Consider the following 57,671-nt stretch of genomic DNA (forward strand, 5'->3'; position numbering starts at 1 on the left):
TCTCCACGTCGTCGACGGTGCGAATGTCCTGCACGCCTTCCTCGTTCATCGGCGGCAGGCCCAGTTCGTCCTCGAGCGCCACCGCCAGCTCGAGCAGCGCGAGCGAGTGGAAGCCCAACTCGTCCACGAGGTCGAGCGGCCCGATCGGATCGGGCACCGGCTCGGGAGCCAGCCCGCGGACGATCCGGTGGACGGTGTCGCGGATCTCGTCCGCGCTTGGTTCGGTCATCGTCCCTGGATACCATCGTGTCGGTGGAATGCGCTACAGCACAGCGGGATTCATTCGACTTCGTCATCGTCGGCGGCGGTACCGCCGGATGTGTGCTGGCGAACCGGCTCAGCGCCGATCCCGCCGCGTCGGTGCTGTTGCTGGAGGCGGGCGGGACCGCCGACGCGCCCGCGGTGCGGATGCCCGCCGCGTTCACCGCCCTGTTCGGTACGGCGCTGGACTGGCGGTACCGGACCGCGCCGCAGCCCGAGCTGGCCGGGCGCTCGGTGGCGTGGCCGCGGATGCGGGCCCTGGGCGGCTGCTCGGCCATGAACGCCATGATCTACATTCGCGGCGCGGCGGCCGACTACGACCGGTGGCGATCCGAATTCGGCGCCGACGGCTGGGACTACGCCGCGGTCCTCCCGTATTTCGTTCGCGCCGAGCGCAATTCGACGCATTCCGGCCCGCTGCACGGCACCGACGGACCGCAGTTCGTCGAGGACCGGCGCTACACCCACGAGCTGAGTCACGCCTGGGTGCGCGCCGCGGTCGACGCCGGGCTCCCAGCCAACGCCGACTTCAACGGCGCGCACCGGACCGGGGCCGGGCTGTACCAGGTGACCTGCCGCGACGGCAGGCGCTGGTCCGCCGCCGACGGCTACCTGACACCCGCCCTGGCCAGGCCCAATCTGTGCGTGCGCACGGGCGCTCTGGTCACCCGGATCGTCCTGACCCGCGGCCGGGCGCGGGGCGTCACCTATCGGTCCGACGCGGGGGAGGAGCGCACGGCCCACGCCGATTCGGAGGTGATCCTCGCGGCGGGCGCGATCGGGTCGGCGCAGGTGCTGCTGTTGTCCGGCGTCGGGCCGCCCGCGCACCTGCGGTCGCTCGGCATCGAGGTGGCCGCCGCGCTGCCCGGCGTGGGCGACAACCTCCAGGATCATCCGGTCACCCCGCTGGTGTGGCACACCCGCGACACCACCGATCTGCGACTGGACCTCGCCACCGCCCGCAACGCTCTGACCTGGCATTCCTCCGGAACCGGCCCATTGTCGTCGAATGTGGCCGAGGCGGGCGGCTTCCTGCGCGGCGACGGTTCCGGCGGCCCGCCCGACATCCAGGTGCATCTGACTCCGACCGCCTTCTACGACATCGAGGGACCGCGCCACGACCGCCCCACGGTGACCGCGGGCGTGACCCTCGTGGACGTGCGCAGCACCGGCCGCCTCCGGTTGCGCAGCGCCGACCCGCGGGCGCACCCGATCCTGCGACCGGGATATCTCACCGACGGCGACGATCTCGCCGCCGTGCTCGCGGGTTGCCGCCGCGTCCTCGGCATCTGCGCGCGCCCCGCCTTCGCCCGCTATCTGCACCGGCCGCACCTGCTGGACACGACGACCCCGACGAACACCCAACTGCGCGAACACATCCGGACCCACACCCGGACGCTGTTCCACCCGGTGGGCACCTGCGCCATGGGCCGTCACCCGCTGGCCGTGGTGGACCCCTCGCTGCGAGTCCACGGAATCGAGGGCCTCAGAATCGCCGACGCGTCGGTGATGCCCCGGATCGTTCGCGGCAACACCAATGCCCCGGTTCAGATGATCGCGGAGCGCGCCTCCGATCTTGTTCTGGCGGAAGCGATTCGGTCCTCCCGGTGACCGCCGACCGTCCAGGGGGCTACACCCGGATATAACTGATCATGTTCTGTCCCTGCCGATTTCGATACCCCGCGATCGACGGATTGCAGCTTCCGCCCCCGAAACACCCCCATCCGACGTGGGTTGCTGGCTCCCGGCGCACCCGCGAACACCATTGTGTGCCAGTTGTTTCCGCTCTTGATTCCTTCAATGCCAGCGGATTTCGTGGTAGGTTCGCCAGCAGCGTCGGAAGACGCCATCGCCGATCGGGGATGACGGGGGAGTGTCGTGCACGTAGGCTACGAGTCGGCCTTTCAGAATCGGTTCGACTGTCCGGATCACGAATTCGTCCGGCGTGAACTGGAGTTCTGCCTGCGGGCCGAGGAACTCGGCTTCGATTCGGTCTGGCTCACCGAACACCACTTCAGCGACTACGGCCTGATCCCCGACCCGCTCCAGGCGCTCACCTACATCGGAAGTCGTACCAGCACAATACAACTCGGCACCGCGGTGCTCGTGCTGCCCTGGCACGACCCGGTCCGTCTCGCCGAACAGGTGCTCCTCGCCGATCTGCTGTCCGGCGGCCGGTTGGTCGTCGGACTCGGCCGGGGGCTGGGCCGAGACGAATACGAGGGCCTGCGCGTGCCGATGGACCGGTCCCGCGCGCTGTTCGACGAATACGCCCGCATCCTGCTCGACGGCCTGACCACCGGAATCGTGGAAGGTGGTGCGACGCTGGCGCAACCGCGCCGCGAACTGCGCCCGCGCCCCGCGCGCTCGTTCGACGGCCGCCTGTTCAGCGCCACGGTCTCGCCGCAGTCGGGGCCGCTCATGGCCCGGCTCGGCGTGGGCGCGATGTACATCATCGTCAAACCGCCCGAACTCCTCCAGCTCGACCACGAGCGCTACCGCGACGCCTGGCGCGAAATCCACGGCGCGGCAACCGAACCCCCGCAATCGCTGCTGTCGGCGACCGTCGTCGTCGATCCCGACCCGGACCGGGCGCTGGAACTCGCCACCCGGTACGACCGCGCCGCGCATCGGGTCGCCGTGGATCACTACGGCATGGACAAACCCGAGTTCGGCACGGTACGCGGGTACGAGTACTACCGGATCATGCGCGCGGGCGCGGCGCCGCAGGTGGACCGGCCGCCCGCCACCGTGGTGTACGGCACGCCCGATCAGGTGCTCGAGAAGCTGGCCGACTACCGGAAACGCCTGGACCTCCAGGGCGTCCTCGCCATCTTCCACGGCATCCCCGACGAGGACGGCGCGCGCAGCCTGCGGTGCTTCGCCGAACACTGTCTGCCCGAGCTGAAGCGCTGGCCGGCGCGGCGGACGTTCTGAGCCGGGGAGGGGCGCAGCGTGATCGACACCGGCAATCTCGGACATCGGACCACGGCCAGCGACCAGGTGGCGCAATGGTTGTGCGACCGCGAGATCGCGCAGATCTACACGCTGCCCGGCGGCATGATCGCCACCCTCCTCGACGCCGTGCACCGCAAGGGCCGCACCCGCATCGTCACCCTGCACCACGAACAGGCCGTCGCCTTCGCCGCCGACGGCGTCGGCCGCTATCTCGGCGCGCCCGGCGTGGCGCTGGTGACCGCCGGTCCCGGCGCGACCAACACCCTCACCGCCGTCGGCAGCGCCTACCTCGACTCGGTCCCGGCGTTGTTCCTGACCGGGCAGGTGCAGAGCTATCTGCTGCGCGGGCGACGCGCGGTGCGGCAGTACGGCTTCCAGGAATGCGACATCGTCGCCATGGCCGCCCCGGTCACCAAGGCCGCGTGGCGTCCCCGCACCGCCGACGAGATTCCCGAAATGCTCGACGCCGCCTACGAACTCGCCACCACCGGGCGGCCCGGCCCGGTCCTGCTCGAACTGCCCGCGGACCTCCAGGCCCAGCCCGTCTCGCGCCGGGCCCGGTTCGACCGCTCGCCCGCCGCCGCGCCGGTCCCGTTCCGCGACGCCGAGGCCGTCACCGAACTGTTCGACGCCTTCACCGCCGCCCGCCGCCCCCTGGTCTTGCTCGGCGGCGGTGTGCACGCCGCCCGCGCCGCCGCGGAGTGCCGAACGCTGCTGCGCGCGCTGGGCGCGCCCGTCGCCGCGTCGGTGACCGCGCTGGACGTGCTGCCCGGCGATGATCCGTTGCGGCTGGGCATGATCGGGATGTACGGCAACCGCTGGGTGAATCTCGCCGTGGACGCGGCCGACCTCGTCCTGGTGCTCGGCAGCAAACTCGACTTCGGCACCCTCGGCGCGGACGTGAGCGGATTCACCAAGCGCCGCACCGTCTTCCAGGTCGACTGCGATCCCGGCGAGATGGACCGGCTGCGCGATCCGCACCGGATCGTCGCCGATCTGCGCGAATTCCTCGATGTCGCGGGCAAATTGGCGGCCGAACGCGACTTCCCGGACCGCTGCGACTGGCTCGACCGCCTCGCCGAATCGCGGCGGCGCTGGCCCGACGACGCCGAACTCTCCGGCTGTCGGGGCATCAACCCGAATATCGCGATCCGGGAGCTGTCGGCGGTCTCGGCGCCCGCGGCGGCGCTGGTCGTGGACGCGGGCCAACACCTGTGGTGGGCCTGCCAATCCGCACGGCCCGCCGACGGACAGCGCTTCCTCCCGGCACTCGGCATGGGACCGTGCGGCTGGGCCTTCCCCGCCGCCATCGGCATCGCGGTCGCCGCCGCGCGGCCGGTGGTGCTCATCGCCGGGGACGGCGCGTTCCAGTTCAATATCCAGGAATTGCAGACCGTCGTGCGCTACCGGCTGCCGATCAAGATCGTGATCCTGGACAACGGCTGCCACGGCTCGGTGCGGCAATTGCAGGAGCAGGCGTTCGACGGCCGCTACCCGTCGACCGTGATCGGTTACGACGCACCGGATTTCGCGCGCGTCGCCACGGCCTACGGCATCGCCGCCCGCACCGCCGACGCGCCGGACGAACTGGCCGACGCGCTGCGCTGGCTGTGGCGCGACCCCGACGCGGCCGCGCTGCTGCGGATCCGGATCGCGCCGGAACTCAACGTCTACCCCAACGTGCCCTTCGGCGCCCCCCTGACTGTCATGGAAAGTCGACGGGCGGAGGAGGATTCATGACCTCGGTCGTCGACGTCGTCACCGCCGCGGACATCGCCTTCTACCGCGCGCACGGGTGGTGGGTGTCGCCGCCCATCGTGCCTGACGACCTGCTGGATCAGGCCGCGATCGGCGCGGAACGCCACTACGCCGGGGAACGCGACCACCCGCTGCTCATCTCGGGCGGATACCTCGATTGGCGTCCCGAACACGGTGAGGTCATCCGGCTCAACGACTACGTCTCGTTGCAGAACGACGACCTCGCCCCCCTGGTCGAGTTCCCGCTCCTGGCCGCGATCGCCGCCCGCCTCGCGGACACCGAATCCGTGCGGCTGTTCCACGATCAACTGATCTGCAAACCGGCGGGCCTGGACACCGACGACGCCACGGTCGGCTGGCACACCGATATCGCCTACTGGCAGACCTGCTCGTCGCGGAACATGCTCACCGCCTGGATCCCCTTCCAGGACTGCGATCCCGCGATCGGCGCGCTGTCGTTCATCGACCGCAGTCACCTGCGCACCGACACCGAATGGATGCGCACGTTCAACGAACGCGACGCCGACGCGCTCGAACGCGCCTTCGCCGGGAACGAGCCGATCGAGCGTGTCCGCCCCCGGCTGCGGCGCGGCCAGGTGAGTTTCCACCACTGCCGCACCATCCACGGTTCGGCGCCCAATCGCAGCGGCCGAGACCGGCTCGCGCTGGCCCTGCACCTCCAGGACCACGACAACAGATACGTCCCGCACACCGACGACTCCGGCAAACCCACCGTGCACATCAACGATCTGCTGTGCCGCCGGGACGCCCACGGCGATCCCGACTACGCCGACCCGGACGTCTGTCCCGTGCTGTGGCCGAAGTGAGAGAGCGAACGCCGTGACCGAACAAGCCTGGTGGACCTCCCGTTTCGCGGTGCGCTACCCGGAGTCCGGGCCGCCGCTGTTCAAGCGCCGATCCGGGGTGTACCGGCGCAAGAGCAAGCGGGTGCGGGTTCCGGCCGAGCCGCTCGCGAACCGCCCGGACCGGGACGAACTGCTGCTCGCGGCCGTCGCGGCGGTCCTGTTCCGCTATCACGGCGGCGACGCGCCGCAGGGCGTCGTGCTGGGCGTGCGATCGGCCGGGCCGGATGTGCCGCTGTTGATCGCGGCGGCGCCCGGCGACTCGTTCGACACCCTGCGCGACACCGTGCGGAAAGCGTTGGCCGAGAGCGCAACCCACCCGCTCGATTCCTCGGCGGCCCTGCTGGAGAGCCTGGGCATGGCCGAGGTGACCAACCGCAATCCGCTCTATCCCGTGCTCATCCGCGCCGCCGACGCGGTCTCCACCGCCGACGTGCGCAACGACGTGACGATCACCCTCGACGCGGGCGACACGCTCGACCTCGAATACAACGCCAATGTGCTCGACGAGGACACCGTGCTCCGCTTCGGCGGACACGTCGTCGAATTCCTGAAACACGCGCTGGCGCAACCGGATCGGACGATCGGCGAGCTCGAGTATCTACCGCCCGCCGAACGCGACGTGATCCTCACCGAATGGTCCGGCGGCGAGGTCGGCGCCCCCGACCCGCGCTGCGCCCACGAACTGGTGGAACAGGCCGTCGACTCGCACCCCGACGCGCCCGCGCTCGTCTTCGGCGAGTTGACCCTGACCTACCGCGAGGTCGAGGAGCGCGCGAACCGGCTCGCCAACCATCTGCGCGCCCTCGGCGTGGAAGTCGGTGCGCGCGTGGGCCTGTGCGTACCCGCGAACCACGAGATGGTCCTCGCCACCCTCGCCATCCTGAAGGCGGGCGCGGCCGCGGTGCCCATCGTCCCCACCTTCCCCGCCGCCAGAAACCGTGTGGTCGTGGCGGATTCGCGGATGACGGCGGCGGTGACGGTCGCGGAGCTGTCCGGCCTGTTCGGCGACCGCGACATCGCCACCGTGTGCCTGGACGCCGACGCCGCCACCATCGCCCGCGCCGCCGCGACCCGATCGGCCGCCGGGGCCCGGCCGTCCGATCTGATCTACCTGAACTTCACCTCCGGCTCCACCGGCCGCCCCAAGGGCGTCGCGATCGAACACCGCACCCTGGTGAATCTGGTGCGCTGGCAGCGCGAGCGCGGCATCGACCCGGCGGGCCGAACGACCTTGCAGCGCACCTCGATCGGCTTCGACGTGAGCTTCCAGGAGATCTTCGCGACGTGGGCGCACGGCGGCTGCCTGCTGGTGGCCTCCGACGAGATGCGCGACGATGTCTCGCTGCTGCCCGAGGTGATCGACCGGCACCGGATCACCCGGCTGTTCCTGCCCGCGGTGGCGCTGGATCAGATGGCCATCGCCGCCAATCTCGCGCAGCGGTCGCTGGATTCGCTCGACGAGGTGATCGTCGCGGGGGAGCAGTTGCAGATCTCCATGCCCATCCGCCGCCTGTTCCATCGGCTCGACTGCCGCCTGGACAACCAGTACGGCCCCACCGAAACCCACGTCGTGACCGCGCACGCGCTGACCGGACCCAGCACCAAATGGCCCGAACTGCCGCCGATCGGGCGGCCGATCACCAATGTCCGTGTGTACGTGCTGGATTCGGCGCGGCAACCGGTGGCCGCGGGCGTCCCCGGGGAGATCCACGTCGGCGGGCTCGCCCCCGCGCGCGGTTACCTCGACCCGGAGCGCACGGCGGAGGCGTTCGTACCCGACCCGTTCCGCGACGGCGACCACATCATGTACCGCACCGGCGATCTCGCCCGCTACCTGCCCGACGGCACCATCGAATTCCTCGGGCGGCGCGACGACCAGGTCAAGATCCGCGGCTATCGCATCGAACTCGCCGATATCGAGGCGCACCTGCTGCGCGTCCCCGGCGTCCGGCACGCCGCGGTGGCGGTGCACGACTACGAGGGGCTCGGCAGGCAGCTGTCGGCGTACCTCGTCGGCGACGACGACCACCCCGACCCGGCCCGCGTGCGGGAACAATTGCTGGAAGTGCTTCCCGGACACATGGTTCCGGCCACCTCGGGCATCGTGTTCACCACGGTCCTGCCCACCACCCCCACCGGGAAGGTGGACCGCGGCGCGCTGCCCCGACCGCCCCGCGAATCCACCAGCGGCGGCCCGCTGCGCGGCGACACCCAGCAGAACGTGGCCAAGGTGTGGGCGCAGGCGCTCGGCATGGACAGCGTCGGACCCGACGACAACTTCATCGACCTGGGCGGCCACTCCCGCATCGGCATCCAGGTGGTGGCCCAGCTCAACGAGATGTTCTCCGTCGCGGTGCCGCTGCGGGTGCTGTTGCGCGGCACCACCGTCGCCGCGCTCGCCGCCGAGATCGACCGCCTGCGCGGCGCGGCCACCGGACCCGGGGCGGGCGCGGAGACCCCGGCGGCCGCGACGGCGTCGGACGTGCTGCTGCCCGACGGCCGCACCGTCGTCGCGCTGCAACCCGCCGAGACGCGCTACCTGTATCTCGACGTGACCGAGCGGCGCACCTACGACCGCGGCGGCATCCGCTATCCGAGCACCGGGCGGGTCTTCGACGTCGGCGCGCACATCGGGCTGTTCACCCTGCACGCGCTGGCCCAGTCGCCGCGGCTCGAGGTGTTCGCGTTCGAGCCGTGCCCGCCGCTGTTCGACGCGCTGCGCGCCAACACCCGCGGCGTGCCGAACGTCCGCCTGTTCCCGTTCGGGCTCGGGCGCGTCGCGGGCACGGCCGACCTGACCTTCTACCCGAACCTCACCGGCATGTCGTCGTTCCATCCCGACGCCGGGCAGGAACGCGAACTGCTCGCGGGCATCATCCGCAATCTCGGTGCGCTGCACGCCGATCCGGCCAACGCGCTGCTCGCCGCGTCCCGCGAATATCTCGACGAACGCACCCGCGGCGCGACCTACGCGTGCGAGGTCCGCACCCTGAGCGAGGTGATCGCCGAGACCGGCACCGACCGGATCGCCCTGCTGAAGATCGACGTGCAGAAGGCCGAACTCGACGTGCTGCTGGGGCTGCGCCCCGCGGACTGGGACCGGATCGAGCAGGTCGTGGTGGAGGTGCACGACCTGAACGGCATGCTGGCCGAGATCGCGAAACTCCTGGTGCACAAGGGGTTCCGGGTGACCGTCGACCAGGACGCCCTGCACGCCGGAACGGCGGTGCACTTCGTCTACGCGGTCCGGCAATGACCACGACGCGCGCCCGCACCGGACCGCTCACCGACACCCAGCGGCAGCTGTGGGCGCTGAGCCACCGGGTGAGCCCGGCCGCGCTGAACCTGAGTTACGCGCTGCTCGTGGCGGGTCCGCTGGCCGTGGACGCGCTGCGGGCCGCCGTGTCCGACGTGGTCGGCGAGTTCGAGACCCTGCGCACCCGGTACCCGCGGCGCAACGACGTGCCCATCGCGGAGGTGCACGATCCCGAACCCGTCGACCTGTCCCGGGCGCCGGTCCACGATCTGCCCGCGGCCGCCGACGCGGCGTGGCGGCACCGGGCCGCGTGTTTCGACCTCGCCGCCGACCCGGCCCTGCGCGTGCGGCTGCTCGAGCTGGGCGGCGACCGCCGCGTCCTGCTGCTGACGCTGCCGCACATCGCCGCCGACGGCTGGTCGCTGCACCTGCTCGCCGAACGGCTCTCGCTCGCCTACGCGGCCCGACTGCGCGATCATTCCCCGCCGCCCACGGTCCGCACCGCCGAATGCCTCGAGGTCGCCGCCGCACAGCACGACTGGCTCGCGAGCGCCGCCGCGACCGCCGAACTCGACTGGTGGACAGATCATCTCGCGTCCGCCACACCCCCGGCCGGGCCGCCCGCACCCCTGGAGTCGACCACGCACCGGCGCGCGATCGTCCTGCCCGCGCCGCTCACCGGGGAGCTGCGGGCGCTGGCGCGCGGCGCGAACGTCTCGCTGTACGCGCTGCTGCTCACCGCGTTCGGCGCGGTGCTGCGGCTGCGCGCGCCGGACCGGCCCCGGCCCGTGATCGGCACCCTCGCGGCGAACCGGCCGACCCTGGCCGCCGCCGGGGTGCTCGGCGCCCACTACAACGGCCTGCTGCTGAACCCGGATCTCACCGGCGAGCCGTCGCTGGCCGAATGCCTGTTCCGCACCGCGAACACCACCGTGCGGGCGCTCGACCACCAACGCCTGCCCTACCGGTTCGTCGTCGATGAGCTGCGCCGCCGATTCGGTTGGCGCACCGGCGTTCCCGACGCGATCTTCGTCCTGGACCGCTACCCGATGGAGGCGCTGCGGCTGGCGGGCTGCGCGGTGACCGGGCTGTGTCAGGACCCGTTCCGGCCGGTGCCGGTGGTGGCCGCCGCGGATCCGACCGTCTTCGTCCGGGAGGCGGGGGAGCGGATCACCGTGACCGCGTTCGGCGATCCCGCCGCGCTGCCCGGACTGCTCGCGACCTACCTCGACACCCTCGTCGTCCTGTGCGAGTCGATCGAGACCGAGATCGGCGAATTGTGCTGGCGCGCCGAGGATCCGGCGTACGTCCCCGCGACCGCGCTGGGTCCGGTCACCGAGGCGAGCCCGGCGGACGCGCTCAGCCCGCTGGGATATCCGGAAGGGGTCCGATGACGGAGACGTTGACCGAGGCCGAACGGGCGCTGCTGCCCGGCGAGCGCGATATCGCCCACTACCGGGAGCACGGCTGGTGGGTGTCGCCGAAACTGTTGTCCGACAGCGATATCGAGGACGCCTGGTTCGGCGCCGAACGTTACTACGGCGGCGAACGCGACGCGGTGCTCCCGTTCGAGGCGGGCACCGACTGGACCGCGCGCCGCGGAGACGTGCTGCGGCAGAACGACTATGTGTCGCTCCAGATCGACCAGTTCCGGGCGCTGGTGCGTCATCCGCTCATCGCCGCCACGGCCGCCCGGCTGGCGGGCACCGCGCGGGTGCGGCTGTTCCACGACCAGCTGATCTACAAACCACCGCGGGTGAGCCCGCGGGTCTCCACCGTCGGCTGGCACACCGACATCGCCTATTGGAAGACGTGCTCGTCGCGGAATCTGATCTCGGCCTGGATCCCGTTGCAGACCGTCACCGCCGATATGGGACCGATGACCGTCGTGGACGGCAGCCACCGCTGGACCGGGAACGACACGCTCGAGTTCTTCCACGAATCCGATCTGGACGCGATCGCCGCGCGGATCGACACCGCGGGCGAGCAGGTGGTGCCGGTGCCGCTGCTGCTCGGGGTGGGGCAGGTCAGCTTCCACCACTGCCGCACCATCCACGGCAGCCTGCCCAACCGGTCCGACCGGGCCCGCGCGGCCCTGGCGGTGCACATGCAGGACGCCGACAACCGCTACGTGCCGACCGTCGACGAGCACGGCAACCGGCAGTCCCATATCAACGACTTCCTCTGCGCGCGAGACGAATTCGGCGATCCGGACTACGCCGACCCCGAGGTGTGCCCGGTCCTGTGGCAGGAGCCGGTATGACCGCGGTGGGCGACGAGATCCGCGCGACCCTGGCCGAGTTCTGGACCGAGTTGCTGGAGGTGGACGCCGTCGCGGGCGCCGACCGCTTCCTGGAATCGGGCGGCAACTCGCTGCGGGCGACGATGCTGGCCAACCGGATCGAATTCGCCTGGGGTTTCCGGCCTTCCATGGAACAGCTGCTCGGCTGCACCTTCGACGAACTGGTCGACCTGTGCGTCGACCACCCGCCCGGCTGAGCCGATCCTCCGCTGTGGCATCCTGGCCGGATGTTCACGCCGGAACACCGAGGAGCGCTCCGCGACAGTCTGATCCGGGCCGCCCACGCCGATCCGCGGGTGGTGGGCGCGGCGGTGACCGGATCCGGTGCGGTGGGCCGCGAGGACGATTGGTCCGATATCGATCTCGCGCTGAGCGTGGCCGCCGACGCCGACCATGACGCGGTGCTCGCCGACTGGACCGCGCGGATGTACGCCGACCATGGCGCGGTCGCCCATCTCGACGTGTTTCGGGGCGCCACCCGGTTCCGGGTGTTCCTGCTGGACAGCACGTTGCAGGTCGACCTCGCGTTCTGGCGGGCCGAGGAGTTCGGTGCGACCGCCCCGACGTTCCGGCTGCTGTTCGGCGACGCCAACGAGCCGAAGGCCAAACGGGTTCCGCCCGCCGCGGAACTGGTCGGCATGGGCTGGCTGTACGCGCTGCACGCCCGGTCCAGTCTGGCGCGCGGGCGGCTGTGGCAGGCCGAGTACATGATCAGCGGCATCCGGGATCAGGTGCTCGCGCTGGCCTGCCTGCGGCACGGGCTGGCCACCGATCAGGCCCGCGGCATCGATGAACTCCCGGAGACCGTCACCGCCCCGGTGACCGGCGCGCTGGTGCGCGAACTCGCGCCCGGGGAACTGCACCGCGCGTTCGGCGTCGCCGTGGCGGCCCTGCTCGCCGAGGCGCGGCACGAGGATCCGGCGCTGGCCGATCGGCTCACCGGACCGCTGCGCGAACTGCTCGCCACTAGCGCGGGATCGCGGCCGACAGCGTCCTGATCACCTCGGCCGCCACCAGGGCGTGCCCCGCCATCGAGTAGTGGATGCCGTCGGCGCTGATCAGATCGGTGCGTTCGCGGATCGGATGGCCCTTCAGATCGAGCACGATCGCGCCGTGCCGCCGGGCGACCCGGCGGATGATGTCGTTGAGGGCCTCGAGTCGCGGGCGGAACGCCGCCATGGCCGGGTCGCGGACGTCGTCGTCGAGGGTGGAGGTGAGCACCCGCGCCCCGGAACCCGTTGCGGCGCGCAGGATTTCGTCCAGATTGCGTTCGGTCGCCGGGTAGTCGGGCCGCCGCACGAGCAGATCGTTGCCGCCGCATCCGGCCAGCACCAGATCCGGGCGGAAGGCGAGCACCGCGGCCAACTGCTCGTCGATCACCTCGCGGGTGGTGGCGCCGGTGCGGCCGGTGTTGAGGTAATCGACCGGGCCGACCGCGGTCCGCAGCGCGCTGAGCAGTCGTTCGGTCCAGGGGAGTGTGCGGTAGCCCGGCGTCGGCTCGCCGACGCCTTCCGCGGTGCTGTCGCCGATGATCGCCACGCGCCGCCACGGCGCACCGCGCAGCAGCGCCGCCGCGGTGTCGTCGTCGAGACACAACGGATCGGTCTGCTCGCTGTACGAGGCCCCCACGGAATCGACGCTACGTCGTGTGGGCCGGGCGCGCAATGGATTCCGCGGTCCGGACCGCGAGCGCGCACGCGGTCAGGGTGGGGTTCGCCGCGGTCGCCCCGCGGATCAGGCCGGTGCCCGCCAGATACAGATTCCGGGTGCCCCACACCCGCCCGCGGTCGTCGACGACGCTGTCGCGGTCGTCGGCGCCCATCCGCGTCGTGCCCATGATGTGCTGGGAGGTCCCCGGACTCGTCAGCCGGGGCGGGCCGACCGGCAGCGTCGGCCCCAGCGGCGCGGCCGCGGCCCGCAGATCGGCCAGCGCGGCGGCGGTGATCGCCCGATCGGATGCGTCGAGGGCGTACTCCAGGGTCGGTTGTGGCGAACCGAGCGAATCGCTTGCCCCGCCGTGGAATACGACACGATTGTCGTAGCGCGGCGCGAGCGCGCAGTACCAGTACAGCGACACCAGCAGGCGGTCGTCGACGCCGCCCTCCAGGACGGCGCTGTCGTGGCCGTCGGACAGCAGCACCCCGTGGAACGGGCGGTCCGCGGTGCGTGGCGTCTCCACGAACACCCCCGGCCCGTCCTCCCGCAGGTCCGGATCGAGCAGGACCTGGGTGTGGGCGAGCGGGTGATCGCACAGGTAGCGGCCGAGATTCGCGTTGTCGCGCACCACATTCGACGCGTGCAGCAGCGCCGGGGTGCGCAACGGGCCCGCCGCGACGACGAACACGTCCGCCGATATCGTGCCCACTTCGCCGCTCGGCAAATCGATGGCCTGCACCCCGGTGATCCGCTCACCCGACCGGATCAGACGGCGAATCACGCACCGGCGCAGCGGTATCGGCGCGTCGCCCACGACCTCGGCGGGGCCCGTCCACCGGATCCCGTCGTCCGTCGCCCGCCCCGCGACCGGGATGTGCCGCGCGATGAGCCCCTGTTCGCCAAGGGTTTTCAGCACATACGCGTGCCGTCGCGAGGCGGCGGAAAGGTCTGCGCCCACCGCGAGCAGATCCTCGGCCCGTTCGAACAGCCGGGTCCACTCGGCCACCGCCAGGCCGGGCCACCATTCCAGATCCGGATTCGGGCGCGGCGCAAGGCAATTCCACAGCGTACTCATCCCGCCGAGCGTGGCCGTCGCGCGCGCCGCGGGCAGAGCGCGGTCGGGGCGTTGCGCCCGGTTGACACCGCGGCCGTCCGGCATCCCCGGCACGGTAGCGCCGCCGACCACCCGTTGCGCCGGGGGTACGGACACCGGGCGCAGCAACGCCGCGACCAGGTCGGCGTAGAGCGCGCGGTCGGTCCGGCACACGGCGAGATTGCGCAGGTGTGTGGCGGGTCGCGCCGAAAACTGTGTTCCCCCATCGACAATCAGCACCTCGACGCCCGCGTCGCGCAATGTCCTGGCGACCACCGCGCCCGTCAATCCGTGCCCGATCACCACGACATCGGCTGTCGAACGAACTGCCATTCGCCTATAGTGACTCATGAGCGCGCGTCGCCGCGGCGATGCCGATCCGGTTCGCTTCAGGGGGGCGAGATCGCTGTGTACGCACCATTGTCCTTTGGCCAGCAACGACTTTGGTTCCTGCACCAACTGCACGGCGACAGCTGCGAATACCACATTCCGGAGGCGCGGCGACTGCGCGGCGCCCTGGACGAGTCGGCCCTCGCGCGCGCGGTGCGGCTGCTGTTCGAACGCCACGAAAGTCTGCGCACCCGAATCGACCTCGTCGACGGCGCTCCCGTGCAGCGCGCCGGACCGGTCCCCGAGATCGCGCTCCCCGTCGAGGACCTGACCGGCCTGCCCGGCCCCGATACCGACAAGCGGGTGCGCGCCGCGCTGGCCGAGGAATGGGAACGCCCCTTCGACCTCGCGGCCGGACCGCTGCTGCGGGCCCGGCTGCTGCGCCTCGCCCCGCACGATCACGTGCTGATCCTCACCACCCACCACATCGCCTCCGACGGCTGGTCCCAGGCGATCCTGTGGCGCGAGCTGGCCACCGCCTACGGCGCTTTCGCGACCGGATCCGACCCCGCCCTGCCGCCGATCCCGACGACCTACGGCGAGTACGCCCGCGCCCAGCGCGCGGAACCCCCTGCGGGCGTGGACTATTGGGCCGACCGGCTCGCCGGACTCGGCGACCCCACCGGCCTGCCCGGCGACCGCCCTCGGCGGCCCGTGCAGGCGCCCACGGCCGCCGTGCTGCGCACCGACATCGGCCCGGCGACGCTGACCGGGCTGCGCCGATTCGGCGCGGAGGTCGGCGCGACCGGCTACATGACCCTGCTCGCGGCCCTGTCGGTGCTGCTGTCCCGCTACAGCGGCGACCGCGACATCACGATCGGCTCCCCGATCGCCGGACGCACCCGCGCCGAATGGGAACCGGTGGTCGGCTTCTTCGTCAACACCCTCGTCCTGCGCGTGGACGTCGATCCCGGCCTCGCGCCCGCGCAGTTCGTGCGCGAGGTCCGCCGCACGACGCTGGCGGCGTACCGGCATCAGCACACCCCGTTCGACCGCGTCGTGGAGGCCGTCGCGCCGCATCGCCGCTCCGACCGCACCCCGCTGTTCCAGGTCCTGCTCGCCCATCAGACCGCCGACGACCGCCCCCTCACCCTGGGCGAGGTGCGGGCGGAACCGATGGAGATCGCCGACAACCGCGCCCGCTTCGATCTGGAACTGCACGCCCGCGAATACCCGGACCACCTGCGGCTGTACTGGATCCACGACGCGAACCTGTTCGACCACAGACGGATTCGGCAGCTGTCGCGGCATCTGGGCCGGGTGCTCGACCGATTCGCCGGAACCCTCCCGGAGACGATCGGTGGCCTCACCCTCCTGGACGACGCGGAACGGGCGGACCTGCTCGACCGCGACACGCTCATCGTCGACGCCGCGGGACAACCGGCCCCCGTGGGCGTCTACGGCACCGTGCGCTCCTCCGCCGAATCGGTGACCGCCGGTCGGCGCGCCCGTTGGACCTTCGACGGCGACCTCGAGTACGAACCCGCCGCGCCCAGCGCGACGACCGTGCCGGTGCCGGTGGACGATCCGGTCGCCGCCCAGGTGCGCACCCTGTTCGCGGAGGTGCTCGGGCTGCCCGAGGTCGGCCTCGAGGACAACTTCTTCGCGCTCGGCGGCCACTCCCTCATGGCCATCCGGCTCATCGCCCGCATCCACGAAACCCTCGGCGTGGAGATCGAATTGGGCGATATCTTCGACGCGCCGACCGTCGCCGAGCTCACGCCCCGGATCCACTCGTGACGGCGTCGCCGTGGTCGGTCTTCCTGCGCACCGCCGAACGCCACGCCCACCGTCCAGCCCTGTGCGACCGCACCCGCTCCTACACCTACGCCCAGCTGGCGTCCCACTGCGTCCGCCTCGCCGCGACCGTGCGGGCGCGCGGCGCCGGAACCGGGGACAGCGTGCTGGTGTGCGCCGACCGCACCGTCGACGCCGTCGTCGCCACCCTGGCGGTGGTGGCGGCCGGGGGCACACCGGTCCCGGTGGAACCCGGCGCCCCCGCCCGCCGCGTCGAGCACATCGTGCGGGTCTCGAACGCCGCGCACGCGGTGGTCGACGACACCGGCGCGCCCACCGCGACAGGGCTTGCTCGCGTGCATGTTTCGGAGACCGCGGCCGCGGGGGAGAGCGGGGCCGAGGTCACGCCGTCGCCGCTCGCCTACGTGCTGTTCACCTCCGGCTCGACCGGCGTGCCCAAGGGCGTCGACGTCACCGCCGCCGGTCTGCTCGCGCTGCTCGCCGGTGCGGCGCAGTGGGATTCGGCCGGCCCCGGCGAGGTCTGGGCGGGGGTGCACGCGTTCACCTTCGACATCTCCATGTGGGAGATGTGGCGGCCGTTGACCGTCGGCGCGCGACTGGTCGTCCTCCCCGCCCGCGCCCAGGCCGACGCCCGCCACGCCCACGCCCTGCTCACCGACCACGGTGTCGAGGTGCTGTGCCAGACCCCGACCGCGGTGCGGATGCTGGCGAATCACTGTGCGGCGCACGGGCTTCCGCCGCGCCTGCGCCGCCTGCTCATCGCCGGGGAGCGCCTCGACTTCGCCACGCTGACCCCCTTCGCACACGCCGCCGACGCCGGGCGGCTCGAGCTGTGGAACCTGTACGGCCCCACCGAGGCGACCGTCTACGCCAGCGGCCACCGCATCTCCGCGAACGACATTCGCGCCGAACGTCGTTCGCTCATCGGCCACGCCCTCCCGCACGTCCGGCTGCATCTGCCCGCCCCCGACGCCGACGGGATCGGCGAACTGTGCATCGGCGGGCCGGGCCTCGCCGCCGGATATCGCGGCGACCCCGACCGCACCCGCGCGTGTTTCGTCGACGATCCCGTCCTCGGGCGGGTGTACCGCACCGGCGACCTCGTGCGCGAAACCGGGCCCGGCGCTTACGAATTCATCAGCCGCGCCGACGGCTACGTGAAGATCCGCGGCTATCGCGTCGAACCCGGCGACATCGTGCACGCCTTGTGCGCGCACCCCGCCGTCGCGCGGGCGGCCGTCGTCGGCACCGACGCGCAGGGCTGGGGCGACACCATCGTCGGCGTCGTGGTCGCGGCGGCCGAGGTCACCGATCTGGAGCTGCGCCGCCACCTGGCCGAACTGCTGCCGCCGTATCTGCGGCCCGCGCGCCTGCTGTTCGCCGACACCCTGCCGACGCTGCCGAGCGGGAAACTCGACGCCGCGACGCTGCGTACGTTCGTGGACCGGCGTCTGGGCGCCGACGCGGATCCCCCCGAACGGACGAGGAGCCGGACATGACCGACGACGCGGTGCTCGCCGCCCTGGAGAACGGCGACGACGATCCGGTGTCCCCGGTGGACCTGTACCACCGCTGGGAGGCCCAGCACTGGCGGATCCGGGACCTCGACCTCGCGGCCGATCTGGCGGGCTGGCCGGGGATCAACCGTTACGTCCGCGCCGGGGTGATCGCCGCGCTCGCCCGCTTCTCCGACGGTGAGCTGGCCGTGACGCGCACCCTCGCGCCGATCGTCTACGCCGCCCCCACGGGCGACTATCAGCTGTACCTGGCGACGCAGGTCGCCGACGAGGCGCGGCACGCGCTGTTCTTCCGGACCTACCTGACCGCGCTCGTGGACGCCGGGCTCACCACCCGAGCGGCCGTCGAAAGCCACCGCGCCGGTTCGCTGTTCGACGACGCCCTCGCCCGGACCACCGACGCGGTCCGGCTCCGGCCCGACGACGTGCACCGCTGGTACGAGGCGGTCGTGGTCTACCACCTGCTCGTCGAGGGCACGGTCGCGATGACCGGACTGCACGGGCTGCTGCGCATGGCGCGGGACTCGGCCGCGACCGCGGCGCTGCACCGCGGCCTGCTGGGGGTGGCCCGCGACGAATCGCGGCACGTGAACTTCGGTGTGCTGGCGCTGCGCGGCGGGGTGCGAAACGGGTTCGGCGACACCGTCGTCGGCGCGCTGCTGCGGCATCTGCCCACCGCCGCGGAGACGATGGTCGACCCGCGCACCGCCGACGCCGCGCCCCGGCTGTCGGTGCTCGCCGTCAAACGGGCCGAAACCCTGCGCGCGCGTTGGGAATTCGCGGAGAACTCGCTGGCGCGCCGCCTGACCTCGATCGGCCTGTCCGCCGCCACGGTCCGCACCCTGCTGGACACCTGGCGGTCCGGGTGCGCGGCCGCGCTCGACCGCTATCGGGACCTGCACGGCACCCCGCATCCGGTGGCGCGGTACTGACCAACCGCGCCACCGGCGCGAACTCAGTCGCCTTCCGGCGTATCCGTGTAGCGCTGCAGATACAGCGGCTCGCCGAGCTTCTCCAGCAGGTCGAGTTCGGTCTCCAGATAGTCGACGTGGCTCTCCTCGTCCTCGAGGATCGACTCGAAGATCCGGGCGGAGGTCACATCGCCGCGCGAGCGCATCAGGTCGATGCCGCGGCGGAGCCGCTCGACGGCCTCCATCTCGATCTGCAGATCGGCCTTCAGCTGCTCGGGAACCGTCTGCCCGATGCGCAGCGGGTTCAGCTTCTGGTAGTTCGGCAGACCCTCGAGGAAGAGGATGCGGTCGGTCAGCACCTCCGCATGCTTCATCTCGTCGATGGACTCGTAGCGGGTGTGCTTGGCGAGTTTGGTGAAGCCCCAGTTCTCCTGCATCTTGGCGTGCAGGAAGTACTGGTTGATCGCGGTGAGTTCGGCGGTGAGCTGCTCGTTGAGCAGGCCGATGATGTCCTTGTCGCCTTCCATGGGCCAGATCGTGTCACATCGTGGAAAACGGCCGCCCGCGAAGGTCGACCTATCTACGCGAAGGATTACCTATCCAGGTCAGGCGGCCGTCTCGGTGCGCAGGGACAGGCGGGCCTGTCCGATCACCTCGGCCAACCGGCGGGTGCAGTTGCCGCAGCCGCTCTGCCAACCGCAGCGCGCCTTGACCTGTTTCATCGAGCAGGCACCGGCGGCCACGCAGCTGTGCACGTCGGTCTCGGAGACGGCGTTGCAGATACACACGTACACGGTCGGCCTCGCTAGGACGGGGTCACTCTGGCAAGCTAGCCTCACCTAAACCAGGTAAGGCTCTCCTTATTGAAGCATCTCGGCGGCGCGAGGTCCAGCCCCTGCTAAGGTGACGGGGTGCTCATCGAGGTCGACAGACGCTAGCCGCCTGATCGAAGGCGGCGTCCCGGGTCGGGCGTTCATCCCTGTGTGATGAATCGCCGCGTCGCCGCGCGTCCTTCGCATCGGGATTCCGCGTCATCGTCTTCCCTCACGGGCACAAGGAGTTTCATCATCATGGCGTCCACGCATGCGCCGATCACCCTGCGCGACCTCACCTTCGAATGGCCCGACGGCACCGTCGCGCTGTCCGGCCTGAACGGCGTGTTCACCACCGGCACAACGGGTTTGGTGGGCCGCAACGGGGCCGGGAAATCCACCCTGCTGAAGCTGATCGCGGGCCTGCTCACCCCCACCTCGGGTCGCGTCGAGGTGGCGGGCGAGGTCGGCTACCTGCCGCAGACCCTGACCCTCGGCCGGGACGCGACCCTCGCCGACCTGCTCGGCATCGCCGGGACACTGTCCGCCCTGCGCGCGATCGAGGCGGGCGACACCGACGAACGGCACTTCGAGACGGTCGGCGACGACTGGGACATCGAGGCCCGCGCCGACGAGGCGCTGCACGAGATCGGTTTCGCCGCAACCGATCTCGACCGCGGCGTCGGCGAGATCTCCGGCGGCCAGGCGGTGCTGGCGGCGATCATCGGGCTGCGGGTGCGCCGCACCCCGATCACCCTGCTCGACGAGCCGACCAACAATCTGGACCGGGCCACCCGCGCCCAGCTGACCGCGTTCGTCGACGACTGGCCGGGCACCCTGATCGTGGTCAGCCACGATCTGGAACTGCTCGAACACACCGACGCCACCGCCGAACTGCACGCGGCGGAACTGGAGGTGTTCGGCGGCCCCTACAGCGCCTGGAAGCGGCACTTCGACGAGCGGCAGGCCGCCGCGGTGCAGGCCGCCCGGACCGCCGAACAGACGTTGAGGACCGAGAAACGCCAGCGTATCGAGGCCGAGACCAAACTCGCCCGCCGCGAACGCACCGCGCGCGCCACCCAACAGCACGGTGGCATCCCGCGCATCCTCGCGGGCAACCGGGCGAGCCGGGCGCAGAACTCCGCGGGCGCCCTGCGCACCGGACTCGACGCCAAGGTGCGTTCGGCCCAGCAGATCCTCGACGACGCCGAATCCCGGGTGCGCCGCGAGGAGCACATCCATCTCGACCTGCCCGATCCGGAGGTGCCGCGCGGGCGCCGGATCGCCGAATTGCGCGACGGTGACAGCGTTTTCGTCATCCAGGGCCCCGAACGCGTCGCGCTCGCCGGACCCAACGGCTCGGGGAAGTCGAGCTTGATCGAAACCCTGCTCGGCACACGGACTTCCGTGCCCGGCCGGGCGACCGGCACGCTGCTCACCGACCGCGTCGGCTATCTCCCGCAGCGCCTGGACGGTCTCGACGAGCACGCGGGGGCGGTGGACAATGTGCGCGCCGTCGCGCCCGCGATTCCGCCCGCCGCCATTCGCAATCAGCTCGCCCGCCTGCTGCTGCGCGGCGACAGCGTGGATCGGCCGGTGTCGACGCTGTCCGGCGGGGAGCGGTTCCGGGTGTGCCTGGCTCGTCTGTTGCTGGCCGATCCACCCGCCCAGGTGCTGATCCTCGACGAGCCCACCAACAATCTCGACATCGCCAGTGTGGACCGACTCGTGGAGGCGCTCGCGGACTATCGCGGCGCGATCCTGGTGGTCAGCCACGACCACCCGTTCCTGACCCGGCTGGGCATCGACACCGTGCTCGAACTCGGCGGCGACGGTCACCTGCGCCGACGCGGCTCGCTCGACGAACTCTCCTGACCGTCAGCCGTGCGTCTCGTCGGGCGGCAACAGGGTGGCGAGGTCGGTGCGGGAGCTGACCCCGAGTTTGGGGAAGATGCGGTGCAGGTGGGTGCTGACGGTTCGGTGCGACAGATACAGCCGTTGCCCGATCTCCCGGTTGGTCAGCCCCTGGGCGGCCAGCCGGGCGATGCCCAGTTCGTGCGGGGTGAGGCGGTCGCGGGCGTCGGGGTCCCGGTTCGGGCTGGACTCGCCCGCGCCGCGCAGCTCCACCCGGGCCCGTTCGCTGCCCGCGGCGATGCCGAGCGCGTCGAAAACCTCACGGGCCGTGCGCAATTGGGTGCGGGATTCCACGATCCGGCGCTGCCGCCGCAGCCATTCGCCATAGGCCAGGTGCAGCCGCCCGCGTTCGGCGGGCCAGTCCGTCAGATCCGCCGCGAGCGCCTCGGTGAAGTGCGGTTCGGCGTCGGCGGCGAGCAGCGCCCGCGCGTAGCGCCAGCCGATGTGCAGGGCGGGGGAGGAGGTGGTCGACACCACCGGTTCGAGGCCGTCGAGCAGGTCGCGCAGCGCGTCGGCCCGTCCCGCGCGGATCGCGGCGTCGGTGAGGTCGCCCAGGAAGTAGGCGCGCAGGGCGGGGGAGTGGGCGGGGTCGCGCGGATCGTGGAGGCGGCGCAGGTCGGCGAAGGCGTCGTCGTAGCGGCCCTCGCCGAGCGCGGCCAGCCCGCGCGCGAGCCGCACGGTGGCCAGCACCGGGCGCGCGCCCGCGGCCAGTCCGATCCGCTCGGCGTCGTCGGCGAGGGTCGCCGCCCGCGCGTAATCGCCTCGCAGCGCGGCGATTTCGGCCTGCACCGCGACGGCGAGCCCGCGCATGAAGGGCTGCCCGGTCTCCCGGGCGAGGTCGGCGGCCTCGGCGGCGGCCGGGGCCGCCGCGGTGAGATCGCCGAGCCGGGCCAGGCTCCACGCCCGCACCGACAGCGCGCGCGGCAGCAGTCCGAGCCGACCGTCGTCGCGGAACAGCGGGGCGGCCGCGCCGGAGAAGCGCGCGGCCAGATCGAACGCGCCGACCTGTAGGGCCGCGCTGCCGCAGAATCGATCGACCTCGGGATCGCGCCCGGTCAGCGCCGTGCGCGCCCGCAGGTGCTCGATCACCGAGGTGCCGCGTTCGAACGGCGCGACATAGGCGCGCACGGCGACCAGGCGCGGATCGTCCTCGGGGAAGGGCAGGCCGTCGGCCACGTCGAGCAGCGCGCGGCGGGTGTCGGGTCCGGGTTCGATCCAGAAACAGCGCATGGCCGCGCCCCACAGGATCCGCAGGGCCGCGTCGGGGTGCCTCTCGGCGGCGATCCTCGCGGCGAGGTTCGCCAATTCGGTGATGCGCGAGGGGCTTTCGCGGACGCCGTCGTCGAAGCCGCTGAGCAGCCACGCGGCGGTGGCGTCCTGTTCCGGTGTGGTGGGCAGCTCGCGGGTGGCGCGCACGAGCCGGTCGGCGGTGGCGCGGCGGCCCGCGTCCACGGCGAGTTCGGCCGCGCGCAGCAGCCGGTCGGCCCGGCGGGTCGGGCTCTCGCTGAGGTCGGCGGCCCGTTCGAGCGCGGCGACTCCCGCGCCGCGGTGCCGGGATCGTTCGGCGACGTCCTCGAGGTCGCGGGCCGCCGGCTCGTCGGGTCCGGTCGCCGCGGCGGCGCGATGCCAGGCGCGTCGCTCGGGGTGGTCGGCGAGGGTGTCGGCGAGGGCGCGATGGGCGCGGGCGCGCTCCTCGGCGGTCGCGGCGGCGGCCGACGCCGACCGCATGAGGGGATGGCGGAAGGCGACCGTCCCGGATGCGACCGTGAGGAGTCCGGCGTCGACAGCGGGCGTGAGAATCCCCGCGTCGACTTTCTCGCCGACGAGTCCGCTTGTGGCGGAGAGGATTTCGGCCAGGGAGTCGCCGTCGGCCAGCGCGGCCACCAGCAGTGCCGTCCGGGTGGCGGCGGGCAGCGCGGCCCCGCGCGCGCCGAAGGCCCGTTCGAGCCGTTCGGTCAGCGGCAGCGTCGCCGGAAGTTCCGCGAGATCGCCCAGGGCCCGGGGCAATTCGACCAGTGCGAGCGGATTGCCGTGCGCCTCGGCCACGATCCGCCGCCGGACCGCCTCCGGCGCATCCGCCGCCGTCCTCGCCACCACCACGGCCGCCTCATCCTCGGTCAACGGCCCGAGCCGCATCGACCCCAAACCCGCGTCCGCCAAGGGCGTTTCGGCCCCGTCCCGCACGGTGGCGACGACCACGATCGGCTCCTCCGCCACCCGCCGCGCCACGAACGCCAGCACCTCCGCACTCGCCTCGTCCAGCCACTGCACATCCTCGGCCACCACCAGCACCGGCCACTCCTCGGCCACCTCGGACAACAACGACAATGTCGCCAACCCCACCAGATACCCCGACGGCTCCTCCTCCACCACCCCGAAAGCCCTTGCGAGCGCGTCACTTTGCCGCCCCACCAGCCGCCCGAACTCCCGCCGCACCGGATACAACAACCGCTGCAACCCCGCATACCCGTACTGCCGTTCCCTCTCCACCCCCACCGTCCGCAACACCCGCACCCCCGCGAGCCCCGCCACCACCTCACCCACCAACGCCGACTTCCCGATCCCCGCCACCCCCCGAACGAGCACCCCCGCCCGCTCCCCGGGCCGGTCCACCAACGCCCGCAACTCCTCGAGCTCGCTCTCCCGCCCGACGACCATCACCCACGCCTCCTCCGGCCCCGAAAGTCAACGGACCTTTCGCGACCCTACCGAACCGATCCGCGCGAAGTTCGCTGGTCCCGGCCGCCCCGACGCCGTTGCCCGCGGATCGAAATAAGGTTAGTCTGCCCTTAGTTGATGGGCGCGACCTCGGGGCGGGGGGCGGCGACTCCCGGACCGAGATCGTCGCGGAGCCGTCCGCGGCAGGAAAGGAATTCTGATGGCACGGCGGGGTTTTCAGGGCGCGGTGCTGCGGGGCTTCGGCGCGCGCGATCATGTCGCGACCGTCGTCGCGACGCGGTTGCTGGCGCCGCGGTACCTGCGGGTGCGGATGACATCGCCCACCCTGTTCGAGGACGTGGTACCCGGCCCGGCCGCGTGGCTGCGGTTCTGGTTCCCCGACCCGGACGGCGGGGACGCCGAACATCAACGGGCGTACACCCTTTCGGAATCCGACCCCGCCACGGGCGAATTCGCGATCGACATCGTCATCCACGAACCGGCCGGGCCCGCGACCCTGTGGGCGCAGGACGCGCGGCCGGGCAACACGATCGCGGTGACATCCATGGGCTCCGCCCCGTTCACCGTTCCGGACGAACCCCCGGCCGGATACCTGCTCATCGGCGACGCCGCGGCCATGCCCGCGCTCGCGTCCATTCTCGCGGTGATCCCTGCGGACGTGCCCGTCGAGCTGTACCTCGAGGAACACGACGAGACCGACCGGCTCATCCCGCTGCCGGATCACCCTCTGCTGCACACCCATTGGGTGCCCCGTCGCGGTCCCGGCTCGCTCGCGGCCGCGCTCGAGGCCCGGGACTGGTCGGACTGGTACGCCTGGGTCACGCCGGAATCGGGCTCGCTCAAACACCTCCGCACCCGGCTGCGCGACGAATTCGGCTTCCCCAAATCCGAGGTGCACGCGCAGGCGTACTGGTACTACGGCCGCGCCATGGGCACCCTGCGCGCGACCACCACCGAAGAGGTCCCGGCGGAACCGGCCGCCGAACCCGTTGCCGCACAACCTGTCCCGGCGAAGGGCCGCTGGCGCGCCCAGGCCGCGGGGCGGCTGCTGGCACCGCTGAAACCGACACTCGTGGCCGTGGGCGTCTTACAGGCGATCATCACCCTCGTCCAGCTCGCGCCCTACGTGCTGCTGGTGGAGCTGGCGCGCCGCATGCTCGACGGCGCTCCCGCCGCCGAGCTGTGGGCCGTCGGCGGTTGGGCGGTCGGCGTGCTCGGCGCGGGCGCGCTGCTGGGCTCGGCGCTCATGCTGTGGACGCACGCCGTCGATGCCCGCTTCGCCCGCGCCCTGCGCCGGCGACTGCTCGAGAAGCTGTCGCGAGTCCCGTTGGGCTGGTTCACCGCTCGCGGCTCCGGCCAGGTCAAGCAGATCGTCCAGGACGACACCCTCGCCCTGCACTACCTGGTCACCCACGCCGTGCCCGACGCGGTGGCCGCGGTCGTCGCCCCGCTCGCGGTGCTGGTCTACCTGTTCGCGGTGGACTGGCGGCTGGCACTGCTGCTGTTCGTGCCGGTGCTCGTGTACATCGTGACCACCGCCATCATGGTCGTGCAGTCGGGGCCGCGCACCGCGCAGGCCGCGCGCTGGGCCGAGCGGATGAACACCGAGGCCGCCGCCTATCTGGACGGCCAGCCGGTGATCCGCGTGTTCGGCGGCGCGGCGGCCTCGCCGTTCCGGGCGCGGCTGGGGGAGTACATCCGCTTCCTCGACGACTGGCAGCGCCCGTTCACGGGCAAGAAGACCCTCATCGACCTCGCCACCCGTCCGGCGACGTTCCTGCTGCTCATCACCGGATTCGGCACCCTGTTCGTCACCTCCGGCGGGATGCGGCCGGTGACCCTGCTGCCGTTCCTGTTGCTGGGCACCACCTTCGGCGCGCGGCTGCTCGGCGTCGGTTACGGCCTCGGCGGCCTGCGCACCGGCCTGCTCGCCGCCCGCCGTCTCCAGGTCACCCTCGACGAACCCGAACTCACCGTGCGCGAGAACCTGGAAACCGCTGCCGCGCAAGCACATCCGGGCACAGTCGAGTTCGATCGAGTCACCTTCTCGTATCGCGCGGGCGTCCCGGTGATCCGCGACGTCTCCCTCACCCTCGAACCCGGCACGGTCACCGCGCTCGTCGGCCCGTCCGGCTCCGGCAAATCCACGCTGGCCGCTTTGCTCGCCCGCTTCCACGACATCGACGACGGCGCCCTCCGCGTCGGCGGGCGCGACGTGCGCGAGCTGACCGCCGACGAGCTGTACCGCCGCGTCGGATTCGTCTTCCAGGACACCCAACTCGTGCGCGGCACCGTGCGGGAGAACATCGCGCTCGCGGTCCCCGACGCCACCGACGAGCGGATCGTGGCCGCGGCCCGCGCCGCGCACATCCACGACCGCGTCCTGCGGTTGCCGAACGGCTACGACACGGTTCTCGGCGCGGACGCGGCGCTGTCGGGCGGCGAGCGTCAACGCCTCACCATCGCCCGCGCGCTTCTCGCCGACACCCCGGTGCTCGTGCTCGACGAGGCGACCGCCTTCGCCGACCCCGAATCGGAATACCAGGTGCAGCAAGCCCTCAACCGGCTCACCGCCGGACGCACCGTGCTGGTCATCGCGCACCGGCTGCACACCATCACCGCCGCGGACCGCATCGTCGTGCTCGAGCGCGGCGCGATCGCCGAGACCGGCGCCCACGACGAACTGCTCGCCCGCGACGGCCGCTACCGCCTCCTCTGGGACGCCCGCACCGCCGAGGAGGCGCTCCGATGATCCGCACCCTGCTGGCCCTGCTGCCCCCGAACAGCCGCCGCGCCTTCGGGATTCACCTCGCGCTGACCGTCGTCGGCGTCGCGCTGCGCGCGGCCGGCGCCGTGCTGCTGGTCCCGCTGATCGGCGCGCTGTTCGGCGACCGGCCCGCCGACGCGTGGCCGTGGCTGGGCGCGCTGGCCGCGGTCACCGTGGCGGGCTGGGCAATCGACGCGGTGGTGTCCCGCCTCGGTTTCGGGCTCGGTTTCGGACTGCTCGACCACGCCCAGCACCGCGTCGCCGATCAGCTCGCCGGTACCCGGCTGACCTGGTTCACCGCCGACAATGTGGCCACCGCGCGGCAGGCCATCGCCGCCACCGGACCCGATCTGGTCGGCGTGGTCATCTATCTGGTCACCCCGCTGCTGGGTGCGGTGCTGCTGCCGATCGCCATCGCGATCGCGCTGTTCGCGTTCGCGTGGCCGCTGGGGCTGGCGGCGCTGGCCGGGGTTCCGGTGCTGTTGGGGGCCTTCTGGGCCGCCGGGCGGTCCGGGCGCGGGGCCGATCGGGTCGCCGCGGAGAGCAACAGCGCGCTCACCGAACGCCTCATCGAATTCGCCCGCACCCAACCGGCTCTGCGCGCCGCGCGCCGGGTCGAACCCGCCCGCAGCCACGCCGGGGCCGCGCTCGCCGCCCAGCACGCCGCGACCGTGCGGGTGCTGTTCATGCAGATCCCCGGACAGCTGCTGTTCACCCTCGCCAGTCAGATCGCGCTGGTGGTGCTGGCCGGGACCACGGCTGCGCTCACCGTGCGCGGCGACCTCGAGGTGGCGCAGGCGGTCGCGCTCATCGTCGTCATCGCCCGGTATCTGGAGGCGTTCACCACGCTCAGTGAGCTCGCCCCCGGAATCGAAACGGCCGCAATGGTTCTGGGCCGTCTGGGCGCGGTGATCGCCGCACCCGGTCAGGTCGGCGGCGACGCGTCCGTCCGGCCGGACACCGCGCCACGGATCGAATTGCGCGGTGTGGGCTTCCGTTACGGCGACGACGCGCCCGTGCTCGACGGCATCGATCTGACCCTCGCGGCGGGCACCACCACCGCGATCGTCGGCCCCTCCGGCTCCGGGAAATCGACCCTGCTCGCGCTGCTGGCCGGACTGCACACCCCGACCAGCGGCAGCGTCCTGGTCGACGGAACCGATTGCGCCACACTGGATGTCGACACGCGACGCGCGCTGGTGAGCGTGGTGTTCCAGCATCCGTACCTGTTCGACGGGACCATCCGCGACAATGTCCGCGCCGGACATCCCGGGGCGAGCGCGGAATCCCTCGACACCGTCGCCGCGCTGGCCCGCGTCGACGATCTCACCGAGCGGCTGCCCGACGGCTGGGACACCCGCGCGGGCGAGGCGGGCACCGCCCTGTCCGGCGGTGAGCGGCAACGGGTCTCGATCGCCCGCGCCCTGCTCAAACCGGCGCCGATCCTGCTCATCGACGAGGCCACCAGCGCGCTGGACACCGAGAACGAGGCCGCCGTGGTGCGCGCCCTCACCGCCGACCCGGCCCCGCGCACCCGCGTCATCGTCGCCCATCGCCTGGCCAGCATCCGCACCGCGGACCGGGTGCTGTTCCTCGACGAGGGCCGCGTCGTCGAGGACGGCACGATCGACGAATTGCTCTCCGCCGAGGGACGTTTCGCCGAATTCTGGCGGCATCAGCACGCCACGGGCGACTGGCGCATCGGCGCGGCGACCGCGGGGTGAACCGATGGCGACGCTCACCCGCACCACGGTGCTGCCGCTGCCCGCGGCGACGGTCGCCGACCTCGCGCGCAAACCCGCCCTGCTGCGCTATGTGCTGAGCCCGGTCGTCCGCTTCCGCGGCCTCGAGGTGTCCGGCCGCCTCGCCGTCGGGACGCGGGGGTCGGCGCGGTTGTGGTGGTTCGGCGTGCTCCCCTCCTGGCGGCATCACCTGACGGTCGTGCGGCTGGACCCGTACGAGATCCGCACCGAGGAGCACGGCGGCCCGGTGCGCACCTGGAACCATCGCCTGATCTTCGAACCGGTCGACGCCGAGCACTGCCGGTACACCGACGAGATCGAAATCGATGACGGCTGGCGGGCTGCGCCGACGCGATTGTTCGTCCGGCTCATGTTCCGGCACCGGCATCGGCGGTGGCATCGGCTGGCCGAAATTCTGGGGGACTGAAGTCCCTTCTTTTCGAGAGTGCCGGGCGTGTCGGACGGTAATCGTCCGGCCCGCCCGGCGAATGAGTAGCATTCTCGGCATGCGTGGTCGAGCCGGGGTCGGCGACGCGGTTGGTTTTCTCGGAACAGGAAGTGCCGTGCCCGAATTCACCTACGGTTGTGCCACCCCCGCCACACCGATGCTCAGCAGTCGCGAAGTCGAGGTTCTGCTCGCCTGGATTCTCAGCGACACCAAGAGCGATGTGTGTCGACGCCTCTACATTTCACCGGGCACGGTGAATACCCATATCACTCGAATTCGCGAGAAATACAGTCGCGCGGGCCGACCGGCGTCCACCAAGGCGGCGCTGCTGGCCCGCGCGTTGCAGGACGGGTACATCGGCCTCGACGAGATCTGATGTCACGCCGGGCAATGGACGACGTAACTCCAGACGGTGTCGGCCGGGCCCGTGACCCGGACGGTCACCGAGGTCGCGGTCCCCGGCGGCAGCGTCACCCGCGCCGACCCGGTGCCCTCGTTGATGTCGTCGCCCACGTAGCCGGTGTTGAGGACCTGAGTCCCTTCGTAGAACACCTGGATCATGTCCGGGATGTTCTCGGTCTCGTAACTCAGCACGAATGACGTCGGCCCGCTGCGGCCCAGCTGATGAATCGTCTCCGTGACCCCGGCCCCGCCGGATTTCGTGGACTCATTGCAGTGTTGCGTCGGGGGCGCCGACTGTCCGGGACCACCCCCGAAACTGCCCGTCCCGAAACTGCCGGTACCGCCGCTACCGGTATCGCTGCTACCCCCGCTCCCGCTGTTCGGCGCGGCGTTCGCGCCCGCCGCGCCGAAGCCGATCACCGCGAGCGCGACCGCCGCCGCGAAATACCGACCGGTCCTGGATCTATTACCGCCGTACATCATTTCTTCCTCCGGGTGCATTCGATGTTCCCGGGAAACAGAATGGCAAAAGAAATGGCGACGAACCATCCGTCGTGCGGATGACAGGAATTCCACCACGCGGTAGGACACCTCCCGGCGAACCTGTTCTCGCGGCGAATTGTCGTCCACGTACGGGAATTGGCGGTCAAGCCAACCCGAGCGCCTCCGCCGCCACGGCGAGGTCCTTCTCCCCGCGCCCGGACAGGCACACCAGCACCAGCGCGCCCGCCGCGAGGTCGTTCCGCTCGGCGAGTTCCATGAGATGGCCGAGGGCGTGGGCGGATTCGAGGGCGGGGAGGATGCCCTCGGTGCGGGCGAGGGCGCGCATCCCGCGCAGGGCGGTGGCATCGGTGGCGGTGTGGTACTCGACGCGTCCGGAGTCCTTGAGATAACTCAGTTCGGGACCGACGCCCGGATAGTCCAAACCGGCCGCGATGCTGTGGGTTTCGGCGATCTGGCCGTCCTCGTCCTGCAACAGGTAGCTGAAGGCACCGTCCATCTCGCCGGGGGTGCCCGCCGCCAGCGTCGCCGCGTGCTGCCCGGTGCTCATGCCCCGGCCCGCCGCCTCCACGCCGAGGAGCCGGACGCCCGGATCGTCGACGAAGGCGTGGAACACCCCGATGGCGTTGCTGCCCCCGCCGACACAGGCCAGCACGCAATCCGGCAGCCGCCCTTCGGTTCTCAGCAGCTGCGCGCGGGCCTCGGTCCCGATCACCGTCTGGAAGTCGCGCACGATCCGCGGGTACGGGGCGGGTCCGGCGGCGGTGCCGAACAGGTAGTGGGTCTCGTCCACATTCGTCACCCAGTCCCGTACCGATTCGCTGATCGCGTCCTTCAGCCGCAACGGACGCGTCCACACTCCGTTAGGCGAGACCGCTACGCCTGCGGCGTGAGCAGCAGATTGATCACCGCCTGCGCCTCCTCGGTGGTGGGCGTCGGCATGCTGTCGCGGCCGTGGATGAGCCCGATGCCGAGGTAGACCATCGCTCCCGCGCGGACGCGGGCCTGGGTCTGGTCGAAGCCGAGGTCGAGCATGATCTGCTGCATGATGTCGAAGACCTTGCGCTCCAACGCCTTGACGGCCTCGGCCACCTTGGCGTCGGTGCGGGCCCATTCCCGCACCGTCGCCTCCACGATCCAGGTGCTCTGATCGACCAGCAGTGAGGTCATCTGCTCGATGCGCTGCTCGACGGGAATCGAGTCCAGCGCCCCGAGCGCCCGCACGGCATCGCTCTGCACCGCGCTCCACCGATCGGCCATCGCCGCCATGAGCTGCTGGATGTCATCGAAATGCCAATAGAAGCTGCCCTTGGTGACCCCGAGTTCCGCACACAACCGCGGAATCCGAATCGCCCCCACCCCTTCCCGAGCCAGCAACGCCAACGCCCCGTCCACCCAATCGTCGTACGACAACCGCGTCGTCCGCCCCCGCCGCGCCCCGTCCCCCTTCGTCCCCCGGCGCGGGCCACCCCCCGCCCCCGATTCGGCAGTCGGTCCCGAAGGCTGTTCAGCAGGCGCCACACCGTCGATGCTAAGTCAGGACGACCGTCCGGGACGTCGTGGTGGGCCCAGGTAGAGCCTGTGGAACCGCGACGACGAGCGGTGGAATCCCTACCGCCGACTCCCGAACTGCCGACGCACCACTCCCGCCAGCCACTCCTCGTACCGCCCCATACTCCACCCACCCTGCAACACCAACTGCTGGTGGCTCTCCGGTGACCAGAGGAACGACAACTCATCGGCCCCGGTCTCGATATCCGTTTCCGGATGGGCGATTCCGCGCTCGACGAGCATCGCGACGACCCCGCGATAGTCCTGTCTGCGCCGGGCCAGCAGGCCGTCCAGCGCCTCCGCCACCGCCGGATCGGTCGTGGCCGCGCTCAGGAACTCCGTCCACAGCACACTCGTGCGGGCGTTCGCCGCGGCGACGAAAGCCGCTGTGGCGCGGAGGAATTCGTCGTTGTCGGTGATCTCGGTGATACCGGCCGCGGCCTCGCTGTCGGCCACCGGCGTATCGCCCTCGGCACCGGCGAACGCCTGCTCGAACGCGCCCAGGAGCAGATTGCGTTTGGGGCCGTTGGCCTTCACGGTCTCGGTCGACACGCCCGCACGAGTTCCGATGTCGGGCAATGACGTTCCGCTGTAACCCTTCTCGACGAAGCAGGCGGCGGCGGCCTCGAGGACGCGGCGGCGGGTCGCGGCGGCCTGTTCGCTACGCAGGGCGGATCGGTAGGTGCGGGGAGTGGTCTTGTCGGGCATCGACTTCCTAATTGACTAACCTGGCAGGGTAGTGAATACTTCAGCGGTGTCATCAATCTTACTTCCCCGGAAGCTCCGCACATGATTTCCGTACTTCTCGCCGCCACTCCGGTGCGCAGCCATGTCACCCCTCTCCTGGCCGTCGCGCAGGCCCTGATCGCGGCGGGGGACCGCGTGCGCGTGCTGACCGGGCAGCGGTTCCGCGACGAGGTGCTCGCCACCGGCGCGGACTTCCTGCCGCTCCCGGCCGAGGCCGACTACGACGATCGCGATATCGACGCGGCCTTCCCGGGTCGGCGCGGGCTGTCCGGGCCCGCGGGCATTCGCTACGACATGATCGAGATCTTCCTTCGCCCGGTGCCCGCGCAACTGCGCGCGGTGCGGCAAGCGCTCGCGACGGAACCGGCCGACGCCGTGCTCGCCGAGTCCATGTTCGCCGCCGCCGCGGTGCTCAGCGGACTCCCGCGCGCGGAACGCCCGCTGCTGGTGAATCTCGGCATCCTCCCGCTTGCCCTGAAACATCCGGATGTGGCCCCCTTCGGTCTCGGCATCAAGCCGATGCCGGGTCGACTGGGCCGTCTGCGCAACGCCGTGCTCACCGTCGGCGCGGAGCGAGGGGTCTTCGCGCCGGTGCAACGTTTCGCGGACGAGATCGCGCGGGCCGAGACCGGGCGCGGCCTGAAGCGGTTCTTCCTCGATTGGCCCGCCGGAGCCGACCGGCTCGTGCAGTTCACCGTCCCCGAGTTCGAGTACCCGCGTGCGGGCCTGCCCGAGACCGTGCGTTTCGTCGGTCCCGTGGCTCGGTCGCGGCCGTCGGATGTGCCGGTGCCGGAGTGGTGGGGCGATCTGGACGACGGCCGCCGCGTCGTGCACGTCACCCAGGGCACGGTCGCCACCGGCGCCTGGAATCTCATCGAACCCACCGTGCGCGCGCTCGCGGACGAGAACGTCACCGTGGTGGTCAGCACCGGCGGCCGCGCGCTCGACACGCTGCCGCGCGACCTGCCCGCCAATGTGCGCGTCGCCGAATTCCTGCCCTACGACAAGCTTTTGCCGCGCACCGACGTCTTCGTCACCAATGGCGGTTACGGCGGGGTGCACTACGCGCTCGAGCACGGCGTGCCGATCGTCGTCGCCGGTCGCACCGAGGACAAGACCGAGGTGAGCGCGCGGGTGTCCTGGTCCGGCGTCGGCATCGATCTGCGCACCGACACTCCGCCGCCCCGCAGGATCGCCACCGCCGTGCGGACCCTGCTCACCGACGAACGATATCGCTTGCGCGCCAAGGAGATCGGCGCGGCGATCCGCACGTCTCCCGGCCCGGACGCCGTCCACGACATCGTCGCCGACGCGCTGCGCGACACCGCGTCGCAGCCGTCCTGATCACCCGCCCCCCGTCGATTTACCACTGCCGCAACCGATTCGCGAATCGGTCGACCTCCCCTGCCCGAATACGCCACGGAGAATCATGACCACCGCCACCCTCGATGCCCTGACCACCGCCCTCTTCGGCCGCGTGACCACCCCCGACGACCCGACATGGGACGAGGCCCGCACCGCCTGGCAACTGCTGGCCGACCAACACCCCTTCGCCGTCGTCACCGCGACGAACCGCCACGACGTGGAACTCACCGTGCGCACGGCCGCCGCCCTGGGCCTCCGGGTGGCGCCCCAGTCCACGGGCCACAACGCCGGTCCGCTCGGCGACCTCTCCCGATCGATCCTGTTGCGCACCAACGCAATAGACCACATCGACATCGATCCACCCGAACGCCGCGCCCGCGTCGGCGCCGGAGTCCGATGGGGCGACCTGACGGCCGCGGCGGCGACCGCCGGACTCGCCCCCATCGGCGGCTGCGCCCCCGGCGTCGGCGTGGTCGGTCTCGTGCTCGGCGGCGGACTCGGCTGGTTCGCCCGCTCACACGGCCCGGCCGCCGCCTCGGTCCTAGAGTTGGAACTGGTTACGCCAGAGGGTGTTTCGCGCACCGTCCGGGCGGGCGAGGAACTGTTCGACATGGTGCTCTCCGGCGCGGATATCGCCGTCGTCACCGCGGTCACGCTGCGGCTGCACGTCTTCGACGACCTGTTCGCCGGTGCGCTGTTCTGGCCCGCGACATCCGCCCGCGAGGTCTTCCGAGCCTGGAACGCCTGGACGGCGACGACCCCCGAAACGGTGACCTCCGTAGCGCGTGTCCTCCGCTTCCCCGAAACCCCCGACGTCCCACCGCAATTCGCCGGACGCGCCTTCACCGTCATCGAGGCCGTGATCCAGGCCAGCGCGGCCGAGGCCAACACCTTACTAACACCCCTACGCGAATTGTCCCCCCACACAGACACTTTCGCCCCCGCGACACCACCGGCCCTGGCCGCCCTGCACATGGACCCACCGACCCCCGTCCCCGCCCTCGGCCACAGCGCCCTACTACGCGACCTCCCCGCCGAGGTCCTGGACGCCCTAGCCGCCGCCGTCACCACCGGCCCTGCCACCACCCTAACCTCGCTCGAACTACGCCAATTGGGCGGCGCCCTGGACCGTTTCGCAGGACCAACCTCCGGCTCGAAAGCCCTCCTGTTCGCCGTGGCCGTCACCCCCCACCCGGTGGCCCGCCCCGCCGCCACGATTGCCTTCGACGCCCTGACAACCGCCGTCGCCCCCGCCCACTCCAACCGCGCGTCCGCAAGCTTCACCGAAACCCCCACCGATCCCGCCCCTCTGTTCGGCCCTGATTTGAACCGCCTCCGCTCCGCGAAGCGCCAGTGGGACCCGACCAACCTGATCCACGCCAATCACTCGGTACTGGAGGCGAATCGAACCGAGTCCTCCAACGGCCGGACCACTCCCGCCTAGGTGGTCCGCGTCGGTTCACCGGAGCGTGAACGAGGTTGTAGGCGCCTACAACCTCAAAAGCATTGACCTGGAATCTATTTCGCTCGAAGCGATCCGTCGAAGCTCGGTGATCGCGGACCCGTAGTGACAGATCTCCTCGGCGCGTTCGAGGTAGAGGTCTCCGGCGTACGCCTCGATGTGGACGACGGGAGGCTGAGTCATCCGGGTTTTCGGCATCATCGGGAACGTCAGAAACGAGAACGGTCCGACCAGCGCCCCGATATGACTGCGGGCGGCATACGGGACGATGCGAATGCAAACATTGGCGCGCTCCCCGATCTCGGCCAGATACCGGCGCTGCTCGGCCATCACCGCCGGGCCACCCCATTCCTCGCGCAGCGCGGCCTCCGACACGAAGATCTCGATATCGAACGTCGAATCCTCCAGTCGCCGTTGTCGCTTCGTCTCCCGCTGAATCCACTCCTCGATCTCCTCGGTGGGCGCGTTCGGAGACCGAGTCCAGGCCACAGCTCGGCAGTAGTCGGGAGTGCGAACGATGGCGGGCAATACGATGACCCCCCACGCGGTCAGTCGGACGGCCGCATCCTCCAAGGCCGCGTACGGATCGAAATCGGCAATCGTCCGGTCCAGCTGAGCTCGCCACCAGCCGCCGCCGTATTTCGCATTCAGGCGAGTCTCGTACGCCAGCGCCAAAACCAACCGCCGTTCGTTGTCGGAGGCTCGGTAGAGGTCACAGAGAGTATTCATGTAGAGGTCACTCGCCGACCGCGCCGACAGCCCCTCTTCCAGGCGACCCATGGTCTGTGATGAGATCCCGAGAACGGCAGCGGCGCGCGCTTGGCTGACGTCGGCTCTCTTTCGCAACACATGGAGCTTCCTGCCGAGCGCCCTCCGCGCGAGCGTCGAACCCATTGCAGTCATTGTGCGTCCTTTCCTTGTCGGATAACTTGCGTTCCGTCCGCCAACTGACTCTCTAAAGTCAGAAAGAGACGTTGATAGGGAAGCGGTTTCATGTCCGGGGTCACTCGATCATCGACGGTCACCCGCGCGAGCTGTTGCCGCATTGCTTCCGAAGCGAAGACAAGTGCTGCACTTTCCTCGGCACGGTAATGCTGGACCGGGAGTCCAGGAAGACCGAAGTCGACGACAAGATGGCGCTGCATGCTTCCCGGCAATTTCCTCGACCCCTGGGTTTGAGTATTCCGGTGCGTTGTCGCATCGACGCCGCGCCTCTACGTCCGAGAGGCTTTGGACATCCGCTGCGATGTAGCGACGATAGGTCGGGCGGCCAGCCTGGTTTCGCCGATGCCCGCATGAGGTCTATGCGTCACGTGCATATTCTCGAAAGCAGTTCCGCCACAATCGGCTACTCTGTTTGCGTACGGCACGGCAACGGCAGCGAACATGACGGCGAGGACGAAAGCCCATGGCGTACCCCGGAGTTCGGTACTGCGGAGAGTGCGGGACACGACTGGCGCGCGATAATCGTGAAACACGTTGCACGCCGTGTCGGCGTGCGCACCGACGCGCGCCTGCTCTTCCAGCTGAAGCGTGGCGACGTGGGCAACTGTACGATGCGCTCGTCGCGAAGGACATGGGTGCTGTGGTCCGGGCGTATCGACATCACGCCGCGCACGGTCACAGACCGCTGTCGCAGGCCGAAGTCGCTCGCCATCTGGGAATCAGCCAGGGGCAGCTCAGCCGAATCGAAAACGGTAGAAGCAAGATTCGCGATCTGGACACGCTCTCTCGCTACGCTCGGCAACTGAATATTCCGTCCGCACTGCTGTGGTTCGACGTCGACGAGGACCAACCGCCGTCTGCAATGATCGCTGGTACGCCGGTCGAGCAGATCCGGCTGCCTGGTGGTGATGCTGTCCCCGCGGCGAGCGCATTGATCGAGCAGCCCCTTGTAGATTCGTTGCTGGCGTCATTGGAGCAATATGCGGCAACCGACATGATGAAAGGGCCGCACCTTTTGATACCGGTAGTGGAGCAGCAAATGATCTTTATAGATCAAGTGATGATCGGCAGCCGCGGGCGCACCCGTGAGAGGCTGTTGTACGTGTCTGCTCGGTACGCCGAGTTCATGGGGTGGTTACAGCAGGATGCCGGGGACCTATCGTCTGCCATGTCTTGGTCGAATGCTGCGTTGGAACTGGCGGAGGGACGGGGGGATGTTCACCTTTTGTCCTATTTGCGAATGCGAAAGAGCAACATCGCAAGTGACGCTCGAAAGCCGGAAGTCGCAACGGTTTTCGCCAGGGCGGCGTTGACCAACTCGAGCTCCTTGCCCCCGCGCCTCCGCGCAGTCGCGCTCCGTCAACTAGCGCATGGGTACGCCTTAACCGGCGATCGCGATGCGTGCGCCCGTTCCTTGGATCAAGCACATGCGTTCGCGGCCGCTCCAGGCGACCGGCTTCCGGTCGACATGGCTGCCTATTGCACTACTGGCTACATCGCGATGGAGGCCGCCCATTGCTGGGTTGAACTCGGCCGACCTGCCGCGGCGTTGGAGGTTCTGCGAGCCGGGCTCTCGGACTGGAAGCCGGGCAATCGTCGAGATCTGGGGGTGGGGTTGGCGAGACTCGCTGTAACGCATGCCAGCCTGGCGCAGGCCGACGAAGCTTTGGAAGTCGCGGGTCACTCGCTGACCATCCTTGCGGACACTCGTTCCAACCGCATCGCCCGTCAGTTGCGGCGTGGGATCGAAGAACTAGCACGAGCAGGACTCGCGGGTTATGCCCGTGAACTCGACCGTAAGCTACAAAGAACCCTGCGCACGCCGTTACCGACGGCAAGGAGAAACGAGTGGACCTGATCACCACAGCCACATCCCATGACGAAGCGAAACGCACTGCGTCCGTGGCAGTTCTGCCCGTGGGCAGCTTCGAGCAGCACGGTGACCATCTGCCCCTGATCACCGACACCGCGATCGCGTGCCTCATCGCGCGGGAACTCGCGAACGCGTACGAGTTGTTCCTCCTGCCCCCGATCACCATCTCCTGCTCCCACGAGCACGAGGGCTTCGCCGGTACGGTCAGCATCGGTGCCGCCACCCTGATGGCCGTCATCGAGGATATCCGCGCCTCCCTCGGGCGCTCCGGCATCCACAAACTGGTCTTGGTGAACGGCCACGGCGGAAACTACGTGCTGTCTAATGTGACTCGTCAGGCCAATGTCGACGGCCGTCGTGTCACCTTGTTCCCCGGCAAGGACGAGTGGAACGCGGCGCGCGAGCACGCGGGGATGAGCACCAACGGTCACGACGATATGCACGGCGGTGAACTGGAAACCTCGATCCTCCTCCACGCCCGCCCGGATCTCGTCGGCGAGAGCTGGCGCGACGCCGACCACGACGCCCCCAACCGCCCCCACCTCCTCCTGACCGGTATGCAGGGCTACACAGCCACAGGCATCATCGGCCGCCCCTCGCTGGCCACGGCCACCAAGGGTGCTGCTGTACTCGAAAGTCTCACAACCACATTCGCGGCCCATCTCGAATTACTCAACGGTTGATCAATTACGCCCGGGCGACCCCGGCCGAGACGGTGCGCCCGTCCCGCGTGCGAACCGTGACCTTCGGCCGCTCGCCCGGACGGGCACGGACCACGGCGAAGGCGCGGCCTTGTCGGTCGATGGGCGCGATGTGCTCGTCGAGTTCGGATGTGAGCGTGACGGATTCGGCATCCTCGGCGGCGAGACCTGTTACGGCGTACCAGCCCACCCCGTCGGGGTCAGTCGCTGACTTGGTCGCCATCTTCGACAGCGCCATCCGGTCCGGCGTGCGGGCGGCGCGCGGGCGATCGACGCGGTAACTCCCGACGATCGAGCCCAGCGTGATCCAGGCGTCGTCCCGGTGTTGGACGAACACCATCGTGCGGGACATGCTCCCCTCGACGAGAACGGCCACAACACCGCCCCGGTCGATGACGCCGACCGGCGCGAATTCCCGGTCCGCGTCTCGCAGAGCATCGACGGCCACCGCGACGGCGGGGGTCAGGGTGTCCATGATCAGCCCTTCTGTGTGTGGTCAGCAGATCAGCGCGACGGGATCGCTGTTCTCATCGGCATGATCCCACTCTCCGTAGAATCCGCTGTAAATGACCTCGATGTGGAACTGGTACAGGATGCCCCTGTCGCTGCACGACGCCGAATAGAGCGTTTCCAGGTCGGGCTCGGTGGACGTGTCGGTCCGTTCGCTGTGCAGGTAGTACTCGCCTCGGGTGAGGTCGTACCGCCACAGTCTCGCGGTGATGCTACGCAGTGTCGGGCGTCCGGTGCAGTGGGTTTTCCACCCGAAATTGATCGGGGCGAGCGAGCCGTGCCCGGTCTTGTAGGGCGGGTCGACGTGCAGGAAGCAGGTGATCTTGTCGGCCGCCTGGTAGTTGGGCTCGGCGGCGGCAGTGCCGGTCGCGGCGGCGACCAGAGCGCAGGCGGCGATTACGATACGAACGATCATGATGTCCCCCTTGTGATTTCGGTTCTGGTTGGCACGCTTCCGCGCGCACTATTCGACGCTGCAATCCAGGTGGAGTCGCATGATCTCGTGCGCGTCGGCGTTGCCGAATCCCATGCTGCTCACCTCGGTCTGTCGGGCTGCTCTGAATGGACGGCACCCGCCGCCGGTGAGTTCTGTCGCATCGTGCTCGGCGGGGCCAGTTCGAACGGTAGGCAGTCCGGACAGGCGAGGTCTACGAAGTTGACCGATGTTGACGAAGGTCGGTCAACGCGCGGTCGATGAGGACGCGAGCCTTCGAGCCGTAAACAGCTCGCTGCGCGTAATGCTCGAACAGGCCACGATAGACGGCGATTTCGCCGGGCTGTTCAATTCTCAGAATCGCCGAATAGGTTTCGATCTCGACCTCGGCGTCGTCGGTGATCCAGAATTCGCACAACGGCGGATGTTGCCGAACACGTTGCGGCAGAACACCGAGCCGCACACGCGGAAGGTCCATGATCTCTCGCAGGTGCTCCAGTTGCCCCGCCGCCACATCGTCGGGGACAACCGCGGCCCGTAAGGCGTTCTCGCTGAGAATCATGTGGAACACGCGAGAGGTGCGCAGCAGTTCAGCGCGCTCCATCCGCACCTGCACAGTCTCGGCCACGTCCGCCGCGGGGTAGCCGTTCAGCGCTGCGATGTCGCTGAGGATCGACGTCGCGTACTGTGCTGTTTGGGCTGGACCGGGGATGAGGGACACGCAGAAGACCTTGTGTCGCTTGGCTTGTCGCTCCTCTTCGAGGACCTGCTGCTGATAGCGGGTGGTGCCGGTTCGGTGCAGCCGTCGGAGCTGCACGTACATCTTCTCGATCTCGCGTGTGGCGGCGACCAGATCGGGCAGCAGGTCCGTAGCCTCGCAGACACGACACCACAGCTCCAGGTCTTGGACGCTCGGCACACGGTGACCGTTCTCGTGCTTGGAGACCTTCGTGTGATTCCAACCGGCTCGGCGGGCCAGTTCCCGCGCGGTGAGATGCGCGTCGAGCCGGATTTCGCGCAGCCGGTGGCCGAGCGCCTGACGGGCGCGGCTCGCGTCGCTGCTGCTCACTTCAGCGGCGGCCTGTACTCGTTGTGCGGCGTCGCCGCCTCCCACACCGACTCGAATGCTTCCCGGCATGCCCTGACGACGCGCGGATCGTGGACGATCTCGTTGCCCGCCCATGAGCCGTTGCCCGCGAAGTGGTTCCACACCACTCGGTCGTCGAACAGCCAGAAGTCGACGGGCGGCACGAGAAGGCCCGTCGCTTTGTGGCGAGGGAGCCAGCGGACGTCTTCGCCGCCTTCAGGGTTTCGGGTGGTAGCCCACTCGTAATGGATGTAGTCCGACAGCGGTTCGGACACGATCCGGGCGCGCCGGAGGTCGACACCGCGGGCAACCATCGCGCGGGTCATGTCGAGCCACGGCGCCCACCATTCCCGATCCTCGGTCTCCGTCAGTTGTCCCGCTTGCCATTTCGCGATCCGCTCGGTTTCGTCGGGGACCGCGTACACGTCGCGAAGTTCGAGATGCAGAGCTGAACGGGTGACGGACCCGTACAGGCCCGTCCATTGCTCGTCAGTCAGCAACTCCATTCTCGCCCTTCGGTAGGTAGGTCACGAGCGACTTCGGCACCCGGACTACGATTTCGCCTTCAGGAACAGCGATTTCGGCGAGCATCTCCGGATCGGTGACGGGGTAGCCCTGCCAAATGTATTCGTTGTCGGTCTCCCACAACCGGGGTGACCCGTTCTTGCCACTCGATCCACCCAGAAACCGTAGTGCCATTTGCATGTCTCCCACTACTGCGTTGACCAGCGTTGGCCTGAGGCTACCGTGCTGCGGGCCCTAGCGAGTAGGGATCGGTCATCGTAACCGCGGCTACCTGCCTCACCGCGCGGGAACTCGCCCCCGCGTACGAGCTTTCGTCCTGCCCCCAAGCATGATCTCCAGCTCTCATGAGCCCCCGGGCCGCCGAAGAAGCTTCTGTATTCAAGAGGCGCACAACGGTATTCGCCACCCATCTCGAATTACTCAACGGCTGAACGAGATTCACGCCGAAGTGTCCAACCGCCCCACAACACCCCCAAGATGTTCCCCCAATAACGGCCCAATCCGATCCCAATCCCGTTCCGGCAGCCAATGTCCCGCCCCCGACAACGTCACGAACCGATACGCCCCCCGCACATACCGCCGACAGGACTCCGCCGCCGCCCGAGTGATGTACCGATCCTCCGCCCCCCGAATGTAGAGCGTCGGAACCGCGACCGAACCCACCGGCCGGGTGAGGCTGAGCGGCATGGCCCGATACCAGTTCACCGGCCCCCGCATATCCGTCCGCTGGGCGTAGCGGGCGGCGGACTCGGCGTCCAAGCCGGACCGGATCAGCGCGCGGACCGTCTGATCCTTCACCGACAGGGCCAGTTCCGGCAGCCACGGCAGTTGATTGGCGATCATGTACCACGACCGCAGGATCTGGGGACTCGTCACCATCGCCCGCATGAACGCGTACGGATGCGGCACCGACAGCGCCGTCAGCGACCGTACGCGATCGGGCCGTCGCGCGGCCAGATACCACGCCAGCGCCGCACCCCAATCCTGCCCGACGAGATGGACGCGCTCGGCCCGAGCCGCGTCGGCGAGCGCGAGCACGTCCTCGGCCAGCTTCCGCAGTGTGTACGCCGAGCGGGCCGCCGGTCGCGCCCGGGGCGAGTAGCCGCGCAGATCCGGTGCCAGCGAACGGAATCCGGCGCTCGTGAGCCCGGGGATCAGCCCGGACCAGGACCACCGGTCCTCGGGGAATCCGTGCAGCAGGATCACCGTCTCCCCGTTCGGCGCAGCCGGTTGGACGTCGGTCACCTCGAAAACCAAACTGCCATTGGTGAATTCGTGCACTGCGGTACCTTTCCGCCGACGAGCGAGCCGCCGACCTTTCTCCCCCCACCGCCGCCGGATGTGGCACGCCCCGAGCGTGGCCACACCCGGCGGCCGGGGTCAGCTGATGCCCAGGGCGCGGCCCACTCCGCCGAACAGTCCGGTGAGCAGGATCTGCTCGCGGCTGGGGCCGGTGGGTTTCGCGGGCGGGGTCCATGCCGCGATGGTCCAGTTCTGGCCGGGTTCGCCCTTCGGGCGGCCGACGAGCTGACCGTCGAGGTCGGTCCAGTAGCTCGTGTCCGGGGACACGGTCTTGTCGTCGGCGGCGTAGATATGGGTGCCGTCGGTGGCCCACCCGTAGTTGGACCCGCCGCCGCGGGTGCCACCGTTGCCCCACAGGCGGCTGCCCATGGCGGCCGGGCCCCATTCGGAGGCGATGTGCACCCCGTCCTTGGCGGCCTCGCGGGCGTATGCCTGGATGGCCTTGACCACCGCGGTCCGGTCGTCGCCGGTGATCGTGCCGGGACCGTGCTTGGCGCAGTCGTCCCAGAAGGCGTCCTCGTTGTCGCTGGACCGCCGGTAGTCGTAGACCCCGCACCAGTGCTCCCACCGGTCCAGCGTCTTCTGCGCGGCGGCCCACTTCTTCGGGACCAGCGAGTCGATGTACTCCTCCAGATAGCGCCTGCGGGCCCGCGACCGGTTCCGCTTCGCCTTGTGTTGGGCGCGCGCCCGGTCCTCGTAGTCGTCGGCGGTGTCCTCCTCGCCGTCGGTGAAGGTCCGCCCGGTGTGGAACCACACGCAGAAGTCCCCGATGTTCTGCAAGTCCCGTACCGCCGTGGAGGTGATCTGGTTGCGCGGACCCCCGAACCGCTCCGCACCGGTGTCGAGGTGCCAGGCCGTCGCGATGCTGCCGTCGGGCTCACCGAGTTCGAGCCACGGCTCGTCGGTGATGTACTGGAGATACTTCGTCCCCTCCTTGTGGTCGCTGACGTCATGCGTGGTGCCGAGTCTCGCGCGCAGACAACGGCCGGTGTCGTTGTTGGTGATGGTGAAACTACCGTTCGGAAAGTTCGCCATGCCCCCAGTCTGCGAGACGACCCCCGCCGCCCGTGGTGCCTTTCCCCAAATGACCCGCCCACCAGGGGAAATGCCTCGAGACCGCCTCTGTCCCCGATGCCGATCATCCCCCAGGGCGCGCGGGAGACGGATCGTCTTCCGCGGGTGAGCACGCAAACCCGTTGTCCCCGAACACGATTCGGCTCCGACAAGCCCCGAGATCGCGCCGTCCCGGAACCCTCCGCCCCGCGCGTCGATGAATTCGTGCACCCCGGTCCCTTTCCCGTCCCGCCGACGGTAGCGCGTGACGGGCCACCGTTTCATCCACCGACGGTCGGATAACGCGACACGCCCACACCCACACCGCACCAACGCTGCCCGAGCATTGTGCGGTTGCGATACCACGTCCGCCGGTGCACCTTTGAGGAGAACGAATCGCGCAGCCGTGGGTGCAGGGGCTCGCGGCGGATTCGCTCGTGTCAGTGAAAGGTGCGGTCGTTCCGTGATGCCGGAATCATTGCAGCGCAAAGTGTTCGTGCACGCCGATGGGGCGCTGCCGGAGTTCATGTGCCAGGTGCATTTGTTGAAACTCACCCGCGATCGCGCGGAGGAGCTTCGGTTCATTCATCGAACGCATCGGCCCGACGAATGCATCGTGCACCTGGAGGCGGCGTACCTGCTACTTCGTCAGGCCGAGTGAACCGCTGACGCTTCTGTTTCGTTTCGCGCCGGGGCGGGTATCGCGCCCGGGATTGCTGGCGTGGAACGGGAGGTGGCTGTGCGCCCTGCGGTGCATCGCGGCACGGTGCTGCATTTCCTGGCGGACCCGGGAATGGCCGGGGAACCGGGAAGCTACGAGCTGTTCGAGGACGGTGCGCTCGCCGTCGACGGTGACGGGTTCGTGGCCTGGGCGGGGGAGTGGCCGCGGTTGCCGGAGGAATTCCGTGGCGAGGTCGTCGACCATCGCGGACAATTGATCCTTCCCGGATTCGTCGACGCCCATGTGCATTACAGCCAATTCGACGCGATAGCGAGTTACGGGGGCGAATTACCGGACTGGCTGGCCGAATACATTTATCCGGCCGAGCGGCGATTCGACCGGACCGCGCACGCCGAATTCGTGGCCGAGCTGTTCCTCGACACCCTCGTCTCCTGCGGAACCACCACCGCCGCCGTGCATCCCACCGTCCACCCGGAATCGGTGGACGCCTTCTGCGCGGCCGCCGTCCGGCGCGGGATGCGGATGGTGTGCGGGAAGGTGCTCATGGACGACGGCCCGCCCGACCTGCGCGAGACCACCGCCGACTCCGAGCGGCACACCCGCGAGCTGATCGCCCGCTGGCACCACACCGCCCGCCTCACCTACGCGATCACCCCGCGTTTCGCCCCGTCCTGCACCGACGCCCAATTGACCATGGCGGCCCGGCTCTTTCACGACACGCCCGACGTCCGCCTGCAAACCCACGCCGCGGAGAACCTCGCCGAAACCGAGGACGTCCTGAAACGCTTCCCCGCCGCCCGCTCCTACGTCGACGTCTACGACCGCTTCGGCCTGCTGCGCCCCGGCGCCCTGCTGGCCCACTGCGTCCACATCGACGACCGCGACCGCGCCCGCCTCGCCGAGACCGGCACCGCCGTCGCCTTCTGCCCCACCTCCAATCTGTTCCTCGGCAGCGGCCTGTTCGACCTCGCCGCCGCGCGCGTGGCGGGCGTGCGGGTGGGCCTGGGCACGGATTGCGGTGCGGGAACGACCTATTCGATGCTGCGCACGCTCGGCGAGGCGTACAAGGTGGTGATGCTGCGCGAGGCCGGCCGCGACCACCCGCTGCGGCTGTCGGCCTGGCTCGGCCTGTACCTCGCCACCCTCGGCGGCGCGGAGGCGCTCGGGCTCGCGGACCGGATCGGCAACTTCCGCCCGGGCAAGGAGGCCGATTTCGTGGTCCTCGATTGGGCGGCCACGCCGGTGCTGCGGCGGCGCACCGAGATCGCCCGCGATGTCGAGGAGCGGCTGTTCGCGCTGCTGACATTGGGCGACGAGCGCGCGGTGTCGGCCACATACATCATGGGTCGGCTAGGCTGAGGATCACTCATCTTTTCGAGACACAGGTGGGAGAACGATGCCGCCGAACGCCGGGCCTCGACGCCGCAGCCCGTCCCAGGAACGGGCCAAGGCCACCCGCGAGCACATCCTGGACACCGCCGCCCGGCTGTTCGGGCAGCGCGGCATCGGCGACACCTCCACCAACCGGATCGCCGCCGAGGCCGGGGTCAGCATCGGCACGGTCTACCGCTACTTCGCCGACCGCTCGGTCATGGTCGAGGAGCTGCTCGAACGCCTGCTGGTCGACATCGAGAAACGCCTGGAACAACAGCTCATCGACACCGCCGACGAACCCCCGCTCGGGATCGTCACCGGCGTGCTCGAGACCGTCACCGACGAACTGGTCGCCCGCACGCCCCTGGTCAAGGCGCTCATCGCCGGAATCCACTTCTACAACAGCTCCGTCCCCGACTTCGAGCCCCGGCTGCGGTCGCTGATCAAGCAGATGTTGATCCGCGTGCACGGCGTCGGCGACGAGCACAAGTACGACACCATGAGCTTCGTCGTGCTCAACACCTGCTTCGCCACGCTGTTGCGCGCCACCGCCATGGAGATGGATCCCGCCCAACGTCAGGACACCATCGGCGTCACCGCCCGCATGATCACCGCCTGGCTCGACGTGGAGCGCGACCTCACCGCGGCGTGATCGCCTGCGCCGCAACGCTGTTGAGGAAACTGCGCGGCGGCGTCCCGTTCACGGTGTGGTCGCCGATCAGCGACGCCTTGTACGCGGCGGGATTGTGTGAGGACACCGTGCGCGCGTTGCGCCAGTGCCGATCCAGGCCCGGTCCCGATCGCACCGCGCTCGCGCTGCCCGCGTCGAACAGCTGCCACGCCGCCGCCCCGACCAGATCGGTATTGGCCACCTGCGTCGCCGCCGACTCCAGCAACGCCCGCCGCGCCCGCTCCTGGGTCGGCTCCGCCACGAAGGCGTCGAGGGTCTCGGCCAGATGCAGCACCGCGGCGCGGGCGGTGTACGCCTTGGCCCACACCGTCCCCACGATCTGGAGGACCTGCGGATCGGCGCTCGGGTCCTGGGTGGGGGCGAGCGGGTAGGAGCGGGTGCGGCCGCGCACCAGCTCCGCCAGATCGGTGGCGATCGCCCGCGCGATGCCCGCCTGGGTGGCGGAGTGCACGAACTGGTAGAACGCCTCCATATAGTCATTGGTCAGCGGATCGCGGTGGCGCAGAACATAATCCGGGTCCACCCGCACGTCCTCGAACACCGCGGTGCCGCTGGCGGTCAGGCGTTGCCCGAAACCGTCCCAGTCGTCGATCACCGTGATCCCCGCGCTGCGGCGCGGCACGATCGCCGAGACGAACTCCCCGTCCTCGCGCACCAGCACATTGAGCCAGTCCGCGTACAGGCTGCCGGTGGTGTAGTACTTGCGGCCCGACAACACGTAGTGGTCGCCGTCGCGGTCCAGCCGGGTGGCCAGCGCGGTCAGATCCGGCGTGCTCAACTCGGCCCCGGCCGGGCCGAAGAACCCGCCCGTGGCCGCCGCGCGGAGCAGCGTCTCGCGGGCGACCCCCGCGGGCGCGAAGCGCAGGATCTCGGTGAGCCCGAGGTGCCCGCGGAAGATCTGCGCCAGATTCGAATCCCCTGCCGCGATATCGATCAGCACCTCGGCGAGCACCCGCACGGGCGCGCCCGACCCGCCGAACTCGACCGGCACCCGCAACGCCCCCACCCCGGCCGCGAGCAGCCCGGCGAGCTGGTCGGTGGGCAGTTTGTGCTCGGCGTCGCGGGCCGCCGCCTCCGCGCCGAGACCGGCGACGACCTCCCCGATGGCGGCCAACCGTTCCGGCAGATCCCCGCCAGCTCCCATGCGCACCCCACTTGTTCTGCGGCCGAGGCCATTCCGGCGCCCCACCGTATCGGATACCCGAAATGATCACCGCTCCAAGACATTTGCCGGAAGACATACATTCAACCCGGTTTCAATCGTTTACACCGGGATCGTCCCGCCGCACGATGGGCCACGGATCAGGGAATCTCGTTTCGACCCGTACCGCTCACGAACGGATGTCACGCACGTGCCCGACACTGACCGCACCGCCCCGCTGTTCCGCTTCTCCGCCGAGGTCGCCGACACGCTCGCCCGCGGCGGCCCGATCGTCGCGCTGGAATCCAATGTGGTCGCCCACGGCTTCCGCTACCCGGACAACGTCCGCATCGCGCTCGAGGTCGAGGACGCGGTCCGCGCGGCCGGTGCGGTGCCCGCGACGATCGCCGTCCTGGACGGCCGCGTCGTGGTCGGCGCGAGCACGGCCGAACTCGAAAGGCTCGCCACCGCAAGCGATGTCGCGAAGGTGACCAGCCGCGACATCGCGGTGACGCTGGTGCGCGGCGTGCCGGGCGCGACCTCGATCGCGGCCACCATGGCCCTCGCCGACCGCGTCGGCATCGCCACGGTCGCGTCGGCGGGCCTGGGCGGGGTGCATCGCGGCGCGCAGACCACGATGGACATCTCCGCCGACCTGACCGAACTGGCCCGCACCCGGCTCATCGTGGTGTGCGCGGGGGTGAAGAAGATCCTCGACGCCGGGCTCACGCTCGAGTTCCTGGAAACCCAGGGCACCCCGGTGATCGGCTACCGCTACGACCGGTTCCCCGCGTTCTACTGCCGCGACAGCGGATTCCGCGCCCCGGCGCGGCTGGACGATCCGGCCGAGATCGCGCGGGCCGCCGCGCTGCACCTGCGCCTCGGCGGTTCGGGATCGGTGCTGGTCACCCATCCCATCCCGGAGGCCGACGCGCTCGACGGCGACCGGATCGAGGCCGCGATCACCGCCGCGCTGGCCCGCGCCGAGGCCGAGCGGATCACCGGTCCCGCGGTGACCACCTTCGTATTGCGCGCGGTCGACGCGGCCACCGGCGGGGACGCCGCGGCCGCCAACCGCGCGGTGTTGATCAGTACCGCCGTCGCCGCCGCCGAGATCGAGGCCGCGCGCGCCGCCCTCGAGGTAGGAGTCCCCGATGCCGTCTGACGCCGCCCGCTCGGCCCTGCTGTTCGATCTGGACGGCACCCTGCTCGACACCCCGCGCGCCATCGCCGAACAGTTCGCCCTCGCGGTCGAAGCGGTCACCGGCACCCACCCCGGCGAGGAGCGGGCCCGCCGCCTGGTCGGAACGCCGCTGGAGCGCATGGCCGCCGAATTGTCCGGCGCGGCACCGGATTCGGACGTCGCGCGGGCGGTGGCGGCCGAATACCTGACCCGCTTCCGCGAGATCATCGTGCCCAAGGCCGCCGATCTGCTGTTCCCCGGCGTGCGCGGCGGGCTGGAACGCCTGGCGCGCAGCGGTTTACGGCTCGCGGTGGTCACCAGCAAGAAACATCGCAGCGCCGAGCTGATCCTCGACGCCGCCGGGATCGCCGACCACTTCGAGGCGGTGATCGGGGCCGACGACGTCGAGCACCCCAAACCGCATCGCGCCAGCGCCGACGCCGCCCTCGCCGCGCTGGGGCTGCCCGACGCCGGGCCCAGCGGCGCGGTGATCGGCGACACCGCGTCCGATATCCAGCTCGGCCACGCGGTCGGCACGTTCACCGTCGGCGTCACCTACGGCGTCGGCACCACCTACGAGATCGACTCGGCGGCACCGGATTTCGTCGCCCACCTGTTCGACGACGTCACCCGCACGCTACTGCTCCGCCTCGGAAAGTGAGCCCGGTCATGACCGCATGGACCCGCCCGACGACCGAACCGATCCAGCTCGATCGCTATCTCGGCGTCAACGTCTTCCCGCTGCCCAACCATCCGTCCCTGATCGCCCTGCACACCGAGGCGCGCGCCGCCGACACCGGGCAGGAACGGTTCGTGCGCGCCACCCAGCGGATCATCCGGCTGGTGCTGGAAACCGCGCTGTCGCACCTGCGCTACCGGCCCAAGCCGGTGACCACGCCCACCGGCTTCGTCTACGAGGGCCTCGAGCCGGTGACACCGGAGCTGTACGCGGTGTCGATCCCGCGCGCCGGGGACGCGCTCGAGGGCGGCCTGCGCGAGATCCGCCCGGACACGCGATTCGGCAAGATCCTCATCCAGCGCGACCCCACCACCAAGAAGCCCACGCTGTTCTACAGCAAGCTGCCGCCCGGGATCGCGGGACGTCAAGTGCTGCTGCTGGATCCGACCATCGCCACCGGCGGCACCCTGCTCACCGCGATCAACGAACTCGTCGCGGCCGGGGTCGAGGAACGCGACATCATCGTCGTCAACGTGCTCACCTGCCCCGAGGCCCTGGCCACCGTGCTGACCCGCCGCCCCGACATCCGCATCGTGACCTCCCACATCGATCAGACCCTCACCGACCAGGCGTTCATGCTGCCCGGCATCGGCGACTTCGGCGATCGGTTCCACGGCACGACCGCGACGGTGTGACCGGCATGGGAGAACCGGTGAACCTGCTCGACCTGTTCGACGCGCACGTCCTGCGCGCGCCGAAAGCCGTTGCTTGCCAAGATGATTCGTCCACGATCGACTATGCCGAACTGTCCCGGCGCTCCCGGGCGGCGGCCCGTGCGCTGCGGGCGGCGGGCGTCGCGCCGGGCGACACGGTCGGCGTGTTCGCGCATCCGTCGGTCGATCTCGTCGTCGCGGTCTGGGCGATCCTGCGCGCGGGCGCGTCGTATCTGCCACTGGCCGTGGACTATCCGGGCGAGCGGCTGACCTACCTGGTCTCCGACAGCGCGGTGCGCGTGGTGCTCACCGACACTCGCGGCGCGGACCCGGCGCGGCGAATTCTGCCGACCGGCGTGCGCTCCGTCCGGTTGACGGATCTCGCTGAGGCCGAGGGTGTTTCGTTCGACCCGGTGCCCGCCGCGGCCACCGCGTACACGATCTACACCTCCGGCACGACCGGTCGGCCCAAGGGCGTGATCGTCTCCCACGGCGCGATCGTCAACCAGTTACGCTGGCTGGCAGCAGAATTCGATCTCGCGGTGGATGCGCGGGTGCTGCTGAAGACGCCGATCGGTTTCGACGCCGCCCAATGGGAACTGCTCGCCAACGCGTGCGGCGCCACCGTCGTCATCGCCCCGGCCGGGACGCACACCAGTCCCGAGGCGATCCTCGAGCGGGTGGTCCGCGACGCGGTGACCGTCTTGCAGTGCGTGCCGACCATGTGGGCCGAACTGGCCGCGCTGCCCGGCATTCGCGCGGCGACCTCGCTGCGCACGGTCGCCAGCGGCGGCGAGGCGCTGCCGGTGACCACCGCGGAACGGCTGCGGGCCGCCGTGCCGGGGGCGCGGGCGATCAACCTGTACGGCCCGACCGAGACCACGATCAACGCCACCTGGTTCGACTTCACCCACGCCGACCTGTCGGGCGCGGTCACGGTCCCCATCGGGCACGCCGTTCCCGGCTGCACGACCGCGGTGGTCGACGAGGCCGGGCGGGAGATCGGGCCGGGACGGATCGGTGAACTGCTCATCGGCGGGGTTCAACTCGCCGACGGCTACCGCGGCCGCCCCGACCTCAACGCCGAGCGCTTCGTGGACGCCGTCCTGCCCGACGGCAGGGTCGAAAGGCGGTATCGCACGGGCGATCTCGTGCGTCCCCGCCCGGACGGAGTGTTGGAGTTCGTGGGTCGCAACGACGAACAGGTCAAGATCGACGGCCACCGCATCGAGACCAACGAGGTGCGGCTGTGGATCGAGTCGCACCACTGGGTGCGCGCGGCCGCGGTGGTGCCGTGGGTGTCCGAGGGCGGGGAGACGCGGCTCGCGGGTTTCCTCGAACTCGACCCCGACGAGGCGCCGCTCATGGATCAGGACGAGGCCGGACCGCACCATCGCTCCAAGTCCACCCGCACCCAGGTCACCGCCCAGCTCGCCGGTCTCGGCCTGCGCGCGATCACCACCGAGGCCGAAGTCCCCCTGCCCGGGGCCGAACCCGGCCCGGAGCAACGGCGACGCGTATTCGCCCGCAAGACCTACCGCACCTTCACCGGAGATCCCGTGCGGCGCACCGTGATCGAGGCCCTGCTGCGCCGCCTGTCCGAGCCGCCGCGACCGCTCCGCGACCCCGCCGCGGCGACTGCCCGCACCCTGGGCGAGCTCCTGCGCTGGTTCGGCCCGTTCCACAGCCCCGACCGCCTGCTGCCCAAGTACTCCTACGCCTCCCCGGGCGCCCTCAACGCCACCCAGATCTACCTGGAGGTCGCCGGTGTGCCGGGGATCCCGCCCGGAATCCACTACTTCCACCCCGACCGCCACGCCCTATACCGGGTCGCTGACACCGCCCGCCCCGGGTTGCGGCTGCATCTGGTGGGCCTCGCCCGGGTGATCGAATCGGTCTACTCCACCAACGTCCGCGAGGTGCTGCACTTCGAGGCCGGTCACATGCTCGGTGTGCTGGACGACGCGCTGGCCGAAAAGGGTTGGCGTGCGCGCACTCTCGCTCCCGCTCCCGTGCCCGGGGTGGACGAGGGCGTGGTCACGGCGAGTGTGGAGATCGTTCCGGTGGGGGAGTCCGGTCCGCCCGCCGCACCGGTCGTCGAGGCGTGGGTGCAGATCCACGGGGAGACGAGCGACACGCCGCACGGCCTGTACCGCTACATGGGCACGGGCCTCGAGTTCGTGTCGGCCGAGAAGGTGGAGCGCCGCCACGTCATCGCGATCAATCAGCGCTCCTACGACCAGTCCTCGTTCGCGGTCGTGCTCACCACCGACCCCGAGGCGGGCTGGGACGGGTTCACCGCGCTCGGCCGGACGCTCGCGCATCTGCAACAGCTCGGCGCGTCCCGCCAATTGGGTTTCATGTCAGCGGGATACGCGTCCCTGACCGGTCGCGACCTGCCCTCGGCGCGGCGCGTGGACGAGATCCTCGGGCACCGCCGGGTGAGCTACTTCGCCCTGGCGGGCCGGGTGTCCGCCGACCAGGTGAGCGCCACCGGTATGACCGAGGACGCGGTGCACATGAAAGGGCCGGAGGAACTGCTCAAGGACGATCTACGATCGGTGCTGCCGCCCTACATGGTCCCCGCCACCATTCACGTCCTGGACCGGATCCCGTTGTCGCAGAACGGCAAACAGGATCGCGCCGCCCTCGCCGCGCTGGCGGCCGCCCGCAACGCGCGGCGCACCAGGCCGCACGATCCGCCGGTCACCGACCGCGAGATCGCGGTGGCCGCCGTCTGGTCCCGGGTGCTGGGGTACGAGCCGGTGTATCGCGGCGACGACTTCTTCGCCCAGGGCGGCAACTCCATGTCCGCGCTGCGCCTGGTTCGCGCGCTCGGCGACCGTTTCGGCCGTACGATCCCGGTGCAGACCATCTTCCAGTCGCCGACCGTGGCCGAATTGGCCTCGGCCACCGAACGTTTCGGCGGCGGCCGCCGCACCTCGCGGCTGATCCGGCTGGCCGGGACCGAGGGCACCGCGACCACCGTGCTGTGGCCGGGCCTGGGCGGCTACCCGATGAACCTGCGCACGCTGGCCCGCGAACTCGCCCAGCACGGGCGCGTCGTCTACGGGATGCAGGCGCGCGGGCTCAATCCGGGGGAGACCCCGCACGACGACCTCGCCGCACTCATCGACGACGATCTCCGTGAACTGCGCGAACACGCACTGCCGCAACCGTTCCGGATCGTCGGCTACTCCTTCGGCGCGCGCGTCGCCGCCGAGGTGGCGCAGCGCCTCGTCGCCGCGGGGGACGACGTCGAGGAACTGGTCCTCATCGCCCCGGGCTCACCGGTCCTGCCCGGCCTGCGCGACACCGGCGAAACCCGGTACGACAGCGCGTATTTCAAACGCGTCCTCGCCTCGGTGTTCAACGGCAGCGCCGATCCCGGCTACCTCGGCGAACTCGAGAACATCACCGACCGGGCCCGATTCATCGATCTGATCGTCGCCCACGAGACCGGATTCGATCGCGAGCAGGTGGAACGCCTGGTCACCGTCGTGGAGCGCACCTACCGGTTCCGCTCCGCGCCCACCGGCGTGTCCCAGGACATCCTCGACCACAGCCTGTACCTGCGGGCCCGCGACGACGGCCCGTCCTTCGCCGACATCCCCGTTCCGCCGTTGCGGCAGCGCGGGATTCCGGTGAGCAACCTGCCCTACCACCACTACGAGATCGTGACCGCGGGCGCGCTCGACATCGCCGCCGCGGTTCTGGAACAGAGCATGAACAGGGAGCTGGTCTGATGCCGCACGTCGAGATCTCACACTTCCCCGCCGAACTGTCCGACGACGCGCGGCGTCGGCTCGAGGCCGATATCGTGGCCGCGGTCACCCGCGAATTCCGGGTACCCGAGGGCGCCGTCTCGATCGGGCTCGCGGCGGTGGAACCCGACCGATGGCAGGAGCGGGTGTACCGGCCGCTGATCACCGAGCGGCCCACCGGCGACCCGCTGCTGCGGACACCGAACTACTGATGACGGCCGTCGCCCCCCGCGTCGGACCCGCGCGGACCGCGGCGCTCGTCGCCGTCGTCACCGCCGTCGCGCTCAACCTGCGGCCCGCCATCACCACCGTCGGCCCCGAATTGGATTCGATCACAGGGGATTTCGGTGCCGGTGCGGCCGCGGGCGGGGTGATCACCGCGCTACCGGTGTTCGCCTTCGCGCTCGTCAGCCTCGCCGCACCCGCGCTGCTGGCCCGCGTCTCGGTGCGGGCCGGGCTCTACGGCGGGCTCACGCTCATCGGGGTGAGTGTCGCGCTGCGCCCGTGGGGCGGGCTGGTGCTGTTCGTGCTCGGCACCTTCCTCGCGGCGCTCGGCGTCGGCCTGCTGGCGGTGCTGCTGCCCGTCGTGATCCGGGCCACCGAGCGCACCGGATTGCTGGTGACGACCTTTACCACGGCGTTACAAGCCGGGGCCGCAATAGGTTTCGCGGCCGTGGTGCCGCTGTCCCGCGCGTTCTGCGGATGGCAGTGGGCCGTGGCCGTATGGGCCGTCCTCGCGCCCGCCGCGATCCTCGCGCTGCGCTGGGGTCCCACGCTCTCGGTGCCGGAACGCGGCCCATCGGCCGCTCGGCATCCCCTCGCCACCTTGCGCCGCACCGGGACCGTCGGCTTGGCTGTGTTCTTCGGCCTCCAAGCCCTGGTCGCGTTCGTCGTGATCGGCTGGCTCCCAACGATTCTCGCCGATGCCGGGGTGGGGGAGCAGGCGGCGGGCGCGTACCTCGCCGTGCTCACCTGTCTCGGGGTGCCGATCAGCCTCGTGGTGTCGCCGCTGGTGGCCCGGTCGCCGCGCCCGAGCCGCTGGCTCGCCGGATTCAGCGCGTGCACGGTGCTGGGCGTGCTGGCCTTCCTCGTCGCACCGGCCGCCGCGCCACTGCCGTGGTCGCTGATCCTCGGCGTCGGCCTCGCCGTGTTCTCACCCGCGCTCGCCGTCGTCACCGTCCGCGCGGCGGCGCACGAGGCGATCGGGGTGTCCAGCGCCGTGCAGGGCGTGGGGTACGTGATCGCCGCGCTCGGCCCCTTCGCCGTCGGCCTGTTCCGTGAACTGAGCGCCGGGTGGACGCTGCCGCTGACCGTGCTGCTCGCCATCGCCGCCGCGCAGCTGGTGCTGGGTCTCACCCGTACCGATCCCGTATCCCCGCAGGACGAAAGGCGTGACCATGTCGGCTGAGACGACCCTGAAAGCGGTCTGGGATCTGCTCGACGACCGCAGCCATCACATCGAGTTCAACGGCCACCTCACCAACCACGTCAAACACGCGGTGGTCGCCTTGGCCGCCATCGGCGCGCCCGAACGCGTCATCCGCGACTACTACACCGCTTACGCCGAACTGACCCCCTACGGCTTCCCCCTGGAACCCCGCCGAGACTCGCCGCAGGTCATCGACGCCGGGAACTGGCGCGAATTTCTCGGCGAGCGTAAGCATTTCACCGCCTACTGCGCTTTCTTCGACGCGGAGGTCGAGCGGCTGGGCCTGTCCGGCGCGGTCGCCACCTACGCCCCGGAGCTGTTGGGCGGCTGGATCGGCGCGTTCACCCACGCCGCGATCCACCTCGGCTGGGCGGTATGGGCGAAACATCCCGGCATGACCGCCGAAGCCCTTGCCTACCTCGCCTTCTCGTTCGTACGCGTGGTCGACGGCGAGCGTCCCGCCGGATCGGGGGAGGACCCGCTCGACTCGTTGATCCGGTTGAGCGAGAGCTGGGCCGGGGACGCCGCCTTCCGGAAGGCCGTGGAGACGGTCATCGACGACACCGACGCGTTCACCGAACTGCATCCGGAACTGAACCGCTCCGGATTGCAGGCGCGGGTCGCGGCGGTCGCGATCACCGGCATCGCCGAACTGGTGGACTCCCCGCACTGGATCCGCACCCTGCCGAACGCCGAACGGCGCGAACGGGTCCGGCGCGCGGTGACGCTGCTGTACCTCGCGCAGCCCGGGGACTTCGTGGTGCTGCACCTGATCACCTCGCTGTTCGCCCTCGAGGTCGTGCTCGACACCACGGCGTCCGAGGACCTGGCCGCGCGCGTGTACGACCTGTACTGGGCCGGGGCCCGCATCATCACCGCCGCCGAACGCAAGATCCCCGCCCCCGCCAAGCTGCGCGAACTCGCCCACCTGTTCGCCGACCGCGAGGGCGACCGCACCCGCGCCGCACACGACGACCTCGAGGTCAGCGCGCGCCGCGCCTGGCTCGAGGACGAGGAACACAACCCCAAACTCGTCTTCGTGCTGCGCTCCTGGTGGGAGGAGGACCCGTGGGCCGGATACCGCCACGCCGCGGGTCAATTCACCCGCACCCCCGACCTCCCGCCGAGTTTCGACCTGCCGCCCACCGAATGACAGAACAGGACCCCTCCGTGACCGACGTGATCGCCCCCGACCTCCAGGAACAGCTGCGCAAACGGTACGGCGCGGCCGCCCCCGACGCGACCGGATACGTCAATCCCACCCTGGAGGTGCTGCTGCGGCATCGCACCGTGCGGCACTTCCTGCCCGGCGAGATCGGCGAGACCGAACTGGCGTTGATCATCGCCGCCGCCCAGTCCGCGTCCACCTCGGCGAACTTCCAGTTCACCAGTGTGGTGGTGATCGACGACCCCGCCGCGCGGGCGCGGCTCGCCGAACTCGCGGGCGGGCAGCGGCTGGTGACCGACGCCGCCATCTTCCTGGTGTGGGTGGCGGACTGGTCGCGCAATATCGCCCTCGCCCGCGCCAACGGGCACGGCATCGAGGCCACCGCCTACCTCGACAGCACCGTCTCGAGCATCGTGGACGTCACCCTGTCGGCGCAGAACGCCGCCGTCGCCGCCGAATCACTCGGCTACGGAATCACTTTCGTGGGCGCGCTGCGCAACAATATCGACGCCGTCATCGAGCTGCTGCGGCTGCCGGAGTGGACCTTCCCGGTCTACGGTCTGGCCATCGGCATCCCCGACCCCGCCGACCCGGCCGACGTCAAACCCCGGTACGGGCAGAGCGTGGTGGTGCATCGCAACACCTACTCCGCCCCCGCCGAGGCCGACGTCACCGACTATCTCGACCGCATCAACGCCTACTACCGCGAACAGGAACTGCCCGAGGACTGGGTCCGCAACCGCCTGGCGGGCCGCATCTCCACCAAGGAGAGCCTGCACGGCCGCCAGGGGATCCGGAACACCTTCCACCGCCAGGGTTTCGAGCTGCGGTAGCCGCGTCAGCGGTGCAGCCAGGCGTCGAAGAACTGCAACCGGGCCGACGCCTCGAACTTCAGATCCGACACCGCGCCCGCCACACCGATCGCCTGCGACAGCTCGATCGTCGGGATCCATAGTCCGTTGTCGAGCACCAGCCGCTGCGCGGTGCCGATCAGCTGGGCGCGGGCGGCGGTGTCGGTGGTCTGCAACTCGGCCGCCAGCGCCTGGTCCAGGTCCGGGATCGGGCCGCGACCGCCGTAGTTCTGGCCGTCCAGCCCGAACGTGGTGCGCAGGATGTCGCCGTCGGCGCGAGTGGTGTTGTAGTAGAGCGCGTCGAAGTCCCGATTGCGTTGGCGCGCGGTGTAATCCGCGTCGGCGGCCGGTTCGAGCCGGACCTCGACGCCGACCTTGCGCAACTGCTGCTGCACCAGTTCGAGGATCGCCTGGTTCCCGGCAAAGGCGCGGGAGAACAGGATCGCGAACG

The 57,671-nt window shown here is 70.2% G+C and carries 51 protein-coding genes and 1 pseudogene (2 of these 52 cut by a window edge); 32 read left to right on the forward strand and 20 right to left on the reverse strand.

Annotated elements, in window-relative coordinates:
* Positions 1-229, reverse strand: the 5' portion of a protein-coding gene (locus ACFYTQ_RS03225; RefSeq protein ID WP_387356662.1) for a phosphopantetheine-binding protein. The gene continues 38 nt to the left of window position 1, outside the view; 229 of the gene's 267 nt are visible here — the first part of the coding sequence; the start codon lies at positions 227-229; its stop codon lies beyond the left edge, outside the window.
* Positions 230-252: 23 nt separating this feature from the next.
* Between ACFYTQ_RS03225 and ACFYTQ_RS03230 the strand changes: the two genes are divergently transcribed.
* From ACFYTQ_RS03230 to ACFYTQ_RS03270, 9 genes are all read left to right on the forward strand, one after another.
* Positions 253-1,872 carry a GMC family oxidoreductase gene (locus tag ACFYTQ_RS03230; protein ID WP_387356663.1) on the forward strand — a complete coding sequence of 540 codons (1,620 nt, stop codon included), beginning with the start codon at positions 253-255 and terminating at the stop codon, positions 1,870-1,872.
* Positions 1,873-2,139: 267 nt separating this feature from the next.
* Positions 2,140-3,198 carry an LLM class flavin-dependent oxidoreductase gene (locus ACFYTQ_RS03235; RefSeq protein WP_387356664.1) on the forward strand — a complete coding sequence of 353 codons (1,059 nt, stop codon included), beginning with the start codon at positions 2,140-2,142 and terminating at the stop codon, positions 3,196-3,198.
* A gap of 18 nt (positions 3,199-3,216) precedes the next feature.
* Positions 3,217-4,959: a thiamine pyrophosphate-binding protein gene (locus ACFYTQ_RS03240; protein ID WP_387356665.1), complete on the forward strand. Its 1,743-nt coding sequence runs from the start codon at positions 3,217-3,219 to the stop codon at positions 4,957-4,959.
* Positions 4,956-5,804, forward strand: a complete 849-nt coding sequence (locus tag ACFYTQ_RS03245) for a phytanoyl-CoA dioxygenase family protein (RefSeq protein ID WP_387356667.1) — start codon at positions 4,956-4,958, stop codon at positions 5,802-5,804. The genes ACFYTQ_RS03240 and ACFYTQ_RS03245 overlap by 4 nt, the downstream gene beginning before the upstream one ends.
* 13 nt (positions 5,805-5,817) lie before the next feature.
* Positions 5,818-9,099 carry an amino acid adenylation domain-containing protein gene (locus ACFYTQ_RS03250; protein WP_387356669.1) on the forward strand — a complete coding sequence of 1,094 codons (3,282 nt, stop codon included), beginning with the start codon at positions 5,818-5,820 and terminating at the stop codon, positions 9,097-9,099.
* The gene (locus ACFYTQ_RS03255; RefSeq protein WP_387356672.1) at positions 9,096-10,493 is read left to right on the forward strand and encodes a condensation domain-containing protein; all 1,398 of its coding nucleotides are present in this window, start codon (positions 9,096-9,098) and stop codon (positions 10,491-10,493) included. The genes ACFYTQ_RS03250 and ACFYTQ_RS03255 overlap by 4 nt, the downstream gene beginning before the upstream one ends.
* Entirely contained in the window at positions 10,490-11,362 is an 873-nt protein-coding gene (locus ACFYTQ_RS03260) for a phytanoyl-CoA dioxygenase family protein (RefSeq protein ID WP_387356673.1), read from the forward strand. The genes ACFYTQ_RS03255 and ACFYTQ_RS03260 overlap by 4 nt, the downstream gene beginning before the upstream one ends.
* Positions 11,359-11,598 carry a phosphopantetheine-binding protein gene (locus ACFYTQ_RS03265; protein WP_387356674.1) on the forward strand — a complete coding sequence of 80 codons (240 nt, stop codon included), beginning with the start codon at positions 11,359-11,361 and terminating at the stop codon, positions 11,596-11,598. The genes ACFYTQ_RS03260 and ACFYTQ_RS03265 overlap by 4 nt, the downstream gene beginning before the upstream one ends.
* Positions 11,599-11,628: 30 nt before the next feature.
* Positions 11,629-12,399: a nucleotidyltransferase domain-containing protein gene (locus ACFYTQ_RS03270; RefSeq protein ID WP_387356675.1), complete on the forward strand. Its 771-nt coding sequence runs from the start codon at positions 11,629-11,631 to the stop codon at positions 12,397-12,399.
* Here the strand turns inward: ACFYTQ_RS03270 and ACFYTQ_RS03275 are convergent.
* Positions 12,368-13,030: an SGNH/GDSL hydrolase family protein gene (locus ACFYTQ_RS03275; RefSeq protein ID WP_387356677.1), complete on the reverse strand. Its 663-nt coding sequence runs from the start codon at positions 13,028-13,030 to the stop codon at positions 12,368-12,370. The two genes, ACFYTQ_RS03270 and ACFYTQ_RS03275, sit on opposite strands and share 32 nt — an antisense overlap.
* Positions 13,031-13,040: 10 nt before the next feature.
* Entirely contained in the window at positions 13,041-14,483 is a 1,443-nt protein-coding gene (locus ACFYTQ_RS03280; protein ID WP_387356679.1) for a GMC oxidoreductase, read from the reverse strand.
* Positions 14,484-14,558: 75 nt separating this feature from the next.
* On the opposite strand from ACFYTQ_RS03280, the gene ACFYTQ_RS03285 reads away from it, so the two are divergent.
* The 3 genes from ACFYTQ_RS03285 to ACFYTQ_RS03295 are packed head-to-tail and all read left to right on the forward strand — an operon-like array spanning position 14,559 to position 18,747.
* On the forward strand, positions 14,559-16,280 hold the full coding sequence (locus ACFYTQ_RS03285) for a condensation domain-containing protein (RefSeq protein WP_387356680.1): 1,722 nt from the start codon (positions 14,559-14,561) through the stop codon (positions 16,278-16,280).
* Positions 16,277-17,797 carry an amino acid adenylation domain-containing protein gene (locus tag ACFYTQ_RS03290; protein WP_387356682.1) on the forward strand — a complete coding sequence of 507 codons (1,521 nt, stop codon included), beginning with the start codon at positions 16,277-16,279 and terminating at the stop codon, positions 17,795-17,797. Before ACFYTQ_RS03285 ends, ACFYTQ_RS03290 begins: the two co-directional genes overlap by 4 nt.
* Positions 17,794-18,747 carry a hypothetical protein gene (locus ACFYTQ_RS03295; RefSeq protein ID WP_387356683.1) on the forward strand — a complete coding sequence of 318 codons (954 nt, stop codon included), beginning with the start codon at positions 17,794-17,796 and terminating at the stop codon, positions 18,745-18,747. Before ACFYTQ_RS03290 ends, ACFYTQ_RS03295 begins: the two co-directional genes overlap by 4 nt.
* Positions 18,748-18,770: 23 nt before the next feature.
* Here ACFYTQ_RS03295 and bfr read toward each other — a convergent pair whose 3' ends face one another.
* Complete coding sequence (gene bfr / locus ACFYTQ_RS03300) at positions 18,771-19,253, reverse strand: bacterioferritin (protein ID WP_387356684.1); 483 nt, start codon at positions 19,251-19,253, stop codon at positions 18,771-18,773.
* A 78-nt stretch (positions 19,254-19,331) separates the two neighbouring features.
* Positions 19,332-19,520 (reverse strand): bacterioferritin-associated ferredoxin, encoded by a 189-nt coding sequence (locus tag ACFYTQ_RS03305; protein ID WP_387356686.1) that lies wholly within the window; start codon positions 19,518-19,520, stop codon positions 19,332-19,334.
* Positions 19,521-19,796: 276 nt separating this feature from the next.
* Here ACFYTQ_RS03305 and ACFYTQ_RS03310 point away from each other — a divergent pair, with 276 nt between their 5' ends.
* A complete protein-coding gene (locus ACFYTQ_RS03310; protein WP_387356688.1) occupies positions 19,797-21,413 on the forward strand; it encodes an ABC-F family ATP-binding cassette domain-containing protein in 1,617 nt (538 codons plus the stop codon).
* Positions 21,414-21,416: 3 nt separating this feature from the next.
* Here the strand turns inward: ACFYTQ_RS03310 and ACFYTQ_RS03315 are convergent, their stop codons facing one another.
* The gene (locus ACFYTQ_RS03315) at positions 21,417-24,110 is read right to left on the reverse strand and encodes an AAA family ATPase (RefSeq protein ID WP_387357026.1); all 2,694 of its coding nucleotides are present in this window, start codon (positions 24,108-24,110) and stop codon (positions 21,417-21,419) included.
* A gap of 220 nt (positions 24,111-24,330) precedes the next feature.
* Here ACFYTQ_RS03315 and ACFYTQ_RS03320 point away from each other — a divergent pair, with 220 nt between their 5' ends.
* The 4 genes from ACFYTQ_RS03320 (at position 24,331) to ACFYTQ_RS03335 (ending at position 29,464) form a co-directional block, all read left to right on the forward strand.
* On the forward strand, positions 24,331-26,883 hold the full coding sequence (locus ACFYTQ_RS03320) for an ABC transporter ATP-binding protein/permease (RefSeq protein WP_387356689.1): 2,553 nt from the start codon (positions 24,331-24,333) through the stop codon (positions 26,881-26,883).
* Positions 26,880-28,622, forward strand: a complete 1,743-nt coding sequence (locus ACFYTQ_RS03325) for an ABC transporter ATP-binding protein (RefSeq protein WP_387356691.1) — start codon at positions 26,880-26,882, stop codon at positions 28,620-28,622. The genes ACFYTQ_RS03320 and ACFYTQ_RS03325 overlap by 4 nt, the downstream gene beginning before the upstream one ends.
* 4 nt (positions 28,623-28,626) lie before the next feature.
* Positions 28,627-29,067 (forward strand): SRPBCC family protein, encoded by a 441-nt coding sequence (locus ACFYTQ_RS03330; protein WP_387356692.1) that lies wholly within the window; start codon positions 28,627-28,629, stop codon positions 29,065-29,067.
* A 136-nt stretch (positions 29,068-29,203) separates the two neighbouring features.
* Entirely contained in the window at positions 29,204-29,464 is a 261-nt protein-coding gene (locus ACFYTQ_RS03335; RefSeq protein WP_387356693.1) for a helix-turn-helix transcriptional regulator, read from the forward strand.
* 2 nt (positions 29,465-29,466) lie between these two features.
* On the opposite strand, the gene ACFYTQ_RS03340 is transcribed toward ACFYTQ_RS03335, so the two are convergent.
* The 4 genes and pseudogenes from ACFYTQ_RS03340 to ACFYTQ_RS03355 form a co-directional block, all read right to left on the reverse strand.
* The gene (locus ACFYTQ_RS03340; RefSeq protein ID WP_387356695.1) at positions 29,467-30,069 is read right to left on the reverse strand and encodes a hypothetical protein; all 603 of its coding nucleotides are present in this window, start codon (positions 30,067-30,069) and stop codon (positions 29,467-29,469) included.
* Positions 30,070-30,136: 67 nt separating this feature from the next.
* A pseudogene (locus ACFYTQ_RS03345) lies at positions 30,137-30,829 on the reverse strand (pyridoxal-phosphate dependent enzyme); the annotation flags it as partial.
* Between the two features lie 38 nt (positions 30,830-30,867).
* Entirely contained in the window at positions 30,868-31,404 is a 537-nt protein-coding gene (locus tag ACFYTQ_RS03350; RefSeq protein ID WP_387356697.1) for a TetR/AcrR family transcriptional regulator, read from the reverse strand.
* A gap of 198 nt (positions 31,405-31,602) precedes the next feature.
* On the reverse strand, positions 31,603-32,250 hold the full coding sequence (locus ACFYTQ_RS03355; RefSeq protein WP_387356698.1) for a TetR/AcrR family transcriptional regulator: 648 nt from the start codon (positions 32,248-32,250) through the stop codon (positions 31,603-31,605).
* A gap of 81 nt (positions 32,251-32,331) precedes the next feature.
* On the opposite strand from ACFYTQ_RS03355, the gene ACFYTQ_RS03360 reads away from it, so the two are divergent.
* Both ACFYTQ_RS03360 and ACFYTQ_RS03365 read left to right on the forward strand, forming a co-directional pair.
* A complete protein-coding gene (locus tag ACFYTQ_RS03360; protein WP_387356699.1) occupies positions 32,332-33,633 on the forward strand; it encodes a glycosyltransferase in 1,302 nt (433 codons plus the stop codon).
* A gap of 85 nt (positions 33,634-33,718) precedes the next feature.
* Complete coding sequence (locus tag ACFYTQ_RS03365) at positions 33,719-35,098, forward strand: FAD-binding protein (RefSeq protein ID WP_387356700.1); 1,380 nt, start codon at positions 33,719-33,721, stop codon at positions 35,096-35,098.
* Positions 35,099-35,143: 45 nt separating this feature from the next.
* Here ACFYTQ_RS03365 and ACFYTQ_RS03370 read toward each other — a convergent pair whose 3' ends face one another.
* Complete coding sequence (locus ACFYTQ_RS03370) at positions 35,144-36,010, reverse strand: helix-turn-helix domain-containing protein (RefSeq protein ID WP_387356701.1); 867 nt, start codon at positions 36,008-36,010, stop codon at positions 35,144-35,146.
* A 682-nt stretch (positions 36,011-36,692) separates the two neighbouring features.
* Here ACFYTQ_RS03370 and ACFYTQ_RS03375 point away from each other — a divergent pair.
* Positions 36,693-37,919, forward strand: a complete 1,227-nt coding sequence (locus ACFYTQ_RS03375; protein WP_387356703.1) for a helix-turn-helix domain-containing protein — start codon at positions 36,693-36,695, stop codon at positions 37,917-37,919.
* Entirely contained in the window at positions 37,910-38,617 is a 708-nt protein-coding gene (locus ACFYTQ_RS03380) for a creatininase family protein (RefSeq protein WP_387356704.1), read from the forward strand. The genes ACFYTQ_RS03375 and ACFYTQ_RS03380 overlap by 10 nt, the downstream gene beginning before the upstream one ends.
* A 4-nt stretch (positions 38,618-38,621) precedes the next feature.
* Here ACFYTQ_RS03380 and ACFYTQ_RS03385 read toward each other — a convergent pair whose 3' ends face one another.
* The 7 genes from ACFYTQ_RS03385 to ACFYTQ_RS03415 all read right to left on the reverse strand — a co-directional run bounded on the left by ACFYTQ_RS03385 (position 38,622) and on the right by ACFYTQ_RS03415 (position 43,527).
* Positions 38,622-39,110, reverse strand: a complete 489-nt coding sequence (locus ACFYTQ_RS03385; protein ID WP_387356705.1) for a hypothetical protein — start codon at positions 39,108-39,110, stop codon at positions 38,622-38,624.
* A 21-nt stretch (positions 39,111-39,131) separates the two neighbouring features.
* Entirely contained in the window at positions 39,132-39,560 is a 429-nt protein-coding gene (locus ACFYTQ_RS03390) for a hypothetical protein (protein WP_387356707.1), read from the reverse strand.
* A 232-nt stretch (positions 39,561-39,792) separates the two neighbouring features.
* The gene (locus ACFYTQ_RS03395; protein WP_387356708.1) at positions 39,793-40,647 is read right to left on the reverse strand and encodes a helix-turn-helix domain-containing protein; all 855 of its coding nucleotides are present in this window, start codon (positions 40,645-40,647) and stop codon (positions 39,793-39,795) included.
* Positions 40,644-41,171 carry a DUF6879 family protein gene (locus ACFYTQ_RS03400; RefSeq protein WP_387356710.1) on the reverse strand — a complete coding sequence of 176 codons (528 nt, stop codon included), beginning with the start codon at positions 41,169-41,171 and terminating at the stop codon, positions 40,644-40,646. The genes ACFYTQ_RS03395 and ACFYTQ_RS03400 overlap by 4 nt, the downstream gene beginning before the upstream one ends.
* Positions 41,155-41,364 (reverse strand): hypothetical protein, encoded by a 210-nt coding sequence (locus tag ACFYTQ_RS03405; protein WP_387356711.1) that lies wholly within the window; start codon positions 41,362-41,364, stop codon positions 41,155-41,157. The genes ACFYTQ_RS03400 and ACFYTQ_RS03405 overlap by 17 nt, the downstream gene beginning before the upstream one ends.
* Positions 41,365-41,628: 264 nt before the next feature.
* The gene (locus ACFYTQ_RS03410; protein ID WP_387356712.1) at positions 41,629-42,471 is read right to left on the reverse strand and encodes an alpha/beta fold hydrolase; all 843 of its coding nucleotides are present in this window, start codon (positions 42,469-42,471) and stop codon (positions 41,629-41,631) included.
* Positions 42,472-42,570: 99 nt separating this feature from the next.
* Complete coding sequence (locus tag ACFYTQ_RS03415) at positions 42,571-43,527, reverse strand: hypothetical protein (protein ID WP_387356713.1); 957 nt, start codon at positions 43,525-43,527, stop codon at positions 42,571-42,573.
* 484 nt (positions 43,528-44,011) lie between these two features.
* On the opposite strand from ACFYTQ_RS03415, the gene ACFYTQ_RS03420 reads away from it, so the two are divergent.
* From ACFYTQ_RS03420 to ACFYTQ_RS03430, 3 genes are all read left to right on the forward strand, one after another.
* Positions 44,012-44,206, forward strand: a complete 195-nt coding sequence (locus tag ACFYTQ_RS03420; RefSeq protein WP_387356714.1) for a hypothetical protein — start codon at positions 44,012-44,014, stop codon at positions 44,204-44,206.
* 72 nt (positions 44,207-44,278) lie between these two features.
* Complete coding sequence (gene guaD / locus ACFYTQ_RS03425) at positions 44,279-45,586, forward strand: guanine deaminase (protein WP_387356715.1); 1,308 nt, start codon at positions 44,279-44,281, stop codon at positions 45,584-45,586.
* A gap of 37 nt (positions 45,587-45,623) precedes the next feature.
* On the forward strand, positions 45,624-46,253 hold the full coding sequence (locus ACFYTQ_RS03430; protein WP_387356716.1) for a TetR/AcrR family transcriptional regulator: 630 nt from the start codon (positions 45,624-45,626) through the stop codon (positions 46,251-46,253).
* Here ACFYTQ_RS03430 and ACFYTQ_RS03435 read toward each other — a convergent pair.
* Positions 46,240-47,436, reverse strand: a complete 1,197-nt coding sequence (locus tag ACFYTQ_RS03435) for an acyl-CoA dehydrogenase family protein (RefSeq protein WP_387357028.1) — start codon at positions 47,434-47,436, stop codon at positions 46,240-46,242. The two genes, ACFYTQ_RS03430 and ACFYTQ_RS03435, sit on opposite strands and share 14 nt — an antisense overlap.
* A gap of 208 nt (positions 47,437-47,644) precedes the next feature.
* Between ACFYTQ_RS03435 and ACFYTQ_RS03440 the strand changes: the two genes are divergently transcribed.
* The 8 genes from ACFYTQ_RS03440 to ACFYTQ_RS03475 are packed head-to-tail and all read left to right on the forward strand — an operon-like array spanning position 47,645 to position 57,202.
* Positions 47,645-48,598 carry a pseudouridine-5'-phosphate glycosidase gene (locus ACFYTQ_RS03440; protein WP_387356717.1) on the forward strand — a complete coding sequence of 318 codons (954 nt, stop codon included), beginning with the start codon at positions 47,645-47,647 and terminating at the stop codon, positions 48,596-48,598.
* Complete coding sequence (locus ACFYTQ_RS03445) at positions 48,588-49,277, forward strand: HAD family hydrolase (RefSeq protein ID WP_387356718.1); 690 nt, start codon at positions 48,588-48,590, stop codon at positions 49,275-49,277. Before ACFYTQ_RS03440 ends, ACFYTQ_RS03445 begins: the two co-directional genes overlap by 11 nt.
* Positions 49,278-49,285: 8 nt before the next feature.
* Complete coding sequence (gene upp / locus ACFYTQ_RS03450) at positions 49,286-49,990, forward strand: uracil phosphoribosyltransferase (RefSeq protein ID WP_387356719.1); 705 nt, start codon at positions 49,286-49,288, stop codon at positions 49,988-49,990.
* Positions 49,991-49,995: 5 nt separating this feature from the next.
* Entirely contained in the window at positions 49,996-53,754 is a 3,759-nt protein-coding gene (locus tag ACFYTQ_RS03455; protein WP_387356720.1) for an amino acid adenylation domain-containing protein, read from the forward strand.
* Positions 53,754-53,984: a hypothetical protein gene (locus tag ACFYTQ_RS03460; RefSeq protein ID WP_387356721.1), complete on the forward strand. Its 231-nt coding sequence runs from the start codon at positions 53,754-53,756 to the stop codon at positions 53,982-53,984. Before ACFYTQ_RS03455 ends, ACFYTQ_RS03460 begins: the two co-directional genes overlap by 1 nt.
* On the forward strand, positions 53,984-55,180 hold the full coding sequence (locus ACFYTQ_RS03465; protein WP_387356723.1) for an MFS transporter: 1,197 nt from the start codon (positions 53,984-53,986) through the stop codon (positions 55,178-55,180). The genes ACFYTQ_RS03460 and ACFYTQ_RS03465 overlap by 1 nt, the downstream gene beginning before the upstream one ends.
* Complete coding sequence (locus ACFYTQ_RS03470; RefSeq protein ID WP_387356725.1) at positions 55,170-56,354, forward strand: questin oxidase family protein; 1,185 nt, start codon at positions 55,170-55,172, stop codon at positions 56,352-56,354. The genes ACFYTQ_RS03465 and ACFYTQ_RS03470 overlap by 11 nt, the downstream gene beginning before the upstream one ends.
* Before the next feature lie 17 nt (positions 56,355-56,371).
* Positions 56,372-57,202: a nitroreductase family protein gene (locus ACFYTQ_RS03475; RefSeq protein ID WP_387356726.1), complete on the forward strand. Its 831-nt coding sequence runs from the start codon at positions 56,372-56,374 to the stop codon at positions 57,200-57,202.
* 5 nt (positions 57,203-57,207) lie between these two features.
* On the opposite strand, the gene ACFYTQ_RS03480 is transcribed toward ACFYTQ_RS03475, so the two are convergent.
* A protein-coding gene (locus ACFYTQ_RS03480; RefSeq protein ID WP_387356728.1) for an ABC transporter substrate-binding protein crosses the window boundary here: on the reverse strand, positions 57,208-57,671 show its final stretch. It continues 1,195 nt past the right edge of the window; 464 of the gene's 1,659 nt are visible here — the last part of the coding sequence; the start codon falls outside the window, past its right edge — the gene reads right to left on this strand; the stop codon is at positions 57,208-57,210.

The organism is Nocardia sp. NPDC004068 (assembly GCF_042874315.1).
Taxonomy (GTDB): Bacteria; Actinomycetota; Actinomycetes; order Mycobacteriales; family Mycobacteriaceae; genus Nocardia.

Coding starts and splice junctions, on each gene's coding strand:
- ACFYTQ_RS03245 (WP_387356667.1), top strand. CDS start 4,956: ATGACCTCGGTCGTCGACGTCGTCACCGCCGCGGACATCGCCTTCTAC.
- ACFYTQ_RS03255 (WP_387356672.1), top strand. CDS start 9,096: ATGACCACGACGCGCGCCCGCACCGGACCGCTCACCGACACCCAGCGG.
- ACFYTQ_RS03260 (WP_387356673.1), top strand. CDS start 10,490: ATGACGGAGACGTTGACCGAGGCCGAACGGGCGCTGCTGCCCGGCGAG.
- ACFYTQ_RS03265 (WP_387356674.1), top strand. CDS start 11,359: ATGACCGCGGTGGGCGACGAGATCCGCGCGACCCTGGCCGAGTTCTGG.
- ACFYTQ_RS03270 (WP_387356675.1), top strand. CDS start 11,629: ATGTTCACGCCGGAACACCGAGGAGCGCTCCGCGACAGTCTGATCCGG.
- ACFYTQ_RS03280 (WP_387356679.1), bottom strand. CDS start 14,483: ATGGCAGTTCGTTCGACAGCCGATGTCGTGGTGATCGGGCACGGATTG.
- ACFYTQ_RS03295 (WP_387356683.1), top strand. CDS start 17,794: ATGACCGACGACGCGGTGCTCGCCGCCCTGGAGAACGGCGACGACGAT.
- bfr (WP_387356684.1), bottom strand. CDS start 19,253: ATGGAAGGCGACAAGGACATCATCGGCCTGCTCAACGAGCAGCTCACC.
- ACFYTQ_RS03310 (WP_387356688.1), top strand. CDS start 19,797: ATGGCGTCCACGCATGCGCCGATCACCCTGCGCGACCTCACCTTCGAA.
- ACFYTQ_RS03315 (WP_387357026.1), bottom strand. CDS start 24,110: ATGGTCGTCGGGCGGGAGAGCGAGCTCGAGGAGTTGCGGGCGTTGGTG.
- ACFYTQ_RS03320 (WP_387356689.1), top strand. CDS start 24,331: ATGGCACGGCGGGGTTTTCAGGGCGCGGTGCTGCGGGGCTTCGGCGCG.
- ACFYTQ_RS03325 (WP_387356691.1), top strand. CDS start 26,880: ATGATCCGCACCCTGCTGGCCCTGCTGCCCCCGAACAGCCGCCGCGCC.
- ACFYTQ_RS03330 (WP_387356692.1), top strand. CDS start 28,627: ATGGCGACGCTCACCCGCACCACGGTGCTGCCGCTGCCCGCGGCGACG.
- ACFYTQ_RS03355 (WP_387356698.1), bottom strand. CDS start 32,250: ATGCCCGACAAGACCACTCCCCGCACCTACCGATCCGCCCTGCGTAGC.
- ACFYTQ_RS03360 (WP_387356699.1), top strand. CDS start 32,332: ATGATTTCCGTACTTCTCGCCGCCACTCCGGTGCGCAGCCATGTCACC.
- ACFYTQ_RS03365 (WP_387356700.1), top strand. CDS start 33,719: ATGACCACCGCCACCCTCGATGCCCTGACCACCGCCCTCTTCGGCCGC.
- ACFYTQ_RS03370 (WP_387356701.1), bottom strand. CDS start 36,010: ATGGGTTCGACGCTCGCGCGGAGGGCGCTCGGCAGGAAGCTCCATGTG.
- ACFYTQ_RS03375 (WP_387356703.1), top strand. CDS start 36,693: ATGGGTGCTGTGGTCCGGGCGTATCGACATCACGCCGCGCACGGTCAC.
- ACFYTQ_RS03385 (WP_387356705.1), bottom strand. CDS start 39,110: ATGGACACCCTGACCCCCGCCGTCGCGGTGGCCGTCGATGCTCTGCGA.
- ACFYTQ_RS03390 (WP_387356707.1), bottom strand. CDS start 39,560: ATGATCGTTCGTATCGTAATCGCCGCCTGCGCTCTGGTCGCCGCCGCG.
- ACFYTQ_RS03400 (WP_387356710.1), bottom strand. CDS start 41,171: ATGGAGTTGCTGACTGACGAGCAATGGACGGGCCTGTACGGGTCCGTC.
- ACFYTQ_RS03405 (WP_387356711.1), bottom strand. CDS start 41,364: ATGGCACTACGGTTTCTGGGTGGATCGAGTGGCAAGAACGGGTCACCC.
- ACFYTQ_RS03415 (WP_387356713.1), bottom strand. CDS start 43,527: ATGGCGAACTTTCCGAACGGTAGTTTCACCATCACCAACAACGACACC.
- ACFYTQ_RS03420 (WP_387356714.1), top strand. CDS start 44,012: ATGCCGGAATCATTGCAGCGCAAAGTGTTCGTGCACGCCGATGGGGCG.
- ACFYTQ_RS03430 (WP_387356716.1), top strand. CDS start 45,624: ATGCCGCCGAACGCCGGGCCTCGACGCCGCAGCCCGTCCCAGGAACGG.
- ACFYTQ_RS03435 (WP_387357028.1), bottom strand. CDS start 47,436: ATGGGAGCTGGCGGGGATCTGCCGGAACGGTTGGCCGCCATCGGGGAG.
- ACFYTQ_RS03445 (WP_387356718.1), top strand. CDS start 48,588: ATGCCGTCTGACGCCGCCCGCTCGGCCCTGCTGTTCGATCTGGACGGC.
- upp (WP_387356719.1), top strand. CDS start 49,286: ATGACCGCATGGACCCGCCCGACGACCGAACCGATCCAGCTCGATCGC.
- ACFYTQ_RS03455 (WP_387356720.1), top strand. CDS start 49,996: ATGGGAGAACCGGTGAACCTGCTCGACCTGTTCGACGCGCACGTCCTG.
- ACFYTQ_RS03460 (WP_387356721.1), top strand. CDS start 53,754: ATGCCGCACGTCGAGATCTCACACTTCCCCGCCGAACTGTCCGACGAC.
- ACFYTQ_RS03465 (WP_387356723.1), top strand. CDS start 53,984: ATGACGGCCGTCGCCCCCCGCGTCGGACCCGCGCGGACCGCGGCGCTC.
- ACFYTQ_RS03470 (WP_387356725.1), top strand. CDS start 55,170: ATGTCGGCTGAGACGACCCTGAAAGCGGTCTGGGATCTGCTCGACGAC.